The organism is Siphonobacter aquaeclarae, from assembly GCF_900103285.1.
Lineage (GTDB): Bacteria > Bacteroidota > Bacteroidia > Cytophagales > Spirosomataceae > Siphonobacter > Siphonobacter aquaeclarae.
In genome coordinates this window covers 115,343-173,013 of the sequence record NZ_FNGS01000007.1, presented here as the reverse complement: position 1 = coordinate 173,013, position 57,671 = coordinate 115,343, and the positions used below count along the sequence as shown (strand labels likewise).

Below are 57,671 nucleotides of genomic sequence, written 5' to 3'. Positions count from 1 at the left end.
CAACTGGTTCGACAACCTCCTCAAACTACCCGCGCAGTTTATCGTTGGAATGGATTTTCTGACCGTGCTGATTCCGATTCCGGTATTGCTGCTTTTTGCGATTTCCCACCCGACACGCCCGTCGCTCCGGCTATTGCTGTTTTCCGCCGGATTGATCGGTATGGGTGTACTCGCCATTTCGCGGACGGGCACCGGATATACCCATTACCTCTTTTTTCTTCTGATCCCGTTTGTGCTGTTCAGCGCGTCCGTTTCTGAAGTATTGCGAAGCGGAAAAAGCCGTGCGCCGCTGGCCATTACCGGGCTGTCTCTCCTGAGTATCATCCTGCTGACGGCCGTACACTACCGGCAAAACAAGGTCCTGAATCTGTATGCTTCCGGCCCGGTCGAAAACCGGACACTACCCTTCTCCCCTGTCGGCAAAGTACTTGACGGGTACAAGCAGCCGGGAGACTACCTCGTTGTCTGGGGCTGGAACTGCCAATATTACATCGAGACCCAGCTTCCGCAGGGCGTAGCAGAGAATCATACCATCCGTTCTGCCTATTCCCATCCGTTCCGGAATCAGTACCGGGAGCGGTATGTGGGGGATATGATGCGAAACAAACCGGCGCTGTTTATCGACGTTACCGGCCCCAACTCGTATTGGATGCAGGATTCCGTCACGCAGGGATACCAAAGTTTTCCGCAATTGAAGGCGTATGTCGACCGGCATTACCGTCATGTCAAAACCGTCGATCACGTACGGATTTTTCTGCGCTCCGACCGCGCTGACGCTACCCGTTGAGCGATTTCCGCCACCTCTTCTGTGCGTAAGAAACCCGGTCACCACAGGTGATTCGGGCAGTCTTTTGGCTAATCCGGCAAGGAATGGCAATGAAGCCTTTGAAATTGTCTATTTTTGCGGCAGAAACAGCATGTTTTGCAATCGTTTATGCTACGTACACATACCTGCGGCGAAAGCCGCTTAACCCACGTCGGACAGGAAGTAACCCTGTGCGGATGGGTCCAACGGATCCGCGATAAGGGCGGGATGATATGGATCGATCTCCGCGACCGCTACGGAATTACCCAGTTGATTTTTGAAGAAGGATCGACCGCAGCTGCCGTACTGGAAACGGCGCGCTCTCTCGGCCGGGAGTACGTTATCTCTGCCACAGGCGCTGTCGTAGAACGTATCGCGAAAAATCCCAATCTTCCTACGGGAGATGTTGAAATAAAAGTAGACCGGCTGGAAATCCTCAATCCGGCCAAGTTACCTCCCTTCCTGATCGAAGACGAAACAGACGGCGGCGACGATGTCCGGATGAAATTCCGGTACCTCGATCTTCGCCGGAGCATCGTCCGGAAAAACCTGGAGCTGCGCCACCAGGTAACCCGCCGCACGCGGGAATACCTCGACAGCCTCAGCTTCATCGAAGTAGAAACGCCTGTTCTCATCAAATCCACTCCGGAAGGCGCCCGCGACTTCGTCGTGCCGAGCCGCATGAACCCGGGTGAATTTTATGCGCTCCCCCAGTCGCCGCAAACTTTCAAGCAATTGCTGATGGTTTCCGGATTCGACCGGTATTATCAGATCGTGAAGTGTTTCCGGGACGAAGACCTTCGGGCCGACCGCCAGCCGGAATTCACCCAGATCGACTGCGAGATGTCGTTTGTCCGTCAGGAAGACATCCTCGAAACCTTTGAAGGGCTGGTCCGCTACCTCTTCAAAACCGTCAAAGGCATTGAACTGCCGGAAAACCTGACCCGCATGCCCTATTCAGAGGCGATGCGCCGGTTTGGCTCCGACAAACCCGATATCCGGTTCGGCATGGAATTCACAGAGCTCAAGGGAGCCGACGCGGACCTGACCTCCGGAAAAGATTTTGTCGTTTTTGACTCCGCTGAACTCGTCGTCGGTATCGCTGCTCCCGGTTGCGCCGAATATACCCGCAAGCAGATAGACGAACTGACGGAATGGGTGAAGCGCCCGCAGATCGGCGCCAAAGGCCTCGTTTATGCGCGGGTCAATGCCGACGGCAGTGTAAAATCTTCTGTGGATAAGTTTTATTCGGAAGAAGAACTCAAAGGCTGGGTGAAGCAATTCAACGCCCAACCCGGCGACCTGCTGCTGATCCTTGCCGGCCCGGCTGACAAAACCCGGAAGCAACTCAACGAACTGCGTCTGGAGATGGGCAACCGCCTCGGTCTGCGCAATCCGGAGACGTTCTCGGCTCACTGGGTTGTCGATTTTCCGCTGCTGGAATGGAGCGAGGAAGAAAACCGCTTCTTCGCCATGCACCACCCGTTCACGAGTCCGAAGCCGGAAGACTTCGACCTCATCGCCACCGATCCCGGCGCGGTGCGTGCCAATGCCTATGACCTCGTCATCAATGGCGTGGAAGTAGGCGGCGGTTCGGTGCGGATTTTCCGGAAAGACCTGCAGTCGAAGATGTTTGACCTCCTCGGGTTTACGCCGGAAGAGGCCCAGCACCAGTTCGGCTTCCTGCTCAACGCATTCGAGTACGGCGCGCCTCCGCACGCCGGTATCGCATTCGGTCTCGACCGTCTTTGCTCGCTCCTCGGCGGCGCTGACACCATCCGGGACTTCATTGCCTTCCCGAAAAACAACGCCGGCCGCGACGTGATGATCGACAGCCCGTCGACCATTTCGCAAAAGCAGCTCGACGAACTCGCTATCAAAACGGTAGTCTAGTCCTCCGTTTTTCCCGTATACCCGGAAAGAATGAACCGGCCTTGGGGCTTTTCATTTCTTTCCGGGCTTTTTTATGGGCGAATGGAAAGCTCTTTCCCGGAAATTTCCGTCAAATCTTTACTTTTGACGCGAGCAAAAAAGCAACCTCTACTTCCCTATGTTCCTCAAATACCTGGCTCCCTGTGCCGCCACGGCTGTGGCCTGTCTCAGCCTGACTTTTCCTTCGACTCCCCCTCCCGAAACGGCTGATGCTACGTTCAAAAAACTCTGCTCGAGCTGCCACGGGGATGTGCAGGCGTTTGTCGACCGGAAATGGAAACACGGTACCACCAAAGCCGAGCTCATCGCCAGCATTTCCAAAGGTTATTCCGACTTCGGTATGCCTGCCTGGGAAGCCACTCTGAAACCGGCACAAATCGAAGGCATCGCCGACCTGATTCTGAGCAGTATTGAAAAAGGCAGCCGGTATTCGTTCAACAACAAACCCAAGTCGAACGTGTTCAAAACCGAAGCGTATACAGTACGGCTGGATACCGTCGCTTCCGGTCTGAGCAGTCCGTGGGGCATGGCGTTCCTCCCCGGTGGAGACCTGCTGGCAACAGACCGGACCGGCAAAATCTACCGGATCGGAGCCAACGGGCAGAAGTCGGAAGTAAGCGGCGGCCCGCAGGTACTCGCCGAAGGGCAGGGCGGATTACTCGACGTGGTTCTTCACCCGAAATTCGACACCAATCACTGGGTATATTTTTCCTACTCCGCTGTCAAGGATTCGCCGGAAGGGAAAGTCGGGACAACGGCTATCCTCCGCGCCAAACTCGACGGCACGCAGCTGACCGACCAGCAAGTCATTTTCGAAGCGCAACCCTGGTCCAAAACCCGGCATCACTACGGCTCCCGCCTGGCGTTTGACAAGGCCGGATACCTGTTTGTGACCGTCGGCGAGCGCGGCAGCGAATACACCAATCCCCAAAACCTGGAAAGTGATCTCGGCAAGGTACACCGCCTGAATGACGACGGTACTCCCGCAGCCGGCAATCCCTTCAAAGACAAAGGCCGTGCGACGATCTGGTCGTGGGGTCACCGGAATCCGCAGGGCCTGTACATCGACCAGGCAACGGGAACAATCTGGGAAACCGAACACGGCCCCCGGGGCGGCGACGAACTCAATATCATCCGCAAAGGCGCCAACTACGGCTGGCCGGTCATTTCCTATGGCATCGGGTACGACGGCAAGGCTTTCACGAGTCTGAAAGCCAAGGAAGGCATGGAGCAGGCGCAGCATTACTGGGTGCCGTCCATCGCGCCGAGCGGCCTGGCTCTGGTGGAAGGAACGCGCTATCCTGCCTGGAAAGGTAACTTTCTGGTAGGCTCGCTGCGGTTTAAGTACCTCAACCGCTGCGTCATCAAGAACAACAAAGTCGTCAAAGAAGAAATCCTTTTCCCGAACATCGGGCGGGTCCGGAATGTGAAGATCGCACCGGACGGATATGCCTATGTTGCGGTGGAAGATCCGGGTGTCATCCTGAAGGTAGTCACTACCGGAAAATAACCGCCGGTTTTTGTCGAAAAAGGGACCTTTCCGGTCCCTTTTTTTTGTTGCAACCTGGTACGTTATTACCTGCCTTTTGAGGGAGGATATTGGGAATTTTCTGTTTCTGTACGCATATTCGAACCAGTACATCCCCACTTGACACTTTTTATGCTTTCTCCCGCCGAAAAACAACGCTATCAAAAGCATTTGCTACTCCCGGAAATCGGAGCGGAAGGGCAACTCAAACTGAAGAACGCCAGGGTACTGGTGGTTGGCGCCGGAGGACTCGGCTGCCCGGTTTTGTTGTATCTTGCCGCTGCCGGTGTCGGTAAAATCGGCATTGTCGACGGCGATACCGTCGATGAATCCAATCTCCAACGGCAGGTACTCTACGAAGCGGACGACGTGCACCGCCCGAAAGCAACTACCGCCGCTACCCGGCTCCGCCGCCTGAACGACCTGATCGAATACAAGGTCTTCTCCACACACCTCGTCCCGGAAAATGCCTCAGGTATTGTGGAAGGGTATGACATTGTGGTCGACTGCACCGATAATTTCACGGTCCGGTACCTTATCAATGATATTTGTGTGACGCAGGGAAAACCTTTCGTTTACGGCGCGATTCACCGGTTTGAGGGGCAGGTATCCGTCTTCAACTACAAGGATGCCGCCGGTGTGCCCGGGCCCACGTACCGCTGCCTGTTTCCCAAGCCTCCGTCGGGTCTTGAAGTACCGAACTGCGCGGAAGTAGGTGTAGTCGGCATTCTCCCCGGCCTGATCGGTATGATGCAGGCCACGGAAGTCGTCAAAATGCTGACCGGTATCGGGACGGTGTTATCGGGCGAACTGCTGCTCGTCGATCTCCTCGAAAACGAACAACGCAAGATGCGGTGCCGGAGACGGGATGATGCCGAAGAACTCGCCCGGGAAGGTCTGGCCTCGCACCGCTCTCCCGTTCAGGACTATCCCGACGCGGAAATTTCAGCGCTGGAGCTCTCCCGCCTGCTCAAAACCCATCCGGATCTCTTTCTGCTTGACGTCCGGAACAACGACGAATACGAAGTCTGCCACCTGCCGGGCTCTGTGCTGATTCCGATGCAGACTATCCCCTACCGCGTGAAACTGATTCCGAAAGACCGGCCTGTGGTTGTTTATTGCCACCACGGTATGCGGTCAGCCAGCGTGATCCGCTACCTCGAGCAGGAGCATGGTTTTCAGAACCTTTCCAACCTGGAAGGCGGTATTCATGCCTGGGCCGAGGACGTTGATCCGCGTATGCCGCGGTATTGAGGCTTACCAGCCGAAATAACTTTCGGGTGTGACACCCTTCAGCCGGAGGTAGACAATCGCCTGCCCGCGGTGGTGGATGATGTGGTTTTCGAGCGCGTAGCAGAGCTGTTTTCCGGTCAGGGATTCTCCCGCAAAATCAAACTGTTTCGCGAGCTGGACAGCGGGAACTTTCGCGATGGTCGTCCCTACCCATTCATAGAAGCGGTCGAGTTCGGCAGCGATCTCCGCCTTGCTTTTCTGCGCCCAGCCCTGGACGTCGGCATAGGGATCTTTTACGCCAAGACGACCGGCCAGTTGCGCCGTCGTATACGTAATACAGTGCGTAAACTGCGTACGAAACGCAAACATCTCCGGCATGGGCTTGAAACCCATGTGCTCTTCCGGCATGAGGTTGAAGGTAGTGAGCGTGTAATCGCGGGAGCGCTTCCAGGCGCGCTTGAATTCAGCCTGAAAAACATCTTCGGCAGTACCGGCTGCAGAGGTAACCAGCACGGTGCCGAGGAGGGTACGGAGAGCCTGACTTCTTTTCATGGAGGTTGCATCAAGGTGAGGGAGGAAAGATACTGAAAAGCTTTAAGCTATAAGCTGTAGGCTATAAGCAATAGGCTGTAGGCGGCGAGGTGGTCGCCCTCCAATTGCCTATAGCTTAAAGCTTACAGCCTATTGCTTATTACTGCCTTCGGCTCCAAGCTACCCTTCAGCTCCCACCGCCACCTGCCTCCGTGCTTTTTTCTTTCGGCGCTTGCGCCAGATGAGGAAACCGGTGACGGGTAGTGTCGCGGTGATGAGGCCGGTCAGAAAGAAGAGGATTTTACCCGGCCATCCGAAAAACCGGCCGGTATGGAGGTCAAAATTGGCCATGCGCATGTTATCGCCGGCGTTGTAATTCTGGTACAGATCGGCTTGCAGGAGTTCACGGGAATAGGCATCGTACTGCAGGACGTTCTGCTTGCGTACCCATTTGTACGGATATCGCAGGGTGATTTTGACCGGAGCGAGAGAATCCGCCGGAATCGGGACAATCGCCCAGGTATAGGTTCCGTAGGGTTTTGCCAGTTCCAGGGCTTCGTCGAGCGTCATCGGCTGGATACCCGGCTGGTAGTCCGACTTCCATTTCTTCTCGACAGGCTTCCTGCTTCCGGTAATGAGATAGGTGAAGTTCTTCGCCCAGTCGAACGAAAAGTATAATCCCGTCCACGCGATAACGAGCAGAATCAGGCTGATGTAAAACCCGCCTACCTTGTGCAGGTCATAGTTCCGTCGCGCCGGTTTCGCACTCCATTTGATCCGGAAGAGGTCTTTCACAAACCGGCGGTTATCCGGCCACCAGAGGATCAGCCCGGTCAGGACGAGGATGAAAAAGACGAGGCAGTTGTATTCGATGATGATTTTGCCGGTTTCTCCCAAAAGCAGCGTCCGGTGGATTTTCAGCAGAAATGCGAGCGGATCGGAAAACGTCGTCCGGACGGCTACGATTTCACCGGTGTACGGATCGGCAGAAATTACTTTTTCGCTTTTGGTGTAGGCGAAGACCGTCGCCCCGGGCGCGCTCCGCAGCCGGTATTGCGTGATTTTTTCTTTGGGAAAAGCAGCCTTGACTTTCTTTCCGATGACATCGAGGGATGCCTTTTCTGCCTGCCGCGGCGTGACGTAATAGTACTTCCGCTGGGTCCATTCCCGCAGGTCTTCTTCAAACGCCCAGAGGCAGCCTGTAAGCGCTACGACAAGCACAATCGCCCCGGAAACCAGTCCGAGAATGCGGTGTACTTTCAGGAGAAAAGGTTTGACTGTCTTCTTCATGCTCGTTTTGGTATAAAAAGCACGTATCCATTTTACTTCCAGGGAGAAAGAAAAATGGATACATGCCGTTTGGTAATGGGTCCGGATCAGAACGAATAGCCCAGCGTCAGGAGGAAGCGGCGTCCGCTGCCACGCGTGTAGTTATCGTTGCTGCCGTAGTACTGGGCGATATAGGTGTAATAGCTGGTATTCAGGAGGTTTTCCACACCGAGGTTCAGTTTTACCTGCTTCGTGAAAGCATAGTTCACGTTGACATTCCACAGGTTGAAGCTGTTGATTTTACCTTCGTAGATGCGGTATTTGGCCGTTGCGGAAGGCGCCGGCTGAAAACGATCCCGATTGCCGAGCCGCCACCAGTTGAGATCCACGCTCAGGTTTTTCACGCCGGTAAAGCGCAGGTATACCGTGGTCTTCGGCGGAGCAATCCGGCTGGCATTCAGGTAGGTATCCTTGTCGCCATTGTACTTGCCGTCACCGTCTTTGTCCACTTTCCCTTCGGTATAGGAGAAATTCCCGCCGAGTGAGAGGGAGCGCAGCACTTTCCAGTCGGCCTGAAATTCATACCCCCAGACATGCTCCGGTGCGCGTTCGGCGATGTACTTGCCGTCGCCCAGATCCACAAAATTCGCACCGAGTTTCGACGTACTTAGATAAGCCGCAGCCGTCAGTGACAGCGGGCCAACCTGACTGCTGAAGCCTGCTTCATAGTTGTTGACAATGATCGGCTCTGTCTGCAATTTGGAAATCGTATTTTCGGTAGCACTGCGCAGGATACGGCCGAGGTCATACACCGAGAAAGCCTGCGAATAGCTAACGAAGGGGTTAAACTGTGGCAGTTTGGCATACCGGAGACCGGCATTGAAAACGAGTGCATTATACCCGAGATTTCCACCTTTCACCGCAATACTGCCTTTGCCGTCAGGACCGGTAGCCAGCGTGTTGAAATCGTCGATGTGCATGTTGATGTTCTCCGCCCGGACGCCTGCTTTGAGAGCAAGGCCGTCAAAAAGCGTTGCCGACAACTGCGCATACGGCGCGAGGTTGCGCATGTTGATGAGGGGTACCCAGGCGCGACCATCTACCAGGCTTTGGGACGTCCGGTCGTTGAGCAGGTCAAACCCGTAGGTCACATCCCCGCGAACCGAGCCGGACAGAATGAACGGGCTGGTGAGGTTGACGCGGATACCTTTCTTGGCAGAAGGAATCTGGGATTGCCCGCCCATGTAAAAACTCGCAACGTTGGAGTATACCGTCAGGAAGTCCTGCATATACAGGCTGACGTTGACGCTCGTCCCGCCGATGATATTGCGGCCGAAGTACTGCAGGCTGGCGTTGTGGTTGTAACGGGTCCCTTCGTCGATCCCGGCCCGCTTGCCGATCACCCCGATGGAAGGCCGCTCGCCGTATATGCCTGATTTCAGGACGAATGCCGAATGCTGGTTCGAGCTGTAATAATTATACATCGCCTCGATGCGGTGGCGGGGCGAAATATCATAGCCGAGCTTGGCGTAAGCGTTGTACATGCGGGTCTCGCCAAGGCCGTATTCCGGAGAAATAACCTTGCCGTCTCCGTCCCGGAAAACGCCCGTTTTCTCGTGCATACCGCTGACGAAGTAGTCGAACTTACCCGTACGGCCATATAGCTGCTGCGTAAACCGGAAGCCGAGGGTACTGTCGCCCTGCGTATTTCCTGTCATGCCGAGCTGGGTATAGCCGCCGAAGCTGACGCCGGCGGGTGCTTTTTTCGTGATATAATTGATCAGGCCGCCGTCGGCGCCGTTGCCGTAGATGGACGTTGCGCCTTTGATGACTTCAATGCGTTCGACGACGTTCGGATCGATCGTCCGGACGTCCCGGCCGCCGGCGCGCAGGGGCGTTGATTGCGGGATACCGTCGATGAGTACCAGCACGTTACGTCCGCGCAGGGTTTGGCCGGTGTTCCCGGTCTGGTTGGTCGACGGCGCCAGGCCCGGTACCGCGTTGGAAAGGATATTGGCGACATTCGCGCTGATACCGGATTGTACTTCCAGTTCTTTTCCGCCGATGACGGTGACGGACGACGGCGTTTCGGCGAGGGTTTCGATCCGGCGACCGGCCGACACCACTACTTCCGCGAGGCTACTGTTCCGGTCAGAGGTTTGCAGGTCTGCTTTCGTGGTTTCCCCGGCCCTCAGGGTTACCGCCTGACGTACCGTTTCGTATCCCAAACCGCTGACGACCAGCGTATAGTTTCCGGCAGGAGCCCGGAACGAAAAACGACCGAGTTCATCCGTCGCGGCGCCGTAGCGCACTTTTCCGGCCTCGTCGAGAGATACCGTCACATAGGCGGGCGCGCCGGACGTCGTCAGTACCGTACCCTGAACGACAGCTTTGGGAGTTTGGGCAGAAACAGCAAGCGATAAAATCCAGAGGGAAAGAAATAAAAGTCGGGAATACATAGAAAAGACCTGATTTACCCGCAAAACTAATCTTATTTAGATCAATTATAATTTAATATAGTCTTAAATATTTTCCAGGAAGGGTGTTTTTGAACGGGAAAACAAAAAGCCCCGGAGGTTTCCGGGGCTTTTTGCTATTCGATAGTTTTCTACTTTTTTTTCATGGTGATGAGAAGTACGCCATTTCTGCCTCTTTCGCCATAGACCCTGGCACTGGCCTCATCTTTCAGGACACTAATCGACTCAATGTTGTTGGGTATAAGATTTTTGAAGTCTTCGTTGGTAGCTTCTCTTCCGTCTATCATTACCAACGGATCGCCAATATGCCGAAAAAAGACGCCTCCCAACGGCTTATCTCCGGGATCCTGCAACGTTCCTTCATTAAACATAAAGACGCTTTTCTTATCCAGAAGTGGTCGGATATCTTCCCCTCTCGTATCCGGAATGAGTACCGGTTCAACCAGTCTTTTGGCGGGTCTTGCTGGTTGTTTTGAGACTTTCTGCCCTGTAGTTTGCTTTGGCTGCTGCTGTTGTATTGCCCGTGCTGGTAACCAGCTCAGCGACCGCTCCACCTCTTCCGTCACCTGCCGCGGCGCGAACGCCATCGTCAGAAATGCCAGCATCGGCAGGGTACCGAGGAGTTTCAGGAATTTCCAGCGGGCGGAGTCGGGCGTATTGATCTGCCGGATCCGGTTTTTCAGTTCGGAAACATTGAACTGGTTGGTCACCGGAAGCGCCATGCCGCTTTGCCGCAGCAAATGGTATTGATAGTGCCGCGCTTCCATGCCGGAGGCGAGTACGTCGTGATCAGCCAGAAACTCCAGGTTCTGGCGCACGGCTTTTCCCCACCACCACGCGACCGGGTTGAACCAAAGGACAACCTGCATGGCTTCAACGAGCAGTACATCAAGCGAATGCCGCTGGGCTGCGTGGATTTCTTCGTGCCGGATGACTTCTTCGAGTTCCTTCGCCGTATACTGACCGGGATGAACGAAAATCCATCCGAAAAACGAAAAAGGATCGGTATGCCCCGGCGCGATCAGCAGCCGTCGGCCCGCCACCGCTACGCTCCCTGCGCTCAACCGGATTCGAAACAGCTGAACCAGCTGGTGCACCAACCGAACCCCCATCCAGACCATACCTGCCACCCAAACCGCCTGCAATACATCGGGCCATTGCCAGGCGGGGCCTGTCGTTTCGGCTACGGGGAGGGTATCGAACCGGAAACTGAGGTCCGGCACGTAGGTCTGTACCTCTGCCTCCCGGGAATACCATTGCCCGGCAAAGGGCAGAAGAAACGCTCCGGCGCCTGCTATCCAGAAGTACAGCCTGTTCCAGCGGTAGTACGTTTCACGCTGCAGCAGGAGGATATAGAGACCGGCAAAACCGGCCAGCGCCAGGCTGACCTGGAGCAGATAGGCGGTGAGTGTCATGGCTGTTTTCCTTTTTCGATCAGGGAAAGAATATCCCGCAGGTCGTCCGCCGAAATTTTCTGCTCTTTGGCGAAATGGGTAACGAGGCTTTTGTAGGAATCTCCGAAGTAATCTTCCACCACGCGATCAGCCATCTGCTCCCGCTCTACGGCCGGGTAGTACTCGTATACGCTGCCGTACCGTTTGTTTCGGACGTAGCCTTTCCGTTCGAGGTTCTTGAAGGTCGACGCGAGGGTATTGTAATGGGGCTTCGGTTCGCTCATCGCATCGAGTACTACGCCGAGCGTCCCCTGCCCGATCCGCCAGAGCGTCAGCATCGCCTGCTCTTCCGAAGGTGTCAGTTTTTCCATTATTCCGAAAAGAAAAGTATTAATCCGAAATTTTCGGAAATGTAGCCAGCCGAAACCTGATTACCAAAGGTTTCGGACAAAATCAGATGCCGTTGACGACGTTTTTGGGAGTTCCTTCGAGGAAAGCGGCGATGTTATCGGCAGCAAGCTGCATCAACCGGCGGCGCGCTTCTGTCGCGACCCAGGCTACGTGCGGCGTAATGACGCAGTTCGGAGCATCGGCGAGGGGATTGCCACCCACCGGCGGTTCGACAGACAGAACGTCAAGGCCTGCGCCGGCGATGGTTCCGGCGTGCAGGGCATCGGCGAGGTCCTGCTCCACGATTAGCGGGCCGCGGCCGGTATTGATGAGAAAGGACGTCGGCTTCATCCAGCCGAGGCGCTCGGCGTTGATGAGGCCGCGGGTATCGTCGGTCAGCGGGCAGTGCAGGGAGATGACGTCGCTTTCCCGGAACAGTTTTTCCTGGCTGACGTTTTCGACGAACGCATAGGCCGGTTCAGACTTCGGGTTACGGCGGTGGGTAATCACCCGCATGCCAAACGCGTGTCCGATTTTGGCTACTTCCTTCGCGATATTGCCAAACCCGATCAGCCCCAGGGTCTTGCCCGCCAGCTCGGTAAGCGGGTTGAACCAGTAGCAGAAATCGGGGTTATGCTGCCATTTCTTCTCGGCGACCGACTGCCCGAGGCGCGCCACATCATTCGTAAAATGCAGCAACAGGGCAAAGGTATGCTGGGCAACGGCCTGCGAGCCGTAGTCGCTCACGTTGGTCACCGGGATACCCCGTTCGCGGGCCGCTTCGATATCGACGATATTATAGCCGGTCGCGGTAATGCCGATGTACCGGACATCCGGAAGCTGGTCGAGTACTTCCCGCGAAATCTGCGCTTTATTGGTCAGCAGAATCTCCGCGCCAGAAGCCGCGTCGACAATTTCATGGGCTTTTACCCGGTCGTATACCTTGAAATTTCCGAGGCTGGAAAGAGGAGACCAGTCGAGGTCTCCGGGGTTCAGCGTATAGCCGTCAAGCAAAACGATGTTCATGCGTATTCCTATTTCAGCAGCGGTGTAAGCGCTTTGGTCCATCGGTTATACCCCTCTACCGTCATGTGCAGGCTATCGGCTTTGAACAACGCAGGCTCGGGGCGAAGGTCTCCGTTGAGCATAATCGGCCAGACATCGAGGAATTTTGCATTCTCTTCTCCGGCCAGGAAGCTCTGTATGAGGTGATTGGCCTTCTGTACTTCGTCCTTGCGGCTCCAGCGGGAAGGGCTTGGCTTCAGCGATACAAAAACGAGCGGAACGGTCGGCATATCCTTCCGGATCTTGCCGTAGAGCTCAATAAACTGCAGGTATGTTTCTTCTCCGGTTTTGCCGTCCGACACGTCGTTCTCACCGCAGTAGATCACAATCTGCCGGGGTTTGTACTTCGGAATCAGGCGTTCGTAGTAATAATTCATGTCCCAGAGGTGGGCTCCGCCGAAACCCCGGTTGAGAATTGGTTTTTTCGTCGGGAAATAGCTTTGCATATTCTCCCAGAGGCGGAAAGACGAGCTGCCGGTAAACAGAATCGGATTAGCGGGAGGGGGCGTAGTCTGATCCTGTTTTTCAAAGGCCTGAATTTCGTTTTCGAAGGCGTGCTGGGCGCAGGCAGTCAGGGTAGAGAAGCAAAAGAGAGCGGCAAAGACACTCCGCAGGCGACGGCTCATATCGGTCAGAGGAAAATGAAAACGTGCGGATGAGTCGTTCATCCGCACGTCAAAAAAAGGCAGAAAAATGCCGGAATCCTAGATTTCGACCTGTTCCATCTTCGGCGCGAAGATGTGCATGGCCGTCCAGGCCGCGAGGTATGCGAAACCGCAGATGATGAAAACGATGTTGTAGCCACCCACAATATTACCGGCGGCCTTATAGGTATCGAGCAGGTTACCGATCAGGATCGGGAAGAGCATTCCGCCGATGGAACCGGCCATACCACCCATACCGACTACCGAGCTGACAGCCTTTTTCGGGAACATATCAGAGGCCGTCGTGAAGATATTCGCACTCCAGGCCTGGTGAGCGGCCGCGGCGAGGCCGATTAGGGCCACTGCCGTCCAGATATCGTTGATATACTTCGCGCTGATAATCGGCAAAACGGCCAGAGCATAGATGAGCATGGCGGTTTTACGAGCCGTGTAGACTTTCCATCCGCGTTTGATGAAATACCCGGAGAGGTAGCCGCCGCCAATACTGCCGATCGTAGTTGCCGTATAGACGATTACCAGCGGCAGACTGGGCTTTTTGAGATCCAGCTGAAAACGCTCGGCAAAGTACGACGGCAGCCAGAACAGGAAAAACCACCAGATCGGGTCGGTGAACAGTTTCCCGAAAATGAAGGCCCAGGTCTGCCGGATACCGAGGAGTTTGCCCCAGGAAACGGACTTCTGCGGACCTTCTTCCGTGATGGCAGCCAGGTCGGAATCGCTGTGGATGTGCGCGTACTCCGCCGGGTCCATGTTCTTTTTCTTCGCAGGAATTTCATACAGCCAGATCCAGAAAACCAGCCAGATGAAACCGATGGCTCCGGTTGCGAGGAAGGCTTCCTCCCATCCATAAGCACCGAGAATCCAGGGTACGAGAATCGGGGCGACTACTGCGCCGATGTTCGCTCCTGAGTTGAAAATACCTGTCGCAAATGCCCGCTCCTTCTTCGGAAACCACTCGGCTACCGATTTGATGGCCGTCGGAAAGTTTCCGGATTCGCCCAAACCAAGCAGTACCCGCACACTGATGAACCCGAAGGTACTCGTCACTGCCGCGTGAAGCATCGCAGCGATACTCCAGAAAATAATGGAAATGGTGTATCCCATTTTGGTCCCGATCCGGTCGACAATCCGGCCGAAGAGCAGCAACCCGAGCGCGTAGGCTCCGGAGAAATACGTCACAATGCTGCTGTAATCCGATTCGGTCCAGTTAAACTCCTTTTCCAGCGTGGGCTTCAGCAGACCGATGATCTGCCGGTCGACGTAGTTGATCGTCGTGGCGAAGAAAAGAAGTGCGACGACCGTCCACCGGAAATTGCCCATTTTCGTGGAAGCAGGCGGAGCGCCCACCTGGGGAGGATTGGTATTCATACAATTAGCTGCGAATTAGAGGTAAAAAGACGATCCGAATGTACCCTTTACGTTTGATAGAGACGAGAATAGCGGTCGGGTACCCTGAAGGGTTGGGGAAAAAGTGGGTTTGGGGGTAAGTTGGCGGCTGTAAGGGATAGGCTTTAAGCTATAGGCAGTAAGCAATAGGCTGTAAGCAATACGCTGTGAGCAATAGGCTGTGAGCTATAGGCTTGTCCGATTCGATCAGCCTATTACTTAAAGCTTATCGCTTAAAAAAGCTATAGGCAATAGGCACCCAACCCGCATGGGTCAGTTTCCTATTGCCTACAGCTTAATGCTTACAGCTTAAAGCCAGTGCCCGCCGACCAGCTTCGGCAGCCCCATCCGCTACTTCGCCGTTTTTTTCTCCGGCAACAATACCGCCTTGATCAGGTTGGGGCCGAATACTTTGGCGGCGAGCGCCTTCACGGAGGCGACCGTAACGCCGTCGATCAGCTTCATTTCCTTCAGGATATCCTTCGGATCTTCGCCGTTCTGGTACGCAGCCTGTAGTTCGGCCGCCCAGTAGCGGTTTTCCTTCTGCTGTACTTCGAGCTGGCGTTTGGTTTCGATTTTGTACTTATCCACATCTTTCTGGTCGGGACCGTTCTTTTTGATACCTTCCAGAATCGCCAGGGTTTTTGTGGCAAGCTCCTCTACCCGACCGGGGTTCGTACCGTATCCGATGCTGAGCGAGTAGGTCTGCTTCGGAAACTTGCTGGCGTCCGACTGCGCATAGATGTAGTACACCCCGCTTTCCTTTTCCCGGATTTCCTCAATGAGCTTGATATTCAAGATCTCCTCGATGGCGTTGAGGTTGGTAATGTTCTCCGGAGTATAGGGCAGATCGCCGGAGTAGACCAGCTGCGCGGCTGCCTTGTCGTCGATACCGCGGTAAACGGTCTTATTCACTTTGCCTTTCAGCGGGCGGATGTTCAGGTCTTTGTACATTTCCTTCTTACCCGTACCCGGCAGACTGCCGAGGTATTTCTCCAGCAGCGGCTTGAATTCGTCGACCTTGAAATTCCCGACAAAGAAGAAGGTAAAGTCCGAGGCATTGCCGAAACGTTCCTTATAGAACTTGAGGGCTTTGTCCACATCGATTTTATCTACATCCTGCGGCTTCAGGGGAATACGACGGGGGTTGTACCCGCTCATCACTGCCGATAGGGTATCAAAAAAGACGCTCTGCGGATCCGGCGTCGCATATTTCTGCACCAGCTCGTCTTTCATGTTGGCCAGGTACCCTTTCACTACTTCCGTGTCTTTCCGCGGCAACATGAAGTTGGCGTAGATGAGTTGGAGAGCCGTTTCCGTGTCTTTCGGTGAAAAGGCGCCATTAATACCCTCGCTGGTTTCTCCGACATACGTAGAAACATTAGCTACTTTCCCCGTCAGGTATTTCTTGAGCTGAGTAGATGAAAAATCAGCCAGGCCGCCCTGTGCGGCGATGACGTTCGACTGATCCGCATTGAGGTTATCTGCCACCGAATACAGTGATGTCCCGCCGAAACTATAGGAACGGAAGAGAATCTCGTCGTTTTTAAAATCGGTCGGCTTCAGCACCACTTTCAACCCGTTGGAGAGCGTCAACTCGGTCACGCCGATTTCCGGAATCTGCTTCTCGGCTGTTACCTTGCCGGGCGTCGGCAGCGTCGCGAGGAGAGGTTTGGTAATGACTTCGTCGACATAGGCCGTCACATTCTGGCCCGCGTTGTCGATCCATTCCAGCAGCTGGGATTCCTTGGGCAGGGTTTCCTTTTCTTTCTCGGGAGCGAGGACGATCACCGCGCGGTTTTCCTTTGAAATGAGCTGCTTCGGCATGGCGTTGATTTCGTCGAGCGTCACGCCGGGAAGTTCAGCTTTCACGAAATCAAAGTACCGTTCGATGCCCATAGACGGGACCTCATTGACAAAATCGCCCATGTATTCGTTGGCAAACGCTTCGGATTTGGTCTTGTCTTTCTCCTTGAAGCGTTTTTCGGTCGAAGTCAGCAGGTTTTGCTTGGCGCGATCAAGTTCCGTTGCCGTAAAACCAAACTTAAGCACGCGGATATTTTCATCCAGCACCGCTTTGAGTCCTTTTTCGATACCACCCGTTTTGGCGACCACGAAGCTGCCGAACGAGTCATACTTCCCGAGAAACCCGCCGATATTCGAACCACCGAACTGATACGGAGGATCGGCCTTCTTGGTGAGTTCCTGGAGGCGGTTATTCAGCATCTGGTTGAAGAGGGCGCGCTTGATTTTCTCGCGGCTGTCGGCAAATGTCCGTTCCTGCAACTCCGGCAGGCGGGTCAGCACCTGAACGATGGTGTAAGGCTGCTCCTTATCGGTGACGATCGCCACCTTGGTATCCGCGTTGGCCGGAATGGGGTACTCGCCCAGCGGCTTCGGATTGGGTACGGCCGGAATGGCGCCGAACTTTTCCTTGATGATTTTTTCGACCTGATCCGGATCGAAGTCGCCCACAGCGATAATCGCTTCGTTATGAGGCTGATACCAGGTTTTATAGAAGTTCCGGATGGTTTCGGGCTTGAAATTTTTGAGAATTTCTTCCGTCCCGATGACGTTCCGCTGGCCCCATTTCGAGCCGTTCATGATGATGGGGAAGTACTTGTCCCGCATCCGCTGGCCGGCGCCTTTTCCGCCGCGCAGCTCTTCCAGGATGACGCCGCGCTCCTTGTTGATTTCGCTTTCCTCCATGGTGACGTTGTGCGCCCAGTCTTCGAGGATATCAAAAGCCTTGAGGAATACCCGGGCCGAATCCGTCGGAACCGGCAGGAAGTAAACCGTTTGTTCGAAGCTCGTGAAGGCATTCAGGTCGTCGCCGAATTTGATACCGTTCGACTGAAGAAAGCTGACGAGTTCGTTTTTGGGAAAGTTCTTCGTTCCGTTGAAGCCCATGTGCTCGGTAAAGTGCGCGAGGCCGTTTTCATGGTCTTCTTCCTGGATCGAGCCGACTTTCACGGCGAGCATCAGGTGCGCCCGGTTTTTGGGTTCTGCATTCTTACGGATGTAATAGGTCAGGCCGTTGGGAAGCTTACCGACTTTTGTCTGGGGATCAAACGGGATAGGCTGGTTCAGGTTTTGGGCCACTGCATTGGCCGCCACCATGAGAAAACCTACCACAAAGGTCAGGTGGGATTTCATAGTAGTTGTTTCGGGTTTTATCACCGGCAATAAACGAAGTTTTTAGTAACAAACAGAGCACGTTGATTGGCAACGGCGGGAAAGAAAGACGGCCGGTCGTCTACTGTCCGTCGGCGGCCATTTGCTCCATCGCCTGCCGGAAGGATTTCATCAGGTTCGGGCGCTTGGGGTCTTTGGGCAGGGAGCCGGTTCGCCGCAGTGCTTTCAGGTACAGGGAGTATGCCCTGAGCGCCTCGTGTTCATCGAAAAACAGGGCTTTCCAGGAGGCGGGCGCCTCGGCAAACGACCGCATACCGATCCCTCCGCGGTAAAACTGAAAGGGCAATACCAGCAACCGCGGTTCGAAATAGGGCTGCTCCTTCCGGATGATCAGGTCAAAGTAGTCGGCGGCATAGCGGAGGTGAGACCGGACTTTTTCCCGGAGTTCTTCGTCCGACAGCGGTTTGGAAGACCGTAGCCGCCATTTGTTTCGTTCGGGAACGAGGAGGTCGTCGCTCCGGTATTCCAGGTATGGTTTTTTATGGAAGGTGACGATGCGTTCGCTGCCCGGGAGGCGGGCCGACCACGACAGGTCAAAAAAGGTATACACCGGCAGGCGGAGCAGCGGCAGCGCGATGACTTCGCGGTGAAGGTATACCTGACCCTGAGCGAGTTCCCAGGTTGAAAGGATGTAATGACCTGACGCGGTATAGTAGACGGAGCGGCCATCGGGATACAGGCGGATGATTGTCTCCGCCGTCGCGGAATCAGCCGGGAGGCCGTCGCGGCGTTCCAGGTCCATATCCAGGGTCGCCCAGCTCTGCATAAAGCGATCTTCTTCGCTCTGGCAGGCGAAAAGCAAAACCAGCAAAAGGGGGAACACGTATTTCATCCTGATCGGAAATGGAACGTTCAAATCTACGATCAATCAAAGTTTTTTCGGAAACGATCGTCTCAATGCCTTCCGGAAAAGTATTTTCGCATGGAAATCCATCTTTATACAAGGAATCAACCTCCTATTTCGTATTTATAACGCGAATAGCCATTCCTCCAAAAAACCGATTCTGATTCTCTCCGTAAGCATGCTGTTACAGACTCTCACCATGACCGACTCCACTGCTGCGGCAGCGCAGGGCGGTGGCTCCATCAGCCTTCTTGAATTGCTCGCCGCCGGTGGCTGGCTTATGATTCCGATCGCGTTTCTGCTTTTTCTGACCATCTTCCTCTTCATTGAGCGCTGGCTCTACCTGAAGAAGGCGATCTCCCTCGGCGCTGCGTTTGAAGCGAGTTTCTGGGGACTGGTTCAGTCAGGCAACCTGAACGCCGCCCGTCAATTGTGCCGCAACGATCATTCGGCAGTATCGCGCGTGTTGGAAAAAGGCCTGAACCGGATCGGCACACCGATTCCGGAAATCGAGCAGGCTATGGGTAACTCGGCTCAGCTCGAGATTTCGCATATGGAAAAGAACCTGGGCCTGCTGGGTACCATTGCCGCTATTGCGCCGATGTTCGGTTTTCTCGGGACGGTTGCGGGGATGATCCGTGCCTTCCACGCGATTTCCGTCTCCAACAACCTGAGTATCGGGACGATTTCCGGCGGTATCTACGAAAAGATGATTACGTCTGCCTCAGGTCTCGCCGTTGGTATCCTGGCCTACGTGTTGCTGACGATCCTCAACGGGATGGTTGACCGCGCCGTTGCCCGGTTGCAGTCGGCTACCAACCAGTTCGTCGACGTCCTCTATCAGCCGGTTTCCGCCTGATAGCTTTTTCCGAACGTCAAACGCCTGTGTATGAAAATCGAACGCCGTAACCGGCATAAAGCGCATATCGAAGCCGCTTCGCTGTCGGATATCCTGTTTTTCCTGCTTTTGTTCTTCCTGATGGTCGCGACGCTGGCCAGCCCGACAGCTATGCAGATGCTGCTGCCCCAGTCGTCGACGGCTCCGGCAACGCCGTCGAAGGTCATCCACCTTTCGGTGATGCCGAACAAGATGTACAATGTCGAAGGAGAAACCGTCTCTTCTGATCAGCTGGAAAGCGCGCTCAGCAGCCGTGCCGACGGAGTCGAAAACCCCGTCGTACTCGTCCGCATTGAAAAATCAAGCCCGGTACAGGACCTGGTCGACGTCGCGGATGTCACCGCGAAGGTCGGGGCGAAGCTGGTGCTGGCTACTTCGGCGAAGCCGTCGAGGTAAGTGAGGATCCTGGTATTAAAGGAAAGCGTCCGGGGGTTGTGGAACCCCCGGACGTTTTTTTTGCGACCCCGGAGGGGTCTAATGCCATTGGCCCCGGGCGGCAGCCCGGGGAGACTGACGCTTCTGATAACCCGGGGCTTCCGCCCCAGGTTATTGGCGTTCGACCCCTCCGGGGTCTTTCCATGCCTACCAGCTTCTTTTTACCTCACTTTATTCAGCGTGTAGCAGGCCAGGCGGCTCAGCAGCGGCTCTCCGACTTTACCAACCAGGTCTCCGAGACGAAATTCGTAGATATAACCGGGCTTCAGTTCACCGAGCGTTACCTCGGCACGCAGGCCATCCGGAGAAAGGGTCACACCGGTCACTGTCACAGGCGTCTCGTCAAATTTCTTCGAGCCGTATTCCCGGTGATATTCGTAGTAGAAGCGTTTCACCGCAAATAATTCTTTGGGCGCGCTTTTCAGCGGACGGGTAAATGTCAGCGAAAAACCTTTGCTCGTCAGCGTCATACCGGCAATATCAAGGGGTGTTTTGCCTGTCCACCGGATGCGCTGGATTCCTTCGCTGCCTACCCAGCCGCGGTCGGTCTGCCCGACCCACAGGCTGCCATCCGGCGCAAAAGCCAGGCGATTGTTCCCCCGACGAAGCCCGTGCACATACAGCGGAATACAGGCGCCCTGCGTCTCTCCGCCTACTTCTTCCAGCAATACCCGCAGCAAAAACGGATGATCCATCTCGCCGACCAGCGTCTGATTCCGGAACGGACCAAATTTCCCACCCGTACGATCTACCACCGGTTGTGCCGGAGAATTGGCAACATATCCATGCGGAAAAGCCACGGCCTCCCGCGTACGCATCGAATCCAGCGTGGCCACGGGTAATGTCAGCGGATCTGTTTTCGGGAAACCCTCTTTCCATACCAGACTCGCCGGATGCCCGTAGAACCGGCCTTCCTTCACGACATATAACTTACTGGTACCCAGCCAGTCACCCTGATTATCGCACACGAGTAGCCTACCCGCCGCATCAAAACCAAGGGTATTGGGCGACCGGAACCCAAGCGCATACGGATGCAGCTTGCCGTCGGGAGTCAGCTTCATTACCCAGCCCCGGTACGGAACGCAGGAGTACATCCGGCCCGGGCGGCCAAGCGGATTATAGGTACCCCGTACCTCCGGCCGGATACCCGCGCCATTGGAAGCAGTATTCAGAGCGATGTACAGATTGCCTTTTGCATCCGCAACCGGTCCGAAGTTGAACTCATGGTAGTTACCTGTCATTCCGAAATCATCGGTAACAACGGCAAAGTCATCGGCCTTACCATCACCATCTGTATCCCGTACGCGGGTCAGCTCGGCCCGCTGCAAGACCAGTATCTCCTTCGCAGAAATGGCCTTGATACCCAGGGCGTCATGGATACCTTCAGCAAACAGGTACCAGCGGGCGGTTTTGGGCTGGTAGAAATAGATTTCGCCGCGGTGGAAGGTCGCGACGAGGCGCCCGTCCGGCAGAAAATCAATCGCGCCTACTTCTCCTTTCAGACCGGGAGGCAATGGTATATTCTCCGCCACCCAGGCCGTATCGCCCGGCGTGACAGCCGCGGCATGGTGGTGATGCTGCGCTGCCGCCTTCAAGCCGGTCAGTAACAGCAGAATCAATATCTTTTTCATGGACGGACGGCGAGGGAAAAGGTCGTGGATTGTGCGAGGAATAGTCCGCTTCCGGCCGGGTCGGCTCCTGTCGGAACAAAGGAACCTTTTCCGGAAGCATGAAAGTAAATTTTCCGGGAAGAAGGATTCCGGACGACGGCAAAGCGCCGCACCAGTCCGATTTCGCCGGGTAGTGCGGTAAGGGTCTCGTGGACTTCAATGTCATCGATCAGGTACCGGAATGTCGGCAGGCGGTCTTTTAGTTTATAGCCAAGGAAACGTACCTGTGGAATATGGTCGGGACTTCCTACCCGCAGCGGGTAATTGAGCGAATCTTCTTTCCAGTAGGTTTCTCCGACGATCTTCGAGTACTTGTCGCCTTTGGAGTACCATTGCTCCTCGTTGTCGACAAACCCGCCCGTCCACGCATAGCGCAGCCGGCATTGGGCCGCATCCCAGCAATAGGAGCTATTCCCGTCGAAACTTACCACAATAGCAGCCGGGCTTGCCCCCGGCACCCAGGTACGGTACAGCGCCGGGTATTCGAGTGCGAACGCATGCGCCGGCTCCTTTTTCGCTCCGAGTTTTTCCTTGACTATCGGGGCCAGATTAGGGTCCTTCGCGAGCGGCGGCAGGGGCTTCGAAGTAGCATACAGCGGCCCGTACATGATGAAGCCATGACCGGGATACGTACATACATAGGAATAGGTCCCTTCTTCCACGCGGAAGGTCACCTGCTCCGACGCGCCGGGAATGACGATTTTGGTCGACGCCACCACCAGGGGAGACTCCGGAACGTAATTTTTTTCCGCCGTTACTTTCAGCGCCTGCTCCACGACCGTCAGCCGCGCGCCGGGCCGGGTAACGACCAGGTTATGCGCCATGTCGTCGTAGTTTTCGAGGATTAGCGTCACCCGGCTGCCGGGCTTCACCTGAATGCGCGGAAGATCGTACTGCATGCCGGCAATGGCCTTGATGACGAGGGTCGTATCGGATTGACCCCAGGCCCAGAGCGGACCCAGGCAGAGAAGCAACAAAGTTCGGTACATGGCACAAACGTAAGAAGAGCGCGGCTGTTTTCCACCTTTCAGGCAAGACCCGATTCCGCGGCATTCTCCCTATGCCGCGGGGCGGCAGCTGCCTCCGCCGGGCGGAAAAAAGCGACGTTCCGTTCCTTCGGCAGGTACGCGAATATTGTTTGGAGCGATTTGGATTTGACATAGAAAAGGATGGAATCCATCGCTGTTTCGGGTCTGCCGCCAAAGAAAATTCTATGTTATCCCAATGTGAAACTAAACCCAAAACGCGGGAATCTCAGCGGTAACTCCTAACTTGCGGGCCTGGAAACCTGAACACTCGTATTTCCGCAAACATGCCTTACCAGAAAAAGACCAAAATTGTTGCCACCGTTGGTCCGGCTTCCCAATCCAAAGAAATGTTGCTGAAGCTCGCCCAGTCCGGTGCGAACATCTTTCGGCTCAACTTTTCCCACGGTACTCACGCTGACCATCTTTCGAGAATCCAGGCAATTCGTGAAATCAACGCCGAATACGGCTATAACCTCACCATTCTCCAGGATTTGCAGGGGCCCAAAATCCGGACCCAACTGGTTGAAAATAACGGAGTAGAACTGATTGCCGGTAACCCCCTGACCTTCGTCATGGACGAAACCCTGCTCGGTACTTCCGAACGGGTGGGAACGACCTATACTTCCATGTACCTCGACGTCAAACCGGGTGAGCGCATCCTGATGGACGACGGCAACCTGGAAGTAAAAGTTGACGACATCGACTACGACAAAAAAGAAGTACACACCACGGTTGTTTACGGCGGCATTCTGAAGTCCAAAAAAGGAATCAACCTGCCGGGTACCAAGGTCGGCCTGCCCGCCCTGACTGCCAAAGACGAGGAAGACCTCTATTTCGGTATTGAAAACGACGTGGACTGGATCGCTCTTTCCTTCGTTCGTTCGGCAGAAGACATCGCCGCTGTGAAGGAAAAAATCGCAGCCCGCGGCGGTCGCGCCAAAATCATCGCCAAGATTGAAAAACCCGAAGCCGTTGTGCCCGAAGTACTCGATGCCATCATCGATGCGACCGACGGTATCATGGTTGCCCGTGGTGATCTCGGAGTCGAACTCGATGGTGCCATGGTGCCCGAGTTGCAGAAAACGATGATCAAAAAGTGCATCAAGCACGCCAAGCCGGTCATCGTGGCAACGCAGATGCTTGAGTCCATGACCAGCTCTCCGCGCCCGACCCGCGCCGAAACCTCTGACGTTGCCAATGCCGTTCTCGACGGTGCTTCCGCAACCATGCTCTCGGCGGAGTCTGCATCCGGACAATACCCGATTGAAGCCGTTTCGACGATGTCACACATCATCGAAGCTGTTGAAATTCAACAAAATAACATCCCTATCGTATACGGGGACGAGTCGGCTATCTACTTCAAGAATCACATGCTGAAAGGCGAAGAAGATTCTCCGACCATCCTCAACGACCGGGTTATTGCTGCCGCCTGCCGCCTCGCACGGGACGTACGGGCCAAGGCTATCCTCTGCATCACCAGCAGCGGCTATACGGCTTACCGCCTGTCGTCGCACCGCCCGAAAGCCGATATTTTCGTCTTCTCGTCCGACAAAAACCTGATGACGCAGATGGGGCTTCTCTGGGGAGCGCGCGTATTTGAATACGACAGCGCCAACCAGAACTCGGAGCAGATTTCCCACAACATTGCCAAAATCCTGGTGAAGGAAGGTTACCTCCAGAAAGGCGACGTCTTCGTCACGCTGTTGAGCGTTCCTGCCCAGCAGGATCTCCGCACCAACACGGTCAAGATGGGAATTATCGACAAGATCGCTGACGAAGTAGAGGCCGGACAATAGTCTTCTTTGCTTTCTGAATAGAAAAACGCCGGTGTATGCCGGCGTTTTTTGTTTTCGGGGGAAACTAGGCTTCTTCCACTTCTCTCACCATCCGCGGGGAGCCGATGTACAGCGGGCAGCGCTGGTGTACCGATTGCGCCGGAACTTCCAGCAGGCGCTGAAAACCATTGCTCGCCGCGCCTCCCGCCTGCTCGTTGAGAAACGCCAGCGGATAGCATTCGTATAACAGCCGCAACTTTCCCTGCGGGGCTTTCGCCGTCGGCGGATACAGGTAAATCCCGCCCTTGAGCAAATTCCGGTGAAAATCCCCGACGAGCGAGCCGATATACCGGGCGGCATAGTTCCGCTCCCGGCACCGGTCGATATACGTGCGGATGCCGCCGGGAAAAGCAGGCAGATTTCCTTCGTTGACGGAATAGATCGCACCGTCTTCCGGCGTCCGGATCATCGGATGAGACAGGAAAAACTCGCCGAGCGAAGCTTCGTAGGTAAACCCGTTGACGCCGCGGCCGGTGGTGTAGACGAGTACGGTCGACGTGCCATACAGCACATACCCCGCCGCTATCTGAGCCGTTCCGCCTTGTAAAAAATCATCTAAAACAACCGGTGTCCCGAGCGGGCTGATCCGGCGGTAAATCGAGAATATCGTTCCGATGGATACGTTGACATCGATATTGGAAGAGCCGTCGAGCGGATCTATCGCGACAACGTACCGGGCCTGGTCGTTTCCGGTATAGAGGATTTCTTCCTCTTCTTCCGAAACGATACCGGCTACTTCTCCCCCGTTGGTCAGCGCCCGCATAAAGCGGATATGGGCGATGACATCGAGCTTTTGCTGGGATTCCCCCTGGCAGTTGGCAGCGCCGCTCGCCCCGGTGATATCGACCAGACCGGCGCGGTTGACCTCCCGGTTGACAATTTTGGCCGCCAGCGCGATGTCCCGGAGGAGCTGGGACAACTCTCCCGTCGCAAACGGAAAATCCTGCTGGTTCCACTTGATGAAGCGGTCGAGCGTCACGCCGACAGGCAAAGCCAGTTTTTCGTCGATCGTATCGCGTACAAGGCGGTTATCCTTCATAGACAGGCTCCGGACGGCCAACCAGCACATCGGCGCTGACCCGTCCTTCGAATCGGTTGAAATTCTTCTGAAAGGTCACGGCCAGTTTGTTGGCTTGCAACAGGTACTCACCTGCCGACGCCCATGTCAGCCGCGGGCATAACAGCTCATCGGGCACTCCCGGGCAGTGTACCGCCCGGGCCACGCCGAACACTTCGTCGGGCTCAAAGGCCGTCAGCTGCCCTTCCAGCGCTGCCGAAATCATGGCCCGTGTGTAGCGCAGGGGAATGCGGGAACCGGTACCATAGCCGCCGCCGGTCCATCCGGTATTGACGAGCCAGACGTTGACGTTGTACTTCCGGATTTTCTCACCAAGCATCTCTGCATATACAACCGGATCCAACGGCAGAAACGCCGCGCCGAAGCACGCTGAAAAGGTACTGCAGGGCTCCGTCACCCCTACTTCCGTACCCGCCAGTTTGGACGTGAATCCGGAGAGAAAGTGGTACACAGCCTGGCCTGGCGTCAGCCGCGAAACCGGCGGCAGTACCCCGAAAGCATCCGCCGTGAGAAAGAAGATATTTTCGGGAATGCCTGCGACGGAGGGCAGTAACGCTCCTTGGATATACGTCAGCGGATAGGCCGCCCGGGTATTTTCGGTAATAGCATCGCTGGCATAGTCCGGCGTTCGGGTTCCGTCGATAAACGGGGTATTTTCCAGCACGGCGCCGTCGCGCACGGCGGCAAAAATCTGCGGTTCCCTTTCAGCGGATAATCCGATGGCTTTCGCATAGCAGCCTCCTTCGAAGTTGAAAACGCCGGTATCCGACCAGCCGTGTTCATCGTCACCTACGAGGCGGCGGTCGGGATCAGCCGACAGGGTTGTTTTTCCTGTCCCGGACAAACCGAAAAAGACGGCGGTATCGCCCTGTTTTCCGACATTGACGGAGCAGTGCATGGGCAATACGCCGCGCTCGACCGGCAGCAGCAGATTCAGCACCGAAAAGACTGCTTTCTTGATTTCACCGGCATAGCCCGTCCCGCCGATGAGTATGCGCTTCCTGGCTACGTCGATAACGGTAAAATTACCCTGACGGGTACCGTCTGTCTGCGGGTCCGCTTCGAATTCAGGAATACTGTAAATGGTCCATTCCGGCGCAGTATTGTCCGTTTCGATAAAGAGATGCGAAACGAAGAGGCTTTGCCAGGCGAGTGTCGTCACCACCCGGACATCCAGCCGGTAGTCGTCGGCGGCGCAGGCACGGGCATTGCGGACGAACACCTCCCGCCCTTTCAGGTATGCTTCCATTTTCCGGAAAAGTCCTTCTGCCTGTTCGGGGCGGATGGCCTGGTTGACATCTCCCCAGGCGATCCGGTCCCGCGTGAACGCGTCGGATCCCCAGAAGCGGTCTTTGGGAGAACGACCGGTAAACCGGCCGGTCATCACACGCAGGGCGCCGGTATCCGTCAGGACACCTTCGCCCCGGAGAAGGGCTTTTTCAAGCAATTCGGCAGCGGAAGCAGGACGGCTGTCCGTTTCGGGCTGAAGTACGGGAGCATTGACCATAAAAAATGAAGGAATAAACCGATAAATCCGGGACGAGGCAGGGACCGGATACGGAAGCTCCGTAACCGACGGAACAAAGGTATTTGCGAATTTTTTCATTTTAGCGAATTTTCGCTAAAAATATTTTATTCGCTGAAAATGATAGCAGGAAGGCAGTTTTTGATCGACGGTGCCTTTCCGGGGTTGATAATCCGGGAAACCTGCTTCTATTTCGCGGAAAGAATCAGGTACGATGGCATCCCACAATTCGGAAAAAGTACGGCTTATCTTCGGCATGAAACTCCGGCAGCTTCGCCAGGAGAAAGGTATTCTGTTGACCGAGCTGGCCGAAAAAGCCGGATTATCCGTATCCTATCTCAACGAAATCGAAAAAGGGAAAAAGTACCCCAAGGCAGACAAGATACTGGCCCTGGCCGACGCCCTCGGCAGCGACTATGACGCGCTGGTTTCCATGAAACTCAGCAAACCGCTCGAACCGATTGCGGAGCTGTTCAACTCGAATATCCTCCAGGAAATCCCTTTTGAGCTGTTTGGTATTGAGCCGTCGGACCTGCTGGAGCTGCTCGCCCAGGCCCCGGCGCGGACGAGCGCCTTCATCAGTACCCTCATCGAAATCTGCCGCAACTACGGGATGCGCGTCGAACAGTTCTACTTTTCGGCGCTGCGGAGTTACCGGGAGCTGCAAAACAACCATTTCGAAGACCTGGAAATAGCCGCCGAGCGGTTTCTGGCTGAAACAAAAGCTCCGCTCTCAGAAGTAACGCTGGAGCTCCTGCTGACCGAAACCTACCGGTATCAGGTGACGTATTTCACTGAAAAAAGCCATCCCGATCTCAGGACGATCCGATCGGTCTTCCGGCCCGAAACCCGTACGTTGCTCGTCAATGAGACCCTCACGCCGGCACAGCGGGCGTTTACCTTCGGCCGGGAAATCGGGTATCAGGTACTGGCGATCAAAGACAGGCCCTATGTATCGTCTGTTCCAGAAGCGGAGTCGTTTGAACAGGTACTGAACAACTACCGGGCTTCCTATTTCGCCGGCGCGATTCTGATGCCGCGGCGGGAGCTTATTCCGGCACTCGACGCTTTTTTCAGCCTTGAAACCTGGCAACCGGATGCTCTCAAGGCTCTTATTGGCCGGTTTCATGCCACACCGGAGATGTTCCTTCAACGGGCCAGTAACCTGCTTTCGGGGCATTTCGGCATTTCCCAGTCGTTTTTTCTCCGGTTTGATCACCTCGCCGGTGATACGTCGTTTCATCTTTCAAAGGAACTGTACCTTACCAGTCTCCATACCCCGAATGCGGCGCTGAACGAACGGTATTGCCGACGCTGGGTAGCTCTTACCATTCTTCAGGAGCTCGCCGCACTGCAGCAGGCCGGCACGTGGGACGGCGACCCGCTCTGCCGGGCGCAGGTTTCGGAGTATGCCGATACCGGCACGCGTTTTCTTGTTCTTTCCATTGCCCGGCCTTCCCCGCCTACGCCCGGGAAAAACAGCAGCCTGTCGCTCGGCATGGCGGTTGACGAAAACCTGATTTCCCGCATCCGGTTTCTGAAAGACGTACCTGCCAGCCTCGTAGGCGAAACCTGCGAGCGCTGCGCCGTCGCTCCCTGTGCCGAACGGGCGGCAGAACCGGTTGTTCTCCGCAAAAAAGAGCAGCTGGACCGCATCCGCGAGGCGGTTCGCCGCCTCTGAGCATCCCTCAAATTAGGGATTTTCTCCTCCCTTACTTCTCTCCAGATTTGCTTCCTCAGCGTACCTGCCACCCGTCCGGCTGAAAGGACGGGCGCGAATCGTCACCGCGTTCCGTGACCTCAAAACCGTCAGTGCCATGGCTATCAAAGGAAGTGAATTCCATGTGGTTCTGGGAAACATGAAGCTTTCCCGGGAATCCGAGCAGCGCATTTCGTCGGCTATTCAGAAAGCTGTGCTCAGTGAGCTGGCCGCCTATAAGCCGAATCCGGACGATCCCGGTAACCCGTTCGGGCCGCGTGTCCCCGGCGGCGGAGGCCCTCATCCCCACATTATCCTGAGACCGGAATGGCTGGGGATCATCATGCACCGGCTCGAAGGCATCCGCGAACTCGAAGGAGTAGCGAAAGAACTCGAGAAAGTAGGCCAGCAACGTTTTCTGGGTTAGGCCATGATCACGCCGCATACGACGCTGTGCCCCAGCGCCAAAGCTGAGCCGGGGGCACTGGTCATCGGGATCGTTTCGGAAGACCGGGTCGACCTGCTGCCCGAAGCCATTCCGGTGACCGAAACCCTGCAGCAACAGTTCGGGCAATTGGAAAAGCCGGAGAAGCACTTCCGGTTTGCCAACCGCTGCGTCAAATCGGGTTGTCAGCAGTGGCACGACGGGCGGTGCGGCGTGATCGACCTTCTCGACCGTCTCAATCCCGACGCCATCGCCCACCTGCCTGTGTGTGCCATCCGTCCGCAGTGCCGCTGGCACGGGCAGGTAGGCCCCCGGGCCTGTTCGCTATGCCCTTTCGTCCGGACTGACAACCGCCCTTCCGAGGAAGAACAACTGGCTTACATCGCCGGGCATGAGATTCCGGCTTCCTGATGAATTTTTCTGCCAGCGCATTTTTTATGTCCTGAATAACCTGCAACCAGACTGCACCGTTTCGATTGCCGTTGCCGCCGGAGTTTTCCGGCGGCATTTTTTGTGTTCGAAGGAAAAGTGGCCGCATGGTTTTGGAAATCAACATTTTACTATCTTCCCTCAGATTTTAATCCGCTTTTAAATTTTCTTTAAGACCCCTATAAAGTCCCCGGGAAACCTTTGTCCCAGGCAGAGCAACCCATATCCCACTATATCCACCATAAAAAAACCGTATCATCACCCCGATACGACCCGTCGCTGTGAAACTCCTGATAAATTCCTTTCCGGATGTCCGGAAAGTGCGGAAGCTCATCCTTTCGCTGCTCGTCTTCCCATTGGCGCAGACGGCCTTCGCGCAGGCGGATACCATTCGCCTGACGCTGCCGCAGGCCGAGGAGCTTTTTCTCCGGAAAAACTTCGTTCTCCTCGCTCAGAAATACAATGTCAACCTCGCAGAGGCGGCCGTGCAGCAGGCACGTCTCTGGGATAATCCCAATCTTCAGGTCGAAGTCAACGCCTATAACCCGAATACCGGCAAGCTGTTTCCGCTTGTTAACCGCACTCATGACCCTATGAACCCTTCCGGCGGGTCCTATTCCTGGCAGTTGCAGCAGATGATCAACCTGGCCGGACGTCGGAGCAAGCTTGTTGCCCTCAACCAGACCAGCGTCGACATTCAGCAGGCTACTTTTCAGGACGTCATGCGGGCGCTTCGCTTCCAGCTCGCCCAGACCTTTGGTAATCTGCAGGCCGAACAGGCGCAGGTGCAGCTTTTGCAGGAAGAACGGCAGCGCCTGTCGGGCCTGATCGACGCCTTCCGGGCACAGCTCAAACTCGGTGTGGTCGCGGAGTATGAAGTCACCCGCCTGGAGCTGGAACAGAAAAATGCAGATGCTGATCTCAGTCGGCTACAGGCACAAATCAGTCAGGATGAAGCTTCGCTCCGGGTACTGCTGGCCGATGCGGGGACTACTTACTACGTTCCCGACATGCCTGCTTCCACGGCGGCCCAACCCGAACTGAACAAGCTCCTGGATGAGGCCCTCGCCCAGCGACCCGATCTTCAGGTCGCACAGAAACAGGGCATTTTTGCCAGCCGGAACCTCACCTACCAGAAGTCGCTCGCGACGCCGCAACTACTGCTGGGCGCCGATTACGAACGCTTCGGGAACGCATATCCGTCTTACCTGGGACTACAGGTGGGTATGGACCTGCCCGTCAAAAACCGGAATCAGGGAAATATCCAGGCAGCGAAAGTCGGGATTGAGCAGGCCAAAGACGTGACCAGCCAGGCTGAACTACAGGTACGGCAGGACGTTATCTCCGCCTGGCAACAATGGCAGAACGCCCTGGCGCTGAAAGCCGGTATCTCCGATGATTACCTCGGCCGCATCGCGGAAATCAGCCGGAATGCGACTGCCGACTATCAGAAGCGCGTGATCGATCAGGTCAGTTTCATTGACAAAATCCGGTCGTATAAAGACGCTCAGCTTAATCTCATTCAGCTCAATAACCAGGTCTTCCAGGCGCAGCAACAGCTCAACTTTGTCACCAATACCCACTCCTTCTGATGAACAAGCCATTCTTCTTACTGCTTCCGCTGGCGTTGATGACGCTGGCGTGCAACCGCACCCCGAAAGAGCAGGAAACGGTGAGCAAAGACACCAGTTCAGCCTTCAAGACTGACACCGTACATCTTCAGGGTTTCAAACAGGAACTGCAGTTTACGGGCGAAGTGACGTTCGACCAGAAACAGGTCAGTCGTGTATTCCCGATCGTCAGCGGGAATGTAGTCGACGTGCACGCTGAGCTCGGAACCTTCGTCAAACAGGGACAGTCCCTTGCGACCATCCAAAGCGCCGATATCAGCCAGTATCAGCGGGATTACAATCAGGCCAAGGCTTCCTATGACATCGCCAAACGCAATGCTGATAATGCCGAACAGCTGTACAAGAGCAAGTTTTCGAGCGAATCGGACCTGATCAATTCCCGGAAGCAACTCGAAATCGCTTCCTCTGAACTGGATCGCTCTTCGCAGGTACTGAAGCTGTATGCGGCGAACGGCTCTTCGCAGCCGACCTATACCGTCAAGGCCCCCGTCAGCGGATATGTGGTCGAGCGGAATGTCAATCCGAATACGCAACTCCGTTCGGACAACGGCAACAGTCTCTTCACGATTTCAAACCTGTCGGACGTGTGGGTACTGATCAACATTTATGAATCCGATATCGAAGCGGTGAAAGTCGGCCAACCCGTCAACATCAAAACCCTCGCCTACCCCGACAAGGTATTTGAGGGCAAAATCGACAACATCAGCCAGGTGATTCAGGACGACAGCAAAGTACTTCAGGCGCGCGTTGTCCTGCACAACCCCGGCGGGCTCCTGAAGCCGCAGATGTTCTGTACAGCGCAGATTCACATCGAACGACCGGAACAATTACTGGCTGTCAACCCTAAATCGGTGATTTTCAGCCAGGACAAGTATTATGTCATTCTCGATGAAGGGCATGGGAAGTACAAACCGGTGGAGGTGAAGGTACTCCGCAGTACCTCCCGCTACAGCTATGTCAAGGCTAACCTGAAAGACGGAGACGCCGTCGTCACGGAGGGAGCCCTCCTTCTTTTCAACGAATTAATGGATTAGTCCGGCCATGAATAAGCTCATCAAAAGCATCATCGGCTTTTCCCTCCGGCATAAAGGCATTGTGTTCATGATGACGGTGCTGGTCATCATTGCCGGAGCGGTCAGCTTTTACAATACGCCGGTCGAAGCCTATCCCGACGTCACGAATACCGAAGTCGTCATCATCACGCAGTGGCCCGGCCGGAGCGCGGAAGAAGTAGAACGGTTTATTTCCATTCCCATCGAAACGGAAATGAACTCCATTTCACACAAAACCGCTATCCGCTCCATCAACCTCTTCGGTCTTTCGTTTATCAAGATTGTGTTCGAAGACGGTGTGGATAACTTCAACGCCCGGATGGAAGCAAGCCAGAAGCTGGCCAATGTAAACCTGCCCGACGGCGTCGACGCGGAAATCCAGCCGCCGGCCGGCCCGACGGGCGAAATCTACCGGTACACGCTCATTTCGCCGAACAAAACGTCTACCGAACTGAAAACCCTGCAGGATTGGGTGATCGAGAAAAACCTGAAGGCCGTACCGGGCATCGCGGACGTCGTCAGCTTCGGGGGGCACGTTAAAACATTCGAAGTAAGCGTCAATCCGGCGTTGCTGGCGAAGTATGATCTCACCGCGCTGGATGTATATGGGGCGCTGCAACGGGCCAATGTGAACGTCGGCGGGGATATTCTTCGCGAAGGCCAGCAGGCGTTTGTTGTCCGCGGGATCGGGATCGTGAAAAACGTCCCCGACATTGAAAAAATCATCGTCAAGAACATCAACGGCGTACCGGTACGCATGTCGAATCTCGGTACCGTTCATGAATCCGCCCTGCCGCAACTGGGTATTGTCGGGCGGGATAGTCACGATGACGTCGTCGAAGGTATCGTCCTGATGCGGAAAGGCGAAAACCCCGGCCTGGTACTGCCCAAGCTGAAGGAAAAGGTAGACTACCTTAACTCGGTCGTACTACCGGCCGGTGTGAAAATCAAGGTTTTCTACGACCGGACCGAACTCAACAACCATACCCTTCATACCGTCGGGGAAAACGTCATCATGGGTATTATCCTGGTGACAGTCATTCTGCTGATTTTTCTGGCAGACTGGCGGACGACGGTGACCGTCGCCATCGTCATCCCCCTCGCGCTGCTCTTCGCGTTTATTCTGATGCGGATGAAAGGCATGTCGGCCAACCTGCTTTCCATCGGCGCGATCGACTTCGGTATCATCATCGATGGGGCCGTGGTGATGGTAGAAGGGCTGTTTGTCATGCTTGCGCACTGGGCGGAGAAGGAGGGTATGGAGCGGTTCAACAAACGGGCGAAACTCGGGCGGATCCTGAAGACATCGGTGGAAATGGGCAAATCCATTCTGACGTCCAAGCTCATCATTATCACCGCTTTACTGCCGATTTTCTCCTTCCAGAAAGTAGAAGGGAAACTGTTCAGTCCGCTGGCCTTTACGATGGGTTTTGCCCTGCTCGGCGCGTTGCTGCTGGCGCTGACGCTGGTACCGGTACTCAGCAGTATTTTCCTGAACAAAAAGGTGCGGGAGCGGCATAATCCGGTCATTTCCTGGCTGAACCGAAGCTATGCTCCCCTGCTCGATCACGTGATGGATCACCCGAAGCGGGCGCTGGTAACGGCGCTTGTCGCCCTGGGTATTGCCCTCGGGTCTTTCCATTTTGTCGGGTCGGAATTTCTCCCCCACCTCAACGAAGGGTCCATTTACGTGCGGGCCAGTATGCCGCTGAGCATCAGCCTGGAAGATTCCTACCACTACACCCGGAAGTTCCGGCAGGCATTCGAGGAATTTCCGGAAGTACGGGGCGTTATCTCTCAAACCGGCCGGCCGAACGACGGTACCGATGCGACGGGCTTCTTCAACCAGGAATTCTTTGTCGACCTCTTTCCGAAAGAAGAATGGAAGCGGGATATATCCAAGGACGAACTCATCGCCGAAATGCAGGCGAAACTCGCCAAGTACCGGGGTATTGACTTCAACTTTTCCCAGCCCATCTCCGACAACGTGGAAGAAGCCGTGTCAGGGGTAAAAGGCTCTATTGCAGTGAAGATACAGGGGGACGACCTCCATATTCTGGACAAAAAAGCCGACGAAGTATACGCCATACTCAAGAAAGTACCCGGTATTCAGGACCTCGGTATTTTCCGCAACCTCGGGCAGCCCGAGCTGTTGATTACCCTCAATCCGGATAAGATGGCGCAGTACGGGGTAGACGCGGCAGATGCCAATGCGGTTATCGAAATGGCGATTGGCGGCAAGGCCGTCAGCCAGGTATTTGAAGGCGAGCGGAAGTTTGACCTGCGGTTGCGGTATGATTTGCCGTTCCGGTCGTCCATCGAGCAGATATCCAACCTCCAGGTACCGACGCTCAACGGCGGTAAAATACCTCTGAAAGAAATCGCTGACATCGGCAACGTCGCCGGACCAGCTTTTATCTACCGGGAAAACAATGCACGCTTCATCGCGGTGAAGTTCTCCGTCCGCGGCCGCGACCTCGGCAGTACCATCGAGGAAGCCCAGCAGAAAGTCGGCGCTGCGGTGAAGCTCACCAAAGGCTATGAAATGAAGTGGAACGGGGAATTTGAAAACCAGCAACGGGCCGAAAAGCAGCTTGCGATCGTCGTTCCGATCAGTATTCTGCTGATTTTCTTCATCCTGTTTGCCGCGTTTGGCAATGCGCTGGACTCGGTACTAGTGCTGCTGAACGTACCCTTCGCCCTCATCGGCGGTATTCTGGCGTTGTTTTTCACGGGTGTGAACTTCAGTATTTCGGCGGGTGTCGGGTTTATCGCGCTGTTTGGCGTGGCGACGCAGGACGGCGTCATCCTCGTCAACAAGTTCCGGCAAAACCTGCACGAGCGCATGCCGCTGGTAGATGCTATCAAAGATGGCGCCCGCTCCCGGTTACGGCCGGTCGTGATGACCGCGCTGATGGCGTCACTTGGTCTGCTGCCGGCGGCCCTGTCCACCGGTATCGGCTCCGAAACCCAGAAACCGCTGGCGATTGTGGTTATCGGCGGATTGATAACGGCCTCTATTCTATCCCTGCTCATTTTGCCGACCGTCTATGAATGGGTCTACAGCAGCCGGGAGCGCAGGAAGAAGCTGATGAAGGGAGAATAGTTCTTCTCCGAATTTTCGACCGGAATTAAATTTTCAAAAAGTTTTGAAAATTTAATTCCGGTTCTTTCTTTTGCATCATGACGTACGACGAAGGCAAAGAGGCACTGGTTCAGGCCTGGGGAACGCTGGGGTCCCAGTGGGGTATCAGCAGGACGATGTCGCAGATTCATATTCTGCTGCTGACTTCTCCCGAACCCCTGACGACCGAGGACGTCATGGAGCAGTTGCAGATCTCCCGCGGAAACGCCAACATGAACCTGCGGGACCTGATTGGCTGGGGCATCATCCGGAAAGTACTGCGGGCCGGCGAGCGGAAGGAGTACTTCGAAGCAGAGAGGGACGTCTGGAAAGTGGCGATGCAGGTAGCCCGTGAGCGCAAACGCCGGGAGCTGGAGCCGCTGCTCGCGGTACTGGACCAGGTATCGACGGTAGAAGGCGAAGGCCCGGAAATAGCGAGAATGACGGAGGCCGTCCGCGACCTGAAAAAGTTCGCCAATAATGCCGACCGCCTGCTCGATACCATGATCAAAGCAGAAGAAAACTGGTTCTGGGGAAATTTCCTCAAAGTACTCCGTTAACGGAATCAATGGCCTTCAGGCCTTTTTTCAGTGAACAAACTTTCAATTATTCCTGAAAATTCAAATAGTTCAAACTATGAAAGTATTGATATACGACGATGCCTGCCCGCTCTGTACCTGGTATTCCGGGGAGTTTGTGAAGCGGGGCGCAGTAGATAACCGACTGGCTTTCAACCAACTACCCCACCGCCTACGGAAAGCGATTGATCTGCAGCGGGCATGCTCCGAAATTCCGCTGGTGGATACCGAAACCGGGCAGGTAGACTATGGTGTAGCAGCAGTACTTCCCGCATTGGGGCGGTTGTTCCGGTATGGCGGTTTGTTTCGCTCAGCAGGTATGCTCGCATTGGCCCGACCGGCGTATGCGCTGGTTTCGTATAACCGCCGGATTGTCATTCCGGTAGCGCATCCCCGGGAAGGGTTCGATCCGGCGCCTCCGTTTCACCGGGGCTGGCGACTGGCCTTCCTGGCTGTGCTGCTTGCTGTCATCGCTGGCGTTCAGTATTTTCTGAGTAGTCAGACAGGGGAACCGGTGTGGGTACTGTCGCTGGGTGTCGTCGCGCTGGTAGCGACAGGCGGACTATACAAACACCCCGCCGCGTGGGAATATGCCGGCCGGGCGGCTCTTCGTTACGCCGGCTGGAGCCTGCTTTCGCTACCGGTAGCTTTTCTTTCCGGTCTTCCGGCGCTGCTTGTCTGGTGTTTGTTTCAATATGGTTTTTTTGTTCACCTTTTCCGGATGCGGGGGTGACAGCGATACCGGCAATCTGCCAACCTGATTTCTTCTACCTACCCGCATGTCACCGCGGCGTTGGAACAGCTACTGCGGTAATGTGTTTATCCAATCCACGAAAAAGCCCCCGGAGATTTTCCGGGGGCTTCTGTTATGTTTCAGGAAGGGGTAGCTTTAAGCAGCTGCTTCTTCCGTCGCTTCGTCGGCATTGAATACTTCGGGGAGGTATTGCGACAGCAGGTTATACCACACGATCATCTTCTTGATGTCTGACGGGTATACTTTTTCCTGATCGAATTCAGGGAACACGCTGCCGAGGAATTCGCGCAGATCGGCGTCGGTAGCCGTTTTGGTTTCCAGTTCTACCTTCTCGCCGTGCTTTTCGCGGATCGCCGTGAAAATGTCCGGAAGGGGCTTCGATCCTTCTTCGCTTTCTGAATAAACGGAAATTTCTTTCAGAACGGAGACGCGCGCATTCGCGCCGACTACCGTGCGGCCTTTTTTCTCATCGATCGTTTCCACGATAACCCCGGTGCGGGTCGGCTTCAGGATGCGGTACAACCCGGGCTTGCCGGAAATGTGGGCGATTTCTTTTAACAATTCCATACGTTGTGGTTAGAAGACGGACCGCTTCCCGCCCAAACGGGAGATCCCTGGATCCGCTCTGTCAGTTACTATTTCGTTTCGTTCTGCAAAAGTAGCCAAAGGAAAGGCCATTACCGACGAACGCTCTTAAATTCCGCGTTCAATTCTCCGATCGCCTGCGTTATTTCGTCGCGACCCAGTCCGTCAACGGACGAAGTCACAAAGTATTTCGGCATTTCCGAGAAAAATTGCAGGAACCCTTCGCGGTAGCGGGTAACCTTTGCCGTCAGCTGATTCTTCGTCAGCTTGTCGGCTTTCGTAAAGACGATGTAGAAAGGAATCTGTGCCTCGGCAAGCTGGGACATGAATTCCAGGTCGATCGACATCGGATCATGTCGTACATCCACCAAAACGAACGTACAGACCAGGTTCGGCCGGTTTTCCAGGTATCCGAAAATCATCGGCTCGAATTTCTCCTTCTCGCTCTTGCTGATTTTGGCGTACCCGTAACCCGGCAAATCGACGAGGTACCAGGTATCGTCAATGCCAAAGTGGTTGATCAGCTGGGTTTTACCCGGCGTCTGCGAAGTCTTTGCCAGGTTTTTCTTTTTGACAAGGCTATTGATCAGGGAGGATTTCCCTACGTTCGATCTTCCGATAAAGGCATATTCCGGCCGGTCCGGTGGCGGGCACTTTTGCCAGTCGGTATTGCTGACGACAAAAACGGCTTGCTTAATCTGCATTGGTTTTCAGTTTGCCGCAAAGGTACGAAAATCAGGCGGGGGTTCCGAAAATCGCTGGCAGACCGGCGATTTCCCCCTCTGCATACCTCGCGGCAAACCGTTTTCGCCTGCTATCTTTGCGGCATGGAAGTTCTTCAAAACGATTTGTTTTTACGGGCGGCCCGCGGCGAGGAAACCGAGCGCGTTCCCGTATGGATGATGCGGCAGGCCGGCCGCATTTTGTCCGAATACCGCGCCGTCCGCGAAAAAGCGGGCAGTTTTATCCAGCTCTGTACCACTCCCGAGCTGGCCGCAGAAGTCACCATTCAGCCTGTTGACCTCCTCGGTGTCGACGCCGCCATTATCTTCTCCGATATCCTCGTTGTTCCGGAAGCGATGGGCCTTCCCTATGAAATGGTCGAAGCCCGCGGGCCGGTATTTCCGACGACGGTACGCACCGCTCAGGATGTGGATAACCTCCGCGTGGCTGATCCGGAAGCCGACCTCGGCTATGTACTGGAGGCCATCCGGATCACAAAAAAAGAGCTGAACGGCCGGGTACCCCTTATTGGCTTTGCCGGCGCGCCATTTACCATTCTGTGTTACATGATCGAAGGAAAAGGATCGAAGACCTTCTCCGTCGCCAAGAAATACCTCTACGCAGAGCCGGAGCTTTCACACCGCCTGCTTCAGAAAATCACCGACAGTACCATTGCGTATCTCAAAGCGCAGGTAGCCGCGGGCGCCAACCTGGTCCAGTTGTTCGATTCCTGGGCAGGTATTTTGTCTCCGCAGCAGTACCGGGAGTTTTCGCTGCCCTATATCGCGCAGATCTGTGACGCATTGCAGCCGCTGGTACCGGTGACGGTTTTCGCCAAAGGTGCTTTCTTCGCCCGGCGGGAAATGAATACGCTGAACTGTTCAGTCGTCGGGCTCGACTGGAACATGGACATTACCGAAAGCCGTGAAATGCTGCCGGATAAGGTCCTCCAGGGGAATCTCGATCCCTGCGTGCTCTACTCCGACTACCCGGAAATCCGGAAGCAAACCCGTGAGATGCTGACACAATTCGGCCGCCGGAAACACATCGCCAACCTCGGGCACGGTGTTTATCCCGATACCGATCCGGATAAAGTGCGGTGTTTTATCGATACGGTAAAAGAATTTTAAGTACTAAAAAGGCCTCAGGAATGTCCTGAGGCCTTTTTTACGCCAGTTGCGACGGCGGCATTCCGAAGGCTTTCTTGAATGCGAAGGAGAAATGAGACAGGTCCTTGAACCCCACGTCGAGGTACACATCCCCTACTTTTTGTTTTCGCTCCTTCAGCAGAAAATAGGCTTCTTCCAGGCGTTTCTGTTGCAGCCATTTGTTGGGAGAGGTATGGAAAACTTTCTCGAAATCCCGCTTGAATGACGCCAGACTGCGGCCTGTCAGGTAAGCAAACCGGCTGATGTCGACATTATACCGGTAATGCGTATTCATAAATGCCTCCAGGTCGATCTTCCCCGGCTCGCTGAAATCAAACAATACATTCTTCAGTTCCGGATATACTTCCAGCAAGATCATCACCGCCTCCCGGACTTTGACACCGGTGAGCGTTTCGCTGATCCGGCCGCTGCCGTTCTGATACGGCCGCAGGGATTCGAAGTAGTTCTGAAACAGCGGATGCGGCCTGAGTTTCAGCACGCTTTCACCGGTATAGGGCTTGTCCGGGTGCAGATCATAGGCTTCGCTTATTTCCCGAAGCGTCTGCTGATCCATTGAAATGGCCAGCGATTCGTACAAGCCGTTTTCCGCCGGCCACTTGGTATACGAGGCCAGCTTATTTCTCCGGACAAAGCGAAATTCTCCTTCTGCGAACCGGTACGTCTTTCCGTCGATATGCATATCCGAAACACCGGTCAGCTGCAAACTGAAAATATGGGCGGGAATAAACTGCTCCCCCTGCCGGTTTTTCTGCGAATAGCACGCGTAGATGACGTGCGGCAACTGTGTATCTTCCATTTCCTGAAAGCGTTTCCGGTAATAACTTCCCGGAAACAAGTTACTAAGCATTCTGAAAGGCTGCGTATGCTTTTCCCAGCGGTGTTTCGAGGAAAGGCGTCGCTTCGTCATGATCCGTGGAGACGCTCACGGCTTTCCATTCCTCAAACTCCCGTTTCCGGTTGGTATCCGCCATTTCGAGCAGGGCGACCGCTTCGCTGCCGAGTACCAGGTGAACCGGCGGAGCGGGATGAGCCGCTACTTTCACCATCACACTGGCCGCCTTGGCCGGGTCGCCCATGGGCTCAAACGCGCCGCTCCGGAAGGCTTCTGCGCGTTGGTTGACAACGGTATAATCGGCCATTGCGGGGGCGAAGCTCATGCTGTCTCCCGCCCAATCCGTCCGGAACCCGCCGGGTTCGATGCTTGTCACAAAAATACCGAGCGGCTCTACCTCCTGCCGGATGGCTTCGGTAAAGCCCGACACGCCGAACTTGGCCGCCTGGTAAATCGAGACACCGGCTGTACCTACCCGCCCGCCGATGGAGCTGACCTGCAGAATCCGCCCGCTTCCCTGCGCACGCATGTGCGGCAGCACCGCACGGGTGATCTGTATCGGTGCGTAGAGGTTTGCTTCGAGCTGACTGCGGACCTGCTCATCGGTAAATGCTTCGGCAGCCCCTGTGATACCGAAACCGGCATTGTTTACCAACACATCGATCCGTCCGAAACGAGCGATGGCAGCCGCTACTGCGGCATGGACCGCATCGTTTTGGGTAACATCCAGTGTAAGCGGGAGGATTTGTCCGGCGTATTTCGTCACCAGGTCATCCAGTGCGGAGATATTGCGCGCGGTGGCGGCTACGTGATCGCCCTGACGGAGTACTGTTTCGGTGAGATGACGGCCTAGGCCGCGTGCGCTTCCGGTAATAAACCAAACTTTGTTCATCGTCATTTATTGTTTTGTTTGACGATACAAAGCTACCGCGCCAGGCCGCGGGCTATTTTGTGGAGAAGCTCAACCTGTTTTGTTGAAAGGCTCACAAGACAAAGCCAAAAAAATTCTGTGCATTCTGTGTTTTCTGTGAGAAATAAAAAATGTTGCTCACAGAAAACACAGAATGCACAGAAAGATGTTCAGAACAGTTATCAGCTCTGTCCGTAGGGATTTGGTCTGACTTTTTCGAGGTATCGTTCCGGCTTGGCGAGTTCACTGAAACCGAAACGCGAGTACAGCGTATGCGCGTCGGCGGTGACCAATACCCAGCGCCGCAGGTCGTGCAGGGCGGGATCTTCGAGGATGTACTCAACCAGTAGTTTGGATACTCCGTTACCCCGGTATTCTTCCAGAATGAATACGTCAGCGAGGTAGCCGAAGGTAGCTTCGTCGGTAATCAGCCGCGCGAATCCTACCTGTTTTTCTCCTTCATATACCCCGTAGCAACGGGCGCCGGCGATGGATTTTTCCACAAGCTCCCGTGGAATACCCTTCGCCCAATACGAACGATTACTCAGGAAATCGTGGATCATCCCGATATCCAGGCGGGATTTATCCGTAGATACGACAAAATCAGCCATGATCAGATTCCGGCTTTGAGGGCTTCGGCGAGTAACCGTTCCTTGTCGATCGGTACCACGCCGACTTTTTCACATACCAATCCGCCACCCAGGTTTGACAAACCGGCAACCTGGTCCGGCCGCAGTTTCAGCGCCACACAACATGCCGCGATGCTGATTACGGTATCTCCGGCGCCGGAAACGTCCGCGATCTGGCGGAGGTGCGCCGGGAGATGATGTTTTTGCTCCAGGTAGTCAATATATACTCCGCGTTCTGACAGAGTAATCAGCGTTCCATCGGCTGATAGGTGCTCTTTTAAGCGCTGCGCGGCGTGTTCAAGTTCGTCCCGCCGCGCCGGATCAAAGGAAATATTCAGCCCTTCCCGAAGCTCCTTCAGGTTGGGTTTGAAAAGGGTTACGCCGTGGTAGTGGAGGAAGTTGCGCTTTTTGGGATCAACGACCGTCGGAATACCCTGCTCTTTGGCCAGAGCAACTACGTCCCGGATCAATTCGGCCGAGATCACTCCTTTGTCGTAATCTTCGAAGATGATCACGTCACAACCGGTTGCCAGCTCCCTGATTTTGGCAAGAAGAAGCATTCGCTCCTCCTCCGAAATAAGGGCGTCGGTTTCGGTGTCCACCCGCACTACCTGCTGACTTCCGGCGATGATCCGTTCCTTTACCGTCGTAATCCGGTGCGGGCTGCGGATCATTCCCTCTGTGGTGAGGCCCTTCTCTTCGAGGTGTTTGCAGAGCTCATCCCCATACGAATCCTGCCCTACTACGGAGCAGGCAATGGCCCGCGCGCCCAACGCCTGCACGTTGAGCAGCACATTACCGGCGCCGCCCAGGCGGAACTCCCGCCGGTTGGCTACTACCACCGGTACCGGCGCCTCCGGAGAAATCCGGTCGACACGCCCGAAAACATAACTATCCAGCATGACGTCCCCGATGACCAGGACGTCCAAACCGTTAAATGCATCAAATACAGCCTGCATGAAAAAATCGGGGAAAAACACCGGGATAGCTCCCGCCTTTTCCGTTAGAATACATTGTCAAACAAATAACCGAGGGTGAGCCCGTACGTGCGGTTTTTCACATCCAGTCCGAGACCGGAAACATTCGCGAGTCCCTGCTGATAGAACGCCGTCAGCTGAAAAAAATCGAACTGTATGCCAATTCCACCCTGAACGCCATAGTCAAAACGCTGAAGATCATAGTTAAACCGGACGCTGTACTCGTTTTGAAGCTGCCCTCCTACCCGGTCACGGGTCTTCCCGCTTAGCCCGCAGGCGAGATATCCGCCTCCGAAAAGCAGAAAACGGGTACTCTTTTCCTGATTGCCGATCTTCCACAATACGTTGACGGGAAGGTCGATGTAATTGAGCGTCGTCGTCGACCGTCCGGATTGGGTCTTGAAATTGGCAACATATCCCCGCTGCACAAACTGCAGTACCGGCTGAATCGCCAGGCGGTTTTCCAGCAAGGGGTATTCCGCCCCCAACCCAACGTGAAATCCCGGCTTTGAAATAGGGTTGTCCAGTTCGGCGCTCAATGCGTTGCTCATACTGGCGACGTTGAAACCTCCCTTGAACACAAGCTTGTTCTGCGCCAGAAGTACCCCCGGTAAAACCAGCAGGCACATAACCATTAACACACGTTTCATAAGCGGCGGTTTTTAGAACGCATCGTCAAAGTAATAGGAGAGGAACAGTCCGACAGCCCGGTTGCGGATCGGATCTCCCGAAACAGCCAGGTCGGCCAGTCCCTGCGAGTAGGTTATCCCAAAAACAGTATACCCTCTCCGGAAACCGACTCCAAAATTGGCGCCGTAATCCAGGCGATTCAGCTTGTCTTTAAAAGGATCGGTGCGCGTGGTATGTTTTGCGTCGACGGTCGGGAAGGTTCCGTTCGCACCCGCCACAACATCCTTGTTCCAGAATTGCAGCTTTTGCTGGCCATATACACCGATGCCAAAATAGCCGCCCGCTGTCGCGAAGAATTTCGTCCGCTCACCGCCAAGCTGAACGACGAGATCGACCGGGACATCCAGGTAATGCAGCGAAAGCCAGTTACGGTCTTTCGATACCTGCGCGCCCAGCGAATCTTTCGACTTATGTTGAGACCAATAGCCACGCGGACTGTAGCGTAATCCGACATTAACACCCAGCATTTTCGGAATGATTTCAATGTTCCGGGAAACGCCGAGGGAGAACGCCGGCTTCAGCATGGTCTTGCCGGTAGACGGGACGAGATTGCGGTTCATGTCTGTTCCGGTCACGCTCATGCGGAAAACCCACCGGGGATCTGCCTCGCGCTGGGCAAACAGGGACAGGGAAAGGAGGAAGAAGGTAAGAACAAGAAAACTCTTTTTTCTCATGCCTGATAACGTGTTGGTCCGGCAAAGAAACGAAAGGTTTCGCGATTCTTCTTAAAGATTTATTTTCCGGAGACAGCGGCTCCGGCTGTTGGTTTACAAGAAAAAAGGCGGGCCTCTCAGCCCGCCTTTCCGTTATTTCTTTTTGAGTGAAACCAGGTATTCGACCAGGTCGGCCAGGTCCTGATTGCTCATGTTTTCGTGCAATCCGGCCGGCATCATGGAGTCGGCCTGCTGTTTCATGCTTTTGATCTGGGACGTTTTGAGCCGTTGGCTGCCGCCGCCCGGGAAACGGACGTCGACATCGGTTTCCGTCTTGCTCGAAACGATTCCGACCACTGTCGATCCGTCCTTCATCTGAATCTCCCATCCTTCGAAACCGAAGCTGATCCCGGCCGACGGATACAAAATGGCCATATACTGGGCTTCTTTCGGGAGTTTCGATCCGATTTCCGAAAGCTTCGGCCCGAAATCCGCTCCCTGACCGTTTACCTGGTGGCAAATGGCACAATTCTGAGCGAACAGTTTCACGCCGTTTTTGACATCCCCGCGGAGCGCTACCAGGTCCTCCACTTTCGGCAGTGGCTTTCCGGCGACGGTCGCCCCGCCCAGGTAAGTCGTCGCTTCTTTGGAAATCGCCTTCCGCCAGGCATTCGCAACGCCCTGAACGGCATACGGTATATAGTCCTTGTCGATCTTTCCTTCGCGCAGCAAGGCGAGGATACGGTCTTCGCCGGCAAACGACTGACCGAGGTTCCGGGTAGCGAGCTGGCGGACAGACTTCGTGTATTTTTTGTCCAGCGCCACAGACTGAAGCAGTTCGAGCGACTCTTTCATCCCGACAAAACGCAGGGCATTCAATGCTTTCCGGATTTGGTTTTCGTCCTTTCCATTGAGAACATTCTGAACGAGCCCCGAGCCCTTTTGCTGCAGCAGCTGGCTCATGGCATTCCGACCGAGGTTATCGTCCGGCGGAGACAGCGCCAGCTTCAGTAGTTTCGGATTCTCCTCCGGCAGCCCATAGCGGCTTTCCATTTCGAGGTATTCGCTGCCTTCGAGGCCGGCAAGCATTTTCTTGAGCGCGGTCTTCGCTACCGGGTTGCTGCCGACAAACGCCTGATCCAGGTGCAGCAGCGCCAGCCGGTTGATCTGAGGGGCAGACTTTCCGTCCAGCATTTTTACGAGTGCTTCTGATTTAGCCTTTCCAGACTGAAAATCAAATGCGCGGAAGTACCGGAGGCGGCTGTTCAGGTCGGTAGATTCGTCGGTAGCGAGGCGTGCCAGAAAAGGTACTGCCGCGTCGGTTCGTGCCCGCCAGACGATATCCCGTCCGGCCGCCGAAGCGATCGGATCGGCATTCTTACGGAGATACGCGGCAAAGAAGCTATCCCATTGACGATCAGCTGAAATACCAAGGGCTTCCAGGTACCAGCGATCCTGCCCGTCATAGGCGGCGGCGAGCGTCGTCCAGAGCTCGGCGGCTTCCGGCTCAGTCCGGTGACGAAGGGCAATCAGGCATTCGCGGCGTACTTCCGGTGCCGGATCGTTCGCGAGCTGCCGGACGTACCCGATGACATCTCCGCCTGTCTGCCGGGCGGCGCGCAGGCCGGTAACACGGATATCCGGATTGGTATCTTTAATCGCTTCGTCGATATAGGGACGGCCTTTCAGTTTCGCCAGCACCCAGAAAGCGCGGGCACGGCTCCGGGGATTTTGCGAGGTGCGCCAGTACCGTTCGAGTACCGGTACTGCTTTGTCTCCCAGGCTTGTCAGCGCATTCCAGGCCTTGAAACGGACGGACATATTCGGACTCATCAGCGCGAGAACTGCGCCCTCGGGATCTGCATACGTATACGAAGGAGCCGTATAGGGGCGTTTGGGAGGCGCTACCCGGTAAACCCGCCCGCGGGTCTGATCTCCGGCCTGGTGCCCGCCGACTCCCGGATCGTACCAGTCTGCTACAAGGATAGAGCCATCCGGCGCCACGCAAACATCTGCCGGCCGGAACCAACTGTCACCTTCGTTTTTGAGCAGGTTTTCGATCGAAGCCGAATAGCCGGCTCCCGCTTTTTTTGCGGGATAGCTCCGGACGACGTTATGTCCCGGCTCGCAGTGAAGCAATTCATTCCGGTATACTTCCGGAAGAAGATTCCCTTCATAGACAAGAAGGCCCGTCGGTGAGCCGCTGCCGGTTTGCAGCAGGTTCGGCACAACACCGGGATCGTTCAGGTGCCAGTGACGGCGGGGTATTTCGGGTTCGATATTGGTGCGTTTCGCCGACCAGTTGGCGCCGGTCATTTCGTCCTTGTAGCCGTAGTTTCCGCCTTCCAGTACATAATTGATACGTACGCCCTTGTTTCCGTCGTCGTCATTATCTGATTGCCAGACGGTTCCATAGCTGTCTACGGCTACTTCAAACGGATTCCGGAAGTTATTGGCGAGTACTTCAACGTTTTTAAAATCCGGGTCGCAGCGGAAAACCATTCCCTGCTTGTACTTGCCTTTGTTTGTCGCAACAATCGGATCTCCGTCCGGGTCCTTCACCGGCGCGCCGGAAGCGTCCAGGAGTTGTTTCCCCTCGTTACCAAAGTTGAAATAGAGCTTTCCATCAGGACCAAACACGAAGGTATGCATGCCGTGGTCGTGTTGATCTCCTTCAATTCCCTGAAAAATCACAGTTTTCTTATCGGCCTTGTCATCGCCGTCGGTATCCTCGAAAAGCCATACATAAGGGCTCTGAGAGACAATCGCTTTCCGGCCCATGACGAAAATACCGAGCGGCGCATTGAGCTCCGGGCCCTGATACCAGACCTTCCGGATATCGGCTTTGCCGTCTCCATTGGTGTCTTCCAGAATCAGGATGCGGTCGCCGGCGGCGGTAGTCGGGTTGCCGGTAATCGCCGGGCGGTAGTTGTAGGCTTCTGTAATCCAGACCCGTCCGCGTTCGTCGATATCCATGTTTGTCGGATTCTGCAGCATGGGTTCCGTCGCGAAGGTCGTCACCTCCAGGCCATCAGCAGCGCGCAAGGTACGGAGTGCATTTTCGGGAAGACGTTTCTGCGCGTCGGTCAGGACGGAGTCGAGCAGAATGTTGACTGTGTGAACCAACCCGGTTTGGCGGGTTGCCGTCAGGCCCAGCAGGGAGCCGCCCAGCGCCAGCGCCAGTCCGAGGCGAACGGCGCGTCTCGGCGAAACAGAAGAAGTCATAGCGTACGGAGGGGGTTTAGAAGCAAACTATTCTCGCGTAACTGCAAAAATAACTTGGTTTCTGAACAGAAAAATTAAAATTGTCGATTTGACACTTTTAATTTCAAAAAAGCGCCTTTTCCGCTGATATCCCTGCTTTTAAATCCAGTGTTTCCGGCGGAACCACGCCAGTACGGCGACCGAGGAAAGGAGCATCATTCCCAGCGAAAGCCAGAAACCATACGGCTGGGCAGAGGTAGGAATTTCGTTGTAGTTCATTCCGAAGATACCGGCGATGAGCGTCGGCGGCATGAACACAATCGTCACGACCGTGAAGATTTTAATAATCTGGTTTTGTTCGAGATTGACCAGACCCATAAAGGTATTCTGGAGGTATTCGAGACGTTCAAAGTTAAACGTCGAATATTCGAGCAGAGAGCTGATGTCTTTCAGTACCAGGCGGAGGCGCTCCCGGTGCGAATCCGGAAAGAGCTGGCTCCGGAGCACGTTCGAAAGTACCCGCTGTTTATCGATGATACTCTCCCGGAGCATCATGGTATTTTCCTGAAGGGCATTGATGCGCAACAGGACATCCTGGCGGGGTTTCTGATCAGCACTCAGCGATTTGGAAAGGGTCGTAACGTCCCGGGAAATGGCTTCGAGCAAATCGGCGTCGGTTTCGATCCGCGTTTCGAGCAGCAGGATAAAGATATCCACACCTACCTGAAACGTCTCGTCCCCGCTCACCTTCATCCGCTTGACGGTATCGGCAAAGGTCTTGGAATCACCCCGGCGGAAGGTAAACAGCGTGCCATTCCGGAGAATCATCGACACGGGATAAATATGAAACCCTTCGGAATCGATCCGGAGGAAGTTGGAGTTCGCGTTGATGGTATCGTTCTGCTCGAAGAAACGGGCGGAGCTTTCGATTTCGACGATCTCCTGCGGGGTCTGAAAACTGACCTCGTATTTGTTTTCCACCCACTCTTCCTCTTCCTGACTGGCCGATTGCAGATCTATCCAGATCACGTTTTTCAGGTGACCCAGTTCCTTGACATCGTTCTCCTTCCGGATTTGCTTTCCTTCCTTGTAATAGATTCTGACCACGACGCTGACCTGTTAGCTTGTTCCGTTCTCAAAACAAACAACAAGCTGCCAGACAAACAACTACGGGCGGGAATAACTCTGCGGAGGGAAGGAGGCATGGGGCGGAGGGACAATCCGAAACACTAAACTCAAAGCACTAAACTCAAAACTGATAAAGCCCGGCTTCAACGAAGCCAGGCTTTCCGTGTTCAGCGAATCTTAAGAAAATGCCGGCGGCACCGTTCGCACAGGTACCACTGGGTAGGGACAAAAAACAGTAGAATTTTAAGCGAAGCGGGCCGGCGACGACGTTCGGTTGACGTCGACCCGCAATGTGGACAACTCGTACTGGTGGTGGAAGACATAAATCGTTCAAGGACAGGTTAACTCGATTTCCATTTCATGGAACTCCGCTTGAAAACAGGGCAGTAGCTTCGCTCGACGGACGTCAGGAACAGCGAAAGGCGTATAGACTGGCGTATCGTTGGCAATAGATACCCGGCCTTCGTGGCGGCATGAAATTTAGATACAGGTGCAAATGAGGCCCTTTTTCAGGCCGTCAACCAAATTAAAATCATAGACTTAATATAGACAGGTGTTGATTTGACCTGTTTTGGGGCGATTTTTACGCAGGAAATTCCGTCACCGCCATGGCTTCTTTGCTACCCGCCTCTTTGTTTGTTTCTGTCCCCGATGCATACGCTTCCGAGTTCCGCTCCTACAAGCTGGCAGCTACCCATTCCCGTCTGAAAGTCATGTTCTGGGCCGGGATTGCTTTTCTGATAGAGGTCATCCTGATCTACTTTTCCCGGTATCAGCAGGGTATTCTGTTTTCCGATTTGCGGCACAGGCTCCTGCTCTATTCCGAGATTGAACTGTTGATGAACCTCGTGGCGTCGTTTTTCCTTTTCCGGCTATGGCCTTCCAAAAACGACCCGCTCCCATCCCATGCGCGGCTGCTGTATCATTTTGTTATCGTATCATCCTTTGTGTACCTGTTTGGCCGGTCGCTGCTGGTGTACTTCGACCGGCAGTCGCTCGTCTTTTACCTGACGTCCCTGATTTTGTTTCAGGTGATGTTCCTTCCGGACCTGAAACCCCGTACGATCCTTTCACTCAGCGGAATGGTGCTGATGTGTATCGTGATTTACCTGTTGCCGGCCGTAAGCCAGGACGAGAAGATTACAAATCTCTTTGAATGCATCGGCATGACGGTGATGACCTACCTCGTCTCTACCTATTTGTCTAACCTGGAAGTACAGCGTTTCCTGCACATCCATACCATCGAAGGCCAGAATGAAAAGCTGGAGAGCTATTCCCGCCTATTGGAAGAGCAAAGCCGTGAGCGGGAGGAAGAACTGGAACAGCGCAGCCGCGAACTGACCAGCTATACGCTTCAGGAAGTGAAGAACAGCCGGTTTCTGGAAGAAATCAAAAAGCGGATCCAGGAAGACAACACCGCCGAAATCCGGAAGATACCCAACCTCATCAATACCCACCAGCAGGGCGAGGCGAAATGGGTGCATTTTAAGGACGTTTTCGAGAACGTCCACCCGGAATTCTTCAGCCGTATTCATCAGCAGTTTCCGGTACTCAACTCCCATGATATCCGGTTAATGGCCCTGTTGAAAATGAACCTCAGTACAAAGGAAATCGCCGATATTCTCGGTATTTCTCCCCAAAGCGCCAATACGGCCCGCTACCGGCTCAGGAAGCGCCTCAACCTGGCTCCCGATGCCGATCTGGAATCGATGGTCCGGAATGTTTAGGGCATATCGAAGGAAGCGCCGAGTTCGAGGACATGATACGGGGTTCCGTATTTTTCCGCCCAGCGAATAAAGTGGAGGGGATCTTCGGTATTGAAGGCAAACAGGTGGTAATGATGCGGGATGACGCATTTCGCGCCGATCTCCCGGCCGAGACGGGCTGCCTCCTCGGCGTTCAGATTACCCGCTACCCGGCGTTCGGGTTTGTTCCCGTTGATGGGCAGAAAGGCCACGTCAACCGCAAAGGGGCGTAGTATATCCTCCAGGCCGTCAAACCAGAGCGTATCTCCTGAGTGATAGATGCGGTAGGAGCCGAATTCCGCGATAAAGCCCATGTAGAGGCACCTTCCCTGATCGTCGCGGTCGAGCCCGTTGTGCGCCGCCGGTATCCCGAAAAACCGGAAATCGCCGAGTACTACGCTTCCGCCGTCGTTCAGTCCGGTCGGAAAGGCAGGGTTGCACTGCAGCCGGTTGGCGACAAACTGCCGGTTCGCCTCCGGAATCAGCAGCTGCATCCCCGGATTATTCGCAAGCAGGGGCAGCAGGGTTTCGGCATCAAGGTGATCCGTATGGTTGTGGCTTGAGGTCACAACGTCGATAAACGACAACTCCGCAGGGTCAATGACCCGCTCGCTCATGCGCTCGTGTGGTTTATCGGTATCCGCGTATTTCCGGGTAAGGGAATCGGACAGGTACGGATCAAAAAGGAGGTGTTTTCCCTTCCACTGTACCAAAAAACCGCTTTGTCCCAGCCACCAGACACGAAACCCCTTGTCGCTCATCCGGGTAGACCGGATGTCGTGCAGCAGGCGTTCGTCTTTCTGATGTGGTTTGATCATCGTTTCAATATCCAGCGCCAGACGATTCCGTCGTCCGGATCTTCTGTTTCTCCCGCATGTACGAACCCTACCTTGGTCAGGACGCGGGTCGAAGGGCTTTCCTCGGGCAAGGTATGGGCGATCACGGAATTCACTTCCGGAAAGGTGAAGGCATAGTCCACAAGCGCGTTGGCAGCTTCCGTTGCCAGGCCTTTTTCCCGGTGAGTGGCTTTGATTTCGTACCCGATCTCTACTTCTCCGGCTTCATTGGGCTTTCCTTTGTAGCCACAGCTGCCGATGAGCAGGTTATCCGGCTTGTAGACAATGAGGTTTCCTCCCCAGGTTTCGAGGGTCAGGTCTTTCTTCACCTGTTCGTAAAAAGCCGGAAACGCAGCTGCGCTCTCGGTCCACTTCCGGGGTACGTTCGCACCGATGACCTGGCTCAGGACATTATTTCCGGCCAGAACGGCCTCCCAAAGGGTACGGTCACAGGTCAGCAGGCGAAGCCGCGCAGTTTCAATCATGGTTCCAGGGATGAATTCTCAGCGAAAATGGCGAATAATCTACCAAACTCATAACCCCTCCCGGACCAGCTTTGCGCCCGCCACCATGCTGGCGAGCTTCTTTTTGGAAGCCCAACGGGCCGTTTGGCTCAGGCCGCAGTCGGGCGCGACGGCCAGCTTTTCCGCCGGAACATAAGGCAGGCACTGGCGGATACGCCCGGCAACGTCCTCCGGTGTTTCGATGTAATAGCTCTTGACATCGATCACTCCGACGGCTACATCATATCGCTCCGCAAACTGCTCCAGCAGGTGTACTTCTGCGAAATTGAGGATAGTCATTTCGGTATGAAGTTCGTCCACATTCATATCCAGGAAAGACGGAAGCATCGGAGCGATTGTTTTCTTGCCAACCGAACGCCCCTTGTAGTTTCCAAAACAGAGGTGCATCGACAACCGGGCTTTTCCTACTGCCGGCGCTATCGTCCTGTTGAAAATATCGACAAACCGGCGCGTATCCTCTTTGTATGCATAGCAACTCATCGAAGGCTCATCTACGCAAATTTCGGTACATCCTGCGGCGACCAGATCCGCGATTTCCTTCCGGACAAGCGGCAGCAGGGCTTCCGTCATCTCCCAGCGGTCGGCATAGATTTCACCGGGCAGCAGCCGGCCCGAAAGCGTATACGGCCCGGGAATGGACGCTTTGAGAATGTGCCCCTCCGGCGCCAGTCGTTTCAACCGCCGGAACTCTTCGACGACACCCAGTCCAGCCGGTGCCGTCAGGTGTTCGACTACCGTATGCTTGCCCCGCTGGTCGTGCGCAGGCGGGCCAAACCGGCGTGTTTCGGCGTGATTTGCCAGAATACCCTTGATAAATCCGTAAAAGGACAAATTGAAGTCAAGCCGCGTCTGCTCCCCGTCCGTTATCACATCCAGACCGGCTGCGACCTGGTCATGGATAGCGGCGATGACAGCGTCTTCGATCATTTCTTCGACATCGGCGGGACCGTAAACATCGAGTTGCTGACTGGCTTTTTCCAGCCAGCCGGGAAAAGGAAGGGAACCGACAACGGTTGTTTTGATAGGCAGAGGTTGCATGGAAACCGGATTAGGACTCGATTTTTTGGCAAGATATGAGAAATATTTTCACTAGAATTACCAAAAACTTTCACCCGATAATCCAATAAACTGTTCTGCATGGCCGGTTGGCTGAAAAACAAAACACTGGTGGTCATCGGCGGCACCGCGGGCATTGGCCTGGCTGCCGCCAGCGCGTTCATCCGGGAAGAAGCGCAAGTCCTCGTGGTCGGGAACGATCCGGATACATTCGATACCGCCGCCCGTACGCTCGGACCGAAGGGTCATGTATTGGAGGGAGACGCGACGAATGAACTGACCGCCGCCCGCGCCATCCGGCAGGCGATTGTGGAGTTTGGCGGGTTCGACGGACTGTATCACGTCGCCGGCGGCAGCGGTCGCCGGTTCGGGGACGGTCCGCTGGACGCCCTCACGCTTGATGGCTGGAATGAAACCTTCCGCCGGAACCTCACCGGCCTGATGCTCTCGAACCAGGCCGCTGTACGTCAATGGCAGAAGCAGAAAACGGGCGGCAGTCTCCTCAATATCAGCTCTGTACTCGGTTACTCCCCGTCTCCGGATTTTTTTTCAACCCACGCGTACGCCGCAGCTAAATCCGCGGTGATCGGCTTCAGCCAGTCTCTTGCGGCCTATTATGCCCGGGACGGCATCCGCGTCAACGTCCTGGCGCCCGGACTTATCGAAACCCCAATGAGCCAGCGGGCAGCTACTGATCCGGAAATCATGGCCTTCATCCGGACCAAGCAACCACTGGACGGCGGCAGAATCGGCCGTCCGGACGACCTCACCGGCGCGGCAGTCTACCTCCTCTCCGATTACGGTCGATTTACTACCGGCCAGGTACTGGCTGTCGACGGCGGATGGACCGTCTCCGAAGGCCGGAAACAATCCTGACTTCATTTACCTCTGAACCTATGCAACCAACCGCAATCGGTATCGACCTCGGCGGCACAAACATCAAGGGACTGCTGGTGTCGGCCGATGGAGAGATTCACCGGCAGCATTACATTCCGACTGCCGATACCGGCGACGGAAGCTGGAAGGAAAGCGTGGCCGAAATGGTCCGCTACCTAGAAGGCTATCTGCAAACGCCGGTTTCCGGTGTGGGTATATCGGCCCCCGGCCTGCCTGATGCCACGAATGAAACGATTTCAGTAATGCCGGGACGCCTCGCCGGCCTGGAGCATTTCCGGTGGTCGGAGTTTCTCGGCCGGCCTGCGCGGGTCATCAACGATGCCCATGCCGCGCTGATGGCTGAAGCCCGTTTTGGTAACCTGCGCGGGTACCGCAATGCCCTGCTGCTGACGCTCGGTACCGGCGTAGGCGGCGGCCTGCTGCTTGACGGACGCCTCTACCAGGGCGTTGGGCAAATGGCAGGGCACCTCGGTCATACGGTTGTAGATGCCGGGCTCCATACCCGGGGTATAACGGGCATGCCGGGTAGCCTGGAGCACGCCATCGGCAATCATTCCGTTCCGGAGCGTACCTGCGGGAAGTATACTTCGACCTGGGAACTGGTAGAAGCTTACCGGAAAGGAGAGCCCGTTGCGACCTGGGCCTGGTTACAGTCGGTACAGCGGCTGGCTACGGCTCTTGCGTCTTGGATGAATGCGTTTTCTCCGGAATGCATCGCCCTTGCCGGAGGAATTACATTGGCCGAAGACGCGCTTTTTGATCCGCTGCGGTCGTTTCTCCATTTATATGAGTGGACGCCAGGCGGCAAGCAAACGCCGATTGTCCAGGCCCATTTCGGCGATATGGCCGGCGCGCTCGGCGCCGCCGGATTTGTGTTACATCCCTCTTAAACCAACTGATAATGAGTGTCATTCAGGACTACCTTCGTCGTAGTCAGCACATTCTTGATGTCGTATCGGCGCAGGAATCCGCCATTGCCCAGGCCGCCCAATGGTTTTCAGAAACCATTCTCGCCGGCCGTATGGTGCATGTATTCGGCAGCGGACACAGCCGCATTATGGTCGAAGAAATGTGGCCGAGATACGGTTCGTTTCCGGGTTTCAACCCGATTGTGGAATTATCGCTGACGTTCCACAACCTCGTCGTAGGCGCCAACGGCCAGCGGCAGGCGATGTTTCTGGAAAATGTCCCGGGACTCGCCGAGCGTATTCTCCGGAATTTTGACCTGCAACCTGCCGATACAGCGCTGGTGATTTCCTCCAGCGGATGTAATGTCGTTCCGATTGAAATGGCAGAGTTGTTTCAGCAGCGGGGTATCCGGGTGGTAGCCGTTGTTACGCAGGAACATTCGGACGCCAGTACCTCGAAGCGGGCTGATGGTAAGAAACTGACCGATTTTTCCGACCTCGTGCTGGATACCGGCGCGCCCGTCGGCGACGCCATGGTCCTGATTCCGGGACTGGATACACCTGTATCGCCGGGAAGTACTGTCGGCGGTGCGCTGCTGATCAACTGCATCAAAGCCGAAACCGCCCGTTTACTCACCGAAGCCGGCCAGCCTCCGAAAGTACTGACTGCCGGAGCGATTGTCGGAACCGAGCGCGCTGTCTCCCTGTTTGAGTCGGCATATGACGAGCATGCCCGCCGATTGTCGGGCCTTTATGCCAATACCGGACGACCATGAAAACCTTTCGAATATGTTTTTTTCTGCGATGAAGTACAAAATCATCAGGCAGAGATACTCCAATAGTTTTCAAATGATATTGAGGTATCTTCAAAACGCCTACCTTTATCAATCTATTACGATAGTTACCATTTGAAAGAGCTTTCTACAAAAAGACTTTCTTAAGTATTATCTTTTGTAAGTACTTTAAATATAACTTCTAAATACATGACAACCCAAAATTCAATCTTTGCTTTATTTTTTTCTGCAGCTATAGTAATGATAGGCTGCAGCGGTCCAAATACAGAAACTGAAACAAATTCTGAAGCAGTTCAAAAAGCTAGTACGAAAGAGAAAAATCTTATCTTAGATTTTAACACAATTAAAGGAAAAACATTAACAGAAGTGGAAAAAGTCCTAGGTAAGGCTGAAAATATAGTAAAAGTGAAGGGCTATCCTTGCAAAAACACAGGATGCCAAAAAGTATTTTTTAAGAACGGAGTCTATGAAATATTTTTTAAACTCAATAAAGTAGACCGTGTTATTATCAACAAAACCCCTAATCTAACTAATGACGATAACGCAATAACAACTTTGGGTTTAACAGGTGGTGAACCATCTTTTAAGAATCCTGGCATTGTAATTCGATGGCAAAGTGTCGATAACATAAAGGAAATTGATTTTTTTACGGACTATATTTTAATACAGGTAACAAATCCTGATTGAGTTATTTATTATTAGATGATATTAATATATAGTTTCTTAGACATTAATAAAATATTGTATTAGTACTAGGAACAGGCAATTTCGTTCAGACATACAACACAGCAATTAAAAACAGAGCAAATTATTTGTAGGAAGCATATGAATTCCCAAAAATCGAGCATGCCCGCCGATTGTCGGGCCTTTATGCCAATACCGGACGACCATGAAAACCTTTCTGATTTTGTTTCGGGAACCCGACGGGCGGACCGACGAACATTCCGAAGCGTTCACCCAAACACACCAGCAGCACTGGCAAACCTGGCTGCAAGCCCTCCGCGCAAGTGAGAAGCTAGTTCACGGAGGGTCGCTTACGATGGACGGCAAGGTCATCAAAGATCCTTCGCTGCCTGCCGAAGACGGGCCCCTTTTTCATGGACTTGAATTTGTCGGAGGATTTTTACTGATCCGTGAAGAAAACCTGGAAACGGCGACTGCCCTTCTCCGGTCCTGTCCCATCTTTGAATCCGACGGATGGGCTGAAATCCGTGAACTCCAATACTCATGAATGACTTTGCCGCCCTCTACCACCGCGACATTACCCGCCTCCGGCAGGAAATCGACGCCTATGCTACCGAAGATGCGCTTTGGCTTACCACCGAAGGCATCAGCAACCCCGCAGGCAACCTATGTCTGCATCTGATTGGCAATCTCCGGACGTTTATCGGCCTCGGATTGGGCGGATATCCCTACGTCCGGGACCGCGCCGCTGAATTTGCCAGCCGGAATATTCCGAAAGCCGAGCTATTGGCGGCGCTGGACGAACTGCTGCCCATTATCACCGATTCCGTCGGGAAGCTATCGGAAGAAGACCTGAAGAAACCCTATCCGGATAATCCGCTCGGGTATGAAATGTCTGTCGGGTATTTTCTCATCCACCTCAACGGGCACCTCAATTACCACCTCGGTCAGATCGACTATCACCGGCGTATCCTGACGCACAATGGAGCCATTCCACTAGCCTCGAAATAAAAAGAGCGGGAGATCATCCCGCTCTTTTTTGTTAGTCTGTGAAAGGAACATAATCCCGGAACATCTTCTGGAGCCGCTTGTCCTGCTCCTGCGCGTTCCTGGGCATATTCCGGTCCTGCCAGCTGGCGTCAAGTTCAAGCGCCAGGAGGTCGTTGACTTTCATCGACGATTCGAAATCATCCAGGTCGCGGGCAAACTGGGTCGGCGAGCCGCTGCCCCGGCGGGACGACCGCAGGTTATACTTCCGGGCGAAAATGTCTCCCTTCGTCTGCAGTTCGTTTTTCTTGACGATGATTTTGTTGAGCTGATCCACCAGCGGGCTGATGGACCGGCCGATGACTTCGGTCGCTTCCAGCGTACCGACAGTAGCGGTGGCTGTTCCCCCGATGGTCGAAACGAGCGTCTTGTTCGGGTTCGTGCCCATCGTAAGCGGGGTAATCGCCGTAGCCGCCCCGATGCCTGCGTTCATGACCGACCGGTTTTTCTTGCCGGATTTCGCGCGGGAATACAACCGGCGGAGTTCTTCCTGCTTTTCAGTCAGTTGTGAAATAAGCTCCCAGGCACGGATCAGCGCCGTACGGTACTGTGTATAGAGTTGAAAGTCCTTTTCGCGTTCGTTGACAGCATTTTCAACCGTGATATGGATTTTCTTTTCATCCTTTTTCTGCGACTTGTCAATCACGAAAAAAGTAATGTTAAAGCCCAGTGTATCAAGGGGATCCTTGACAAATTCATAATCGGGCTTCCAGATAAATTCATATTGATTGTCTGTATTTCGCTTCAGGGACGATTTCGGAATCGACGGATTATCCGACAGGAAG

General features: G+C 54.8%; 51 protein-coding genes (2 of these 51 running past the window's edge). 23 read left to right on the top strand and 28 right to left on the bottom strand.

What is annotated here, in order from left to right; genetic code table 11:
* The 4 genes from BLR09_RS18620 to moeB all read left to right on the top strand — a co-directional run.
* Nucleotides 1-787, top strand: the 3' portion of a protein-coding gene (locus BLR09_RS18620; protein WP_093205751.1) for a hypothetical protein. It extends 833 nt beyond the left edge of the window; only the last 787 of its 1,620 coding nucleotides appear in the window; the start codon falls outside the window, past its left edge; the stop codon is at nucleotides 785-787.
* A gap of 147 nt (nucleotides 788-934) precedes the next feature.
* Nucleotides 935-2,698, top strand: a complete 1,764-nt coding sequence (aspS, locus tag BLR09_RS18615; RefSeq protein WP_093205749.1) for an aspartate--tRNA ligase — start codon at nucleotides 935-937, stop codon at nucleotides 2,696-2,698.
* Nucleotides 2,699-2,855: 157 nt separating this feature from the next.
* The gene (locus tag BLR09_RS18610; RefSeq protein ID WP_093205746.1) at nucleotides 2,856-4,247 is read left to right on the top strand and encodes a PQQ-dependent sugar dehydrogenase; all 1,392 of its coding nucleotides are present in this window, start codon (nucleotides 2,856-2,858) and stop codon (nucleotides 4,245-4,247) included.
* Between the two features lie 150 nt (nucleotides 4,248-4,397).
* Nucleotides 4,398-5,519 (top strand): molybdopterin-synthase adenylyltransferase MoeB, encoded by a 1,122-nt coding sequence (moeB, locus tag BLR09_RS18605; protein WP_093205744.1) that lies wholly within the window; start codon nucleotides 4,398-4,400, stop codon nucleotides 5,517-5,519.
* A gap of 3 nt (nucleotides 5,520-5,522) precedes the next feature.
* On the opposite strand, the gene BLR09_RS18600 is transcribed toward moeB, so the two are convergent.
* The 10 genes from BLR09_RS18600 to BLR09_RS18555 form a co-directional block, all read right to left on the bottom strand.
* On the bottom strand, nucleotides 5,523-6,050 hold the full coding sequence (locus tag BLR09_RS18600; RefSeq protein ID WP_093205741.1) for a DinB family protein: 528 nt from the start codon (nucleotides 6,048-6,050) through the stop codon (nucleotides 5,523-5,525).
* A gap of 159 nt (nucleotides 6,051-6,209) precedes the next feature.
* Nucleotides 6,210-7,319 (bottom strand): PepSY-associated TM helix domain-containing protein, encoded by a 1,110-nt coding sequence (locus tag BLR09_RS18595; protein ID WP_093205739.1) that lies wholly within the window; start codon nucleotides 7,317-7,319, stop codon nucleotides 6,210-6,212.
* 86 nt (nucleotides 7,320-7,405) lie between these two features.
* Nucleotides 7,406-9,757: a TonB-dependent receptor gene (locus BLR09_RS25885; protein ID WP_093205736.1), complete on the bottom strand. Its 2,352-nt coding sequence runs from the start codon at nucleotides 9,755-9,757 to the stop codon at nucleotides 7,406-7,408.
* 149 nt (nucleotides 9,758-9,906) lie between these two features.
* A complete protein-coding gene (locus tag BLR09_RS25785; protein ID WP_093205734.1) occupies nucleotides 9,907-11,190 on the bottom strand; it encodes a M56 family metallopeptidase in 1,284 nt (427 codons plus the stop codon).
* Nucleotides 11,187-11,540, bottom strand: coding sequence for a BlaI/MecI/CopY family transcriptional regulator (locus BLR09_RS18580; RefSeq protein ID WP_093205731.1), 354 nt, complete (start codon nucleotides 11,538-11,540; stop codon nucleotides 11,187-11,189). Before BLR09_RS18580 ends, BLR09_RS25785 begins: the two co-directional genes overlap by 4 nt.
* Nucleotides 11,541-11,622: 82 nt before the next feature.
* Nucleotides 11,623-12,585, bottom strand: a complete 963-nt coding sequence (locus BLR09_RS18575; RefSeq protein ID WP_093205729.1) for a D-2-hydroxyacid dehydrogenase — start codon at nucleotides 12,583-12,585, stop codon at nucleotides 11,623-11,625.
* A gap of 8 nt (nucleotides 12,586-12,593) precedes the next feature.
* Nucleotides 12,594-13,250 carry a GDSL-type esterase/lipase family protein gene (locus BLR09_RS18570; protein ID WP_093206075.1) on the bottom strand — a complete coding sequence of 219 codons (657 nt, stop codon included), beginning with the start codon at nucleotides 13,248-13,250 and terminating at the stop codon, nucleotides 12,594-12,596.
* A 78-nt stretch (nucleotides 13,251-13,328) separates the two neighbouring features.
* On the bottom strand, nucleotides 13,329-14,657 hold the full coding sequence (locus BLR09_RS18565) for an MFS transporter (protein WP_093205726.1): 1,329 nt from the start codon (nucleotides 14,655-14,657) through the stop codon (nucleotides 13,329-13,331).
* A gap of 369 nt (nucleotides 14,658-15,026) precedes the next feature.
* Nucleotides 15,027-17,831: a M16 family metallopeptidase gene (locus tag BLR09_RS18560; RefSeq protein WP_093205724.1), complete on the bottom strand. Its 2,805-nt coding sequence runs from the start codon at nucleotides 17,829-17,831 to the stop codon at nucleotides 15,027-15,029.
* 100 nt (nucleotides 17,832-17,931) lie between these two features.
* Nucleotides 17,932-18,702, bottom strand: a complete 771-nt coding sequence (locus BLR09_RS18555) for a hypothetical protein (protein ID WP_176785609.1) — start codon at nucleotides 18,700-18,702, stop codon at nucleotides 17,932-17,934.
* Between the two features lie 190 nt (nucleotides 18,703-18,892).
* Here BLR09_RS18555 and BLR09_RS18550 point away from each other — a divergent pair, with 190 nt between their 5' ends.
* Together BLR09_RS18550 and BLR09_RS18545 are read left to right on the top strand one after the other, a co-directional pair.
* Nucleotides 18,893-19,573: a MotA/TolQ/ExbB proton channel family protein gene (locus tag BLR09_RS18550; RefSeq protein ID WP_176785608.1), complete on the top strand. Its 681-nt coding sequence runs from the start codon at nucleotides 18,893-18,895 to the stop codon at nucleotides 19,571-19,573.
* 30 nt (nucleotides 19,574-19,603) lie between these two features.
* Nucleotides 19,604-20,008: an ExbD/TolR family protein gene (locus tag BLR09_RS18545; RefSeq protein ID WP_093205716.1), complete on the top strand. Its 405-nt coding sequence runs from the start codon at nucleotides 19,604-19,606 to the stop codon at nucleotides 20,006-20,008.
* Nucleotides 20,009-20,208: 200 nt separating this feature from the next.
* Here the strand turns inward: BLR09_RS18545 and BLR09_RS18540 are convergent, their stop codons facing one another.
* The gene (locus BLR09_RS18540; RefSeq protein ID WP_093205714.1) at nucleotides 20,209-21,678 is read right to left on the bottom strand and encodes a hypothetical protein; all 1,470 of its coding nucleotides are present in this window, start codon (nucleotides 21,676-21,678) and stop codon (nucleotides 20,209-20,211) included.
* Nucleotides 21,675-22,706 carry a plastocyanin/azurin family copper-binding protein gene (locus BLR09_RS18535; protein ID WP_093205711.1) on the bottom strand — a complete coding sequence of 344 codons (1,032 nt, stop codon included), beginning with the start codon at nucleotides 22,704-22,706 and terminating at the stop codon, nucleotides 21,675-21,677. The genes BLR09_RS18540 and BLR09_RS18535 overlap by 4 nt, the downstream gene beginning before the upstream one ends.
* Nucleotides 22,707-23,029: 323 nt before the next feature.
* On the opposite strand from BLR09_RS18535, the gene pyk reads away from it, so the two are divergent.
* Entirely contained in the window at nucleotides 23,030-24,541 is a 1,512-nt protein-coding gene (gene pyk, locus BLR09_RS18530) for a pyruvate kinase (RefSeq protein WP_093205708.1), read from the top strand.
* A gap of 64 nt (nucleotides 24,542-24,605) precedes the next feature.
* Here the strand turns inward: pyk and fbp are convergent, their stop codons facing one another.
* The gene (fbp, locus tag BLR09_RS18525) at nucleotides 24,606-25,619 is read right to left on the bottom strand and encodes a class 1 fructose-bisphosphatase (protein ID WP_093206073.1); all 1,014 of its coding nucleotides are present in this window, start codon (nucleotides 25,617-25,619) and stop codon (nucleotides 24,606-24,608) included.
* Nucleotides 25,609-27,264, bottom strand: a complete 1,656-nt coding sequence (gene pckA, locus BLR09_RS18520; RefSeq protein ID WP_245689949.1) for a phosphoenolpyruvate carboxykinase (ATP) — start codon at nucleotides 27,262-27,264, stop codon at nucleotides 25,609-25,611. Before pckA ends, fbp begins: the two co-directional genes overlap by 11 nt.
* A 133-nt stretch (nucleotides 27,265-27,397) precedes the next feature.
* Between pckA and BLR09_RS18515 the strand changes: the two genes are divergently transcribed.
* The 8 genes from BLR09_RS18515 to BLR09_RS18480 all read left to right on the top strand — a co-directional run bounded on the left by BLR09_RS18515 (nucleotide 27,398) and on the right by BLR09_RS18480 (nucleotide 36,874).
* A complete protein-coding gene (locus BLR09_RS18515) occupies nucleotides 27,398-28,864 on the top strand; it encodes a helix-turn-helix domain-containing protein (RefSeq protein WP_093205706.1) in 1,467 nt (488 codons plus the stop codon).
* Nucleotides 28,865-29,000: 136 nt separating this feature from the next.
* Nucleotides 29,001-29,309: a hypothetical protein gene (locus BLR09_RS18510; RefSeq protein WP_093205703.1), complete on the top strand. Its 309-nt coding sequence runs from the start codon at nucleotides 29,001-29,003 to the stop codon at nucleotides 29,307-29,309.
* A gap of 3 nt (nucleotides 29,310-29,312) precedes the next feature.
* Nucleotides 29,313-29,738, top strand: coding sequence for a hypothetical protein (locus tag BLR09_RS18505; protein ID WP_093205701.1), 426 nt, complete (start codon nucleotides 29,313-29,315; stop codon nucleotides 29,736-29,738).
* A gap of 299 nt (nucleotides 29,739-30,037) precedes the next feature.
* Entirely contained in the window at nucleotides 30,038-31,348 is a 1,311-nt protein-coding gene (locus tag BLR09_RS18500; protein WP_093205698.1) for a TolC family protein, read from the top strand.
* Nucleotides 31,348-32,421, top strand: coding sequence for an efflux RND transporter periplasmic adaptor subunit (locus BLR09_RS18495; RefSeq protein WP_093205695.1), 1,074 nt, complete (start codon nucleotides 31,348-31,350; stop codon nucleotides 32,419-32,421). The genes BLR09_RS18500 and BLR09_RS18495 overlap by 1 nt, the downstream gene beginning before the upstream one ends.
* A 7-nt stretch (nucleotides 32,422-32,428) precedes the next feature.
* Entirely contained in the window at nucleotides 32,429-35,545 is a 3,117-nt protein-coding gene (locus BLR09_RS18490; protein ID WP_093205693.1) for an efflux RND transporter permease subunit, read from the top strand.
* Between the two features lie 77 nt (nucleotides 35,546-35,622).
* On the top strand, nucleotides 35,623-36,123 hold the full coding sequence (locus tag BLR09_RS18485) for a GbsR/MarR family transcriptional regulator (protein WP_093205690.1): 501 nt from the start codon (nucleotides 35,623-35,625) through the stop codon (nucleotides 36,121-36,123).
* Nucleotides 36,124-36,199: 76 nt separating this feature from the next.
* Nucleotides 36,200-36,874: a DCC1-like thiol-disulfide oxidoreductase family protein gene (locus tag BLR09_RS18480; RefSeq protein ID WP_093205688.1), complete on the top strand. Its 675-nt coding sequence runs from the start codon at nucleotides 36,200-36,202 to the stop codon at nucleotides 36,872-36,874.
* Nucleotides 36,875-37,030: 156 nt separating this feature from the next.
* Here the strand turns inward: BLR09_RS18480 and BLR09_RS18475 are convergent, their stop codons facing one another.
* Both BLR09_RS18475 and yihA read right to left on the bottom strand, forming a co-directional pair.
* The gene (locus BLR09_RS18475) at nucleotides 37,031-37,462 is read right to left on the bottom strand and encodes a DUF5606 family protein (RefSeq protein WP_093205685.1); all 432 of its coding nucleotides are present in this window, start codon (nucleotides 37,460-37,462) and stop codon (nucleotides 37,031-37,033) included.
* A gap of 110 nt (nucleotides 37,463-37,572) precedes the next feature.
* A complete protein-coding gene (gene yihA / locus BLR09_RS18470) occupies nucleotides 37,573-38,184 on the bottom strand; it encodes a ribosome biogenesis GTP-binding protein YihA/YsxC (RefSeq protein WP_093205683.1) in 612 nt (203 codons plus the stop codon).
* Nucleotides 38,185-38,307: 123 nt separating this feature from the next.
* Between yihA and hemE the strand changes: the two genes are divergently transcribed.
* Nucleotides 38,308-39,333, top strand: a complete 1,026-nt coding sequence (gene hemE, locus BLR09_RS18465) for a uroporphyrinogen decarboxylase (RefSeq protein WP_093205680.1) — start codon at nucleotides 38,308-38,310, stop codon at nucleotides 39,331-39,333.
* Nucleotides 39,334-39,370: 37 nt separating this feature from the next.
* On the opposite strand, the gene BLR09_RS18460 is transcribed toward hemE, so the two are convergent.
* The 8 genes from BLR09_RS18460 to corA form a co-directional block, all read right to left on the bottom strand.
* Nucleotides 39,371-40,168 (bottom strand): helix-turn-helix domain-containing protein, encoded by a 798-nt coding sequence (locus BLR09_RS18460; protein ID WP_093206069.1) that lies wholly within the window; start codon nucleotides 40,166-40,168, stop codon nucleotides 39,371-39,373.
* A 43-nt stretch (nucleotides 40,169-40,211) separates the two neighbouring features.
* Nucleotides 40,212-41,096 (bottom strand): SDR family NAD(P)-dependent oxidoreductase, encoded by an 885-nt coding sequence (locus BLR09_RS18455; RefSeq protein WP_093206067.1) that lies wholly within the window; start codon nucleotides 41,094-41,096, stop codon nucleotides 40,212-40,214.
* A 200-nt stretch (nucleotides 41,097-41,296) separates the two neighbouring features.
* A complete protein-coding gene (locus BLR09_RS18450) occupies nucleotides 41,297-41,725 on the bottom strand; it encodes a GNAT family N-acetyltransferase (protein ID WP_093205677.1) in 429 nt (142 codons plus the stop codon).
* A gap of 2 nt (nucleotides 41,726-41,727) precedes the next feature.
* Entirely contained in the window at nucleotides 41,728-42,702 is a 975-nt protein-coding gene (locus BLR09_RS18445; protein WP_093205675.1) for a bifunctional heptose 7-phosphate kinase/heptose 1-phosphate adenyltransferase, read from the bottom strand.
* 44 nt (nucleotides 42,703-42,746) lie between these two features.
* The gene (locus BLR09_RS18440) at nucleotides 42,747-43,370 is read right to left on the bottom strand and encodes a porin family protein (RefSeq protein WP_093205672.1); all 624 of its coding nucleotides are present in this window, start codon (nucleotides 43,368-43,370) and stop codon (nucleotides 42,747-42,749) included.
* A 12-nt stretch (nucleotides 43,371-43,382) separates the two neighbouring features.
* Nucleotides 43,383-44,084: an outer membrane beta-barrel protein gene (locus BLR09_RS18435; protein WP_093205670.1), complete on the bottom strand. Its 702-nt coding sequence runs from the start codon at nucleotides 44,082-44,084 to the stop codon at nucleotides 43,383-43,385.
* 132 nt (nucleotides 44,085-44,216) lie between these two features.
* A complete protein-coding gene (locus BLR09_RS18430; RefSeq protein WP_093205667.1) occupies nucleotides 44,217-47,288 on the bottom strand; it encodes a PVC-type heme-binding CxxCH protein in 3,072 nt (1,023 codons plus the stop codon).
* A gap of 138 nt (nucleotides 47,289-47,426) precedes the next feature.
* Nucleotides 47,427-48,374 carry a magnesium/cobalt transporter CorA gene (gene corA, locus BLR09_RS18425; protein WP_093205663.1) on the bottom strand — a complete coding sequence of 316 codons (948 nt, stop codon included), beginning with the start codon at nucleotides 48,372-48,374 and terminating at the stop codon, nucleotides 47,427-47,429.
* Nucleotides 48,375-49,003: 629 nt separating this feature from the next.
* Between corA and BLR09_RS18420 the strand changes: the two genes are divergently transcribed.
* A complete protein-coding gene (locus tag BLR09_RS18420) occupies nucleotides 49,004-50,122 on the top strand; it encodes a helix-turn-helix transcriptional regulator (protein WP_093205660.1) in 1,119 nt (372 codons plus the stop codon).
* On the opposite strand, the gene BLR09_RS18415 is transcribed toward BLR09_RS18420, so the two are convergent.
* The 3 genes from BLR09_RS18415 to BLR09_RS18405 are packed head-to-tail and all read right to left on the bottom strand — an operon-like array spanning nucleotide 50,119 to nucleotide 52,538.
* Complete coding sequence (locus BLR09_RS18415) at nucleotides 50,119-50,958, bottom strand: MBL fold metallo-hydrolase (protein WP_093205658.1); 840 nt, start codon at nucleotides 50,956-50,958, stop codon at nucleotides 50,119-50,121. The two genes, BLR09_RS18420 and BLR09_RS18415, sit on opposite strands and share 4 nt — an antisense overlap.
* Nucleotides 50,955-51,461 carry a GNAT family N-acetyltransferase gene (locus BLR09_RS18410; protein ID WP_093205655.1) on the bottom strand — a complete coding sequence of 169 codons (507 nt, stop codon included), beginning with the start codon at nucleotides 51,459-51,461 and terminating at the stop codon, nucleotides 50,955-50,957. Before BLR09_RS18410 ends, BLR09_RS18415 begins: the two co-directional genes overlap by 4 nt.
* A gap of 48 nt (nucleotides 51,462-51,509) precedes the next feature.
* Nucleotides 51,510-52,538, bottom strand: coding sequence for a methionine synthase (locus tag BLR09_RS18405; RefSeq protein WP_093205653.1), 1,029 nt, complete (start codon nucleotides 52,536-52,538; stop codon nucleotides 51,510-51,512).
* A gap of 99 nt (nucleotides 52,539-52,637) precedes the next feature.
* Here BLR09_RS18405 and BLR09_RS18400 point away from each other — a divergent pair, with 99 nt between their 5' ends.
* From BLR09_RS18400 to BLR09_RS18375, 6 genes are all read left to right on the top strand, one after another.
* Nucleotides 52,638-53,432, top strand: coding sequence for an SDR family NAD(P)-dependent oxidoreductase (locus BLR09_RS18400; protein ID WP_093205650.1), 795 nt, complete (start codon nucleotides 52,638-52,640; stop codon nucleotides 53,430-53,432).
* Between the two features lie 20 nt (nucleotides 53,433-53,452).
* Nucleotides 53,453-54,343, top strand: coding sequence for an ROK family protein (locus tag BLR09_RS18395; protein WP_093205648.1), 891 nt, complete (start codon nucleotides 53,453-53,455; stop codon nucleotides 54,341-54,343).
* An 11-nt stretch (nucleotides 54,344-54,354) separates the two neighbouring features.
* Entirely contained in the window at nucleotides 54,355-55,137 is a 783-nt protein-coding gene (locus BLR09_RS18390; RefSeq protein WP_093205645.1) for a sugar isomerase domain-containing protein, read from the top strand.
* 207 nt (nucleotides 55,138-55,344) lie between these two features.
* Entirely contained in the window at nucleotides 55,345-55,842 is a 498-nt protein-coding gene (locus BLR09_RS18385; protein ID WP_093205643.1) for a hypothetical protein, read from the top strand.
* 202 nt (nucleotides 55,843-56,044) lie between these two features.
* Nucleotides 56,045-56,386, top strand: coding sequence for a YciI family protein (locus BLR09_RS18380; RefSeq protein WP_093205640.1), 342 nt, complete (start codon nucleotides 56,045-56,047; stop codon nucleotides 56,384-56,386).
* A complete protein-coding gene (locus BLR09_RS18375; RefSeq protein WP_176785607.1) occupies nucleotides 56,383-56,850 on the top strand; it encodes a DinB family protein in 468 nt (155 codons plus the stop codon). The genes BLR09_RS18380 and BLR09_RS18375 overlap by 4 nt, the downstream gene beginning before the upstream one ends.
* 31 nt (nucleotides 56,851-56,881) lie before the next feature.
* Here BLR09_RS18375 and BLR09_RS18370 read toward each other — a convergent pair whose 3' ends face one another.
* A protein-coding gene (locus tag BLR09_RS18370; protein WP_245689948.1) for a hypothetical protein crosses the window boundary here: on the bottom strand, nucleotides 56,882-57,671 show its final stretch. It continues 791 nt past the right edge of the window; the window shows 790 of its 1,581 coding nt (coding positions 792-1,581); its start codon lies beyond the right edge, outside the window; its stop codon occupies nucleotides 56,882-56,884.

Bases quoted from the DNA above. Each gene is read 5' to 3' on its own strand.
- aspS (WP_093205749.1), top strand. From the start codon at position 935: ATGCTACGTACACATACCTGCGGCGAAAGCCGCTTAACCCACGTCGGA.
- BLR09_RS18610 (WP_093205746.1), top strand. From the start codon at position 2,856: ATGTTCCTCAAATACCTGGCTCCCTGTGCCGCCACGGCTGTGGCCTGT.
- moeB (WP_093205744.1), top strand. From the start codon at position 4,398: ATGCTTTCTCCCGCCGAAAAACAACGCTATCAAAAGCATTTGCTACTC.
- BLR09_RS18600 (WP_093205741.1), bottom strand. From the start codon at position 6,050: ATGAAAAGAAGTCAGGCTCTCCGTACCCTCCTCGGCACCGTGCTGGTT.
- BLR09_RS18595 (WP_093205739.1), bottom strand. From the start codon at position 7,319: ATGAAGAAGACAGTCAAACCTTTTCTCCTGAAAGTACACCGCATTCTC.
- BLR09_RS25885 (WP_093205736.1), bottom strand. From the start codon at position 9,757: ATGTATTCCCGACTTTTATTTCTTTCCCTCTGGATTTTATCGCTTGCT.
- BLR09_RS25785 (WP_093205734.1), bottom strand. From the start codon at position 11,190: ATGACACTCACCGCCTATCTGCTCCAGGTCAGCCTGGCGCTGGCCGGT.
- BLR09_RS18580 (WP_093205731.1), bottom strand. From the start codon at position 11,540: ATGGAAAAACTGACACCTTCGGAAGAGCAGGCGATGCTGACGCTCTGG.
- BLR09_RS18575 (WP_093205729.1), bottom strand. From the start codon at position 12,585: ATGAACATCGTTTTGCTTGACGGCTATACGCTGAACCCCGGAGACCTC.
- BLR09_RS18570 (WP_093206075.1), bottom strand. From the start codon at position 13,250: ATGAGCCGTCGCCTGCGGAGTGTCTTTGCCGCTCTCTTTTGCTTCTCT.
- BLR09_RS18565 (WP_093205726.1), bottom strand. From the start codon at position 14,657: ATGAATACCAATCCTCCCCAGGTGGGCGCTCCGCCTGCTTCCACGAAA.
- BLR09_RS18560 (WP_093205724.1), bottom strand. From the start codon at position 17,831: ATGAAATCCCACCTGACCTTTGTGGTAGGTTTTCTCATGGTGGCGGCC.
- BLR09_RS18555 (WP_176785609.1), bottom strand. From the start codon at position 18,702: ATGAAATACGTGTTCCCCCTTTTGCTGGTTTTGCTTTTCGCCTGCCAG.
- BLR09_RS18550 (WP_176785608.1), top strand. From the start codon at position 18,893: ATGCTGTTACAGACTCTCACCATGACCGACTCCACTGCTGCGGCAGCG.
- BLR09_RS18545 (WP_093205716.1), top strand. From the start codon at position 19,604: ATGAAAATCGAACGCCGTAACCGGCATAAAGCGCATATCGAAGCCGCT.
- BLR09_RS18540 (WP_093205714.1), bottom strand. From the start codon at position 21,678: ATGAAAAAGATATTGATTCTGCTGTTACTGACCGGCTTGAAGGCGGCA.
- BLR09_RS18535 (WP_093205711.1), bottom strand. From the start codon at position 22,706: ATGTACCGAACTTTGTTGCTTCTCTGCCTGGGTCCGCTCTGGGCCTGG.
- pyk (WP_093205708.1), top strand. From the start codon at position 23,030: ATGCCTTACCAGAAAAAGACCAAAATTGTTGCCACCGTTGGTCCGGCT.
- fbp (WP_093206073.1), bottom strand. From the start codon at position 25,619: ATGAAGGATAACCGCCTTGTACGCGATACGATCGACGAAAAACTGGCT.
- pckA (WP_245689949.1), bottom strand. From the start codon at position 27,264: ATGAAAAAATTCGCAAATACCTTTGTTCCGTCGGTTACGGAGCTTCCG.
- BLR09_RS18515 (WP_093205706.1), top strand. From the start codon at position 27,398: ATGGCATCCCACAATTCGGAAAAAGTACGGCTTATCTTCGGCATGAAA.
- BLR09_RS18510 (WP_093205703.1), top strand. From the start codon at position 29,001: ATGGCTATCAAAGGAAGTGAATTCCATGTGGTTCTGGGAAACATGAAG.
- BLR09_RS18505 (WP_093205701.1), top strand. From the start codon at position 29,313: ATGATCACGCCGCATACGACGCTGTGCCCCAGCGCCAAAGCTGAGCCG.
- BLR09_RS18495 (WP_093205695.1), top strand. From the start codon at position 31,348: ATGAACAAGCCATTCTTCTTACTGCTTCCGCTGGCGTTGATGACGCTG.
- BLR09_RS18490 (WP_093205693.1), top strand. From the start codon at position 32,429: ATGAATAAGCTCATCAAAAGCATCATCGGCTTTTCCCTCCGGCATAAA.
- BLR09_RS18485 (WP_093205690.1), top strand. From the start codon at position 35,623: ATGACGTACGACGAAGGCAAAGAGGCACTGGTTCAGGCCTGGGGAACG.
- BLR09_RS18480 (WP_093205688.1), top strand. From the start codon at position 36,200: ATGAAAGTATTGATATACGACGATGCCTGCCCGCTCTGTACCTGGTAT.
- BLR09_RS18475 (WP_093205685.1), bottom strand. From the start codon at position 37,462: ATGGAATTGTTAAAAGAAATCGCCCACATTTCCGGCAAGCCCGGGTTG.
- yihA (WP_093205683.1), bottom strand. From the start codon at position 38,184: ATGCAGATTAAGCAAGCCGTTTTTGTCGTCAGCAATACCGACTGGCAA.
- hemE (WP_093205680.1), top strand. From the start codon at position 38,308: ATGGAAGTTCTTCAAAACGATTTGTTTTTACGGGCGGCCCGCGGCGAG.
- BLR09_RS18460 (WP_093206069.1), bottom strand. From the start codon at position 40,168: ATGGAAGATACACAGTTGCCGCACGTCATCTACGCGTGCTATTCGCAG.
- BLR09_RS18455 (WP_093206067.1), bottom strand. From the start codon at position 41,096: ATGAACAAAGTTTGGTTTATTACCGGAAGCGCACGCGGCCTAGGCCGT.
- BLR09_RS18450 (WP_093205677.1), bottom strand. From the start codon at position 41,725: ATGGCTGATTTTGTCGTATCTACGGATAAATCCCGCCTGGATATCGGG.
- BLR09_RS18445 (WP_093205675.1), bottom strand. From the start codon at position 42,702: ATGCAGGCTGTATTTGATGCATTTAACGGTTTGGACGTCCTGGTCATC.
- BLR09_RS18440 (WP_093205672.1), bottom strand. From the start codon at position 43,370: ATGAAACGTGTGTTAATGGTTATGTGCCTGCTGGTTTTACCGGGGGTA.
- BLR09_RS18435 (WP_093205670.1), bottom strand. From the start codon at position 44,084: ATGAGAAAAAAGAGTTTTCTTGTTCTTACCTTCTTCCTCCTTTCCCTG.
- BLR09_RS18430 (WP_093205667.1), bottom strand. From the start codon at position 47,288: ATGACTTCTTCTGTTTCGCCGAGACGCGCCGTTCGCCTCGGACTGGCG.
- BLR09_RS18420 (WP_093205660.1), top strand. From the start codon at position 49,004: ATGGCTTCTTTGCTACCCGCCTCTTTGTTTGTTTCTGTCCCCGATGCA.
- BLR09_RS18415 (WP_093205658.1), bottom strand. From the start codon at position 50,958: ATGATCAAACCACATCAGAAAGACGAACGCCTGCTGCACGACATCCGG.
- BLR09_RS18410 (WP_093205655.1), bottom strand. From the start codon at position 51,461: ATGATTGAAACTGCGCGGCTTCGCCTGCTGACCTGTGACCGTACCCTT.
- BLR09_RS18405 (WP_093205653.1), bottom strand. From the start codon at position 52,538: ATGCAACCTCTGCCTATCAAAACAACCGTTGTCGGTTCCCTTCCTTTT.
- BLR09_RS18400 (WP_093205650.1), top strand. From the start codon at position 52,638: ATGGCCGGTTGGCTGAAAAACAAAACACTGGTGGTCATCGGCGGCACC.
- BLR09_RS18395 (WP_093205648.1), top strand. From the start codon at position 53,453: ATGCAACCAACCGCAATCGGTATCGACCTCGGCGGCACAAACATCAAG.
- BLR09_RS18390 (WP_093205645.1), top strand. From the start codon at position 54,355: ATGAGTGTCATTCAGGACTACCTTCGTCGTAGTCAGCACATTCTTGAT.
- BLR09_RS18385 (WP_093205643.1), top strand. From the start codon at position 55,345: ATGACAACCCAAAATTCAATCTTTGCTTTATTTTTTTCTGCAGCTATA.
- BLR09_RS18380 (WP_093205640.1), top strand. From the start codon at position 56,045: ATGAAAACCTTTCTGATTTTGTTTCGGGAACCCGACGGGCGGACCGAC.
- BLR09_RS18375 (WP_176785607.1), top strand. From the start codon at position 56,383: ATGAATGACTTTGCCGCCCTCTACCACCGCGACATTACCCGCCTCCGG.